Here is a 57,671-nt window from a genome sequence, read left to right as displayed (position 1 = left end):
ACGACTCCGGGGCCGGCGGTGACGGTGGCGGCGACGGCTCCCGCCTCCGCGTGGCCCTCGCCTTCCCGCCCGCCGAGGGACTCTCTCCGTACGGCGCCGACGCCACCCTCCTCAGCCGCCTCGCCGTCACCGAGGGCCTCACCGCGCTCGACGCCAATGGCTCCGCCGCTCCCGCGCTCGCCGAGTCCTGGCGGCAGGACGGGGAGAAGACCTGGGAGTTCACTCTCCGCGACGCCACCTTCCAGGACGGCAGTGAGGTGACGCCGGCCGCCGTCGCCGACTCGCTCACCCACGCCACCGACGCCAAGCCCGCGCCCGCAGCCCTGGCCGGGGTCACCCTCACCGCCGAGGCCCAGGGCGACCGGGTCGTCCGGATCACCACCGCCGAGCCCGACCCCGTACTGCCGCTACGGCTCTCCAGCCCCAGCCTCGCCGTACTGTCCGCGAAGGCCTACGGTGACAAGGGCCGTGTCGATCCCGTCGGCACCGCCACCGGGCCCTTCGAGCTGACCAAGGTCAACGGCGCCACCTCCGCCTCCCTCGACCGGTTCGACGACTACTGGGGCGGGCGGGCACAGGCCTCCGGGATCGACGCCCGTTTCATCGCCGACGGGACCGCCCGAGCCAACGCCCTGCGGACCGGCGAGCTCGACATCGCCGAGGCGATCCCGGTGGCCCAGGCGGCGACCCTCGACGAGGACACGCGGCGCGACACCGCCACCACCCGGACCACCAGCCTGCTCTTCAACGCCTCGTCCGGGACTTTCAAGGACGCGAAGCTGCGGGCCGCGGCCCGTGCCGCCGTCGACACCTCCGTGTTCGCCAAGGATGTCTACGAGGGGTACGCCGACCCCGGTGCGGGGATCTACGGGCCCGCCGTGACCTGGGCGGAAGGGAAGCGGACCGCGCCCGTGGGGCGGGCCGAGGCCAAGAAGCCCAGTGGCGCCACCATCGACCTCGCCACCTACGACAACCGGCCCGAGCTGCCCGAGGTCGCCCAGGTGGTCAAGCAGCAGCTGGAGAAGGCCGGGTTCAAGGTGAAGCTCACCGTCCGCGAGTACTCGCGGTTGGAAGGGGACGCCCTGGCGGGGAAGTTCGACGCGTTCGTGCTGGCCCGGAACACCCTGGTCGACACCGGTGACCCCGTCGCCGTCCTGGCCAGCGACTACACCTGCGACGGCGGTTACAACATCGCCCAGCTGTGCGACAAGGGCGTCGACCGCGCCGTCGCCGAGGCGGAGAAGACCGCCGACACCGCGAAGCGGCAGGACGCCGCCATGGCCGCCGAGGCCCGCATCCTCGGCAGCGACGCCGTCGTGCCGCTCGTGCACCAGCGGATCATCACCGGCGTCGGCAGCTCCGTACAGGGCGTGATCCTCGACCCGTACGAGCGCACCCTCGTCGGCACCGGCACGCGGCGCTGAACCGTGCGGCAGCAGGTGGCCACCGTCGTGTGGCGGGTCGTCCTCGCGGCGGGGCTGGTGTGCGGGATCGGGCTGCTGCCGTGGCTGACGCGGACCGATCCGGCCCACACCGTTCTCAAGGCGCGGTCGGCCGAGCGTGATCCCACGCCCGAGGTGCTCGCCGACATCCGCGCGCAGCTCGGGCTCGACGACGGGCCGCTGCACCTGCTCGGGCAGTGGCTCGGCGGGCTCGTGCGCGGTGATGCCGGGCGGTCGTGGATCTCCGGGAGCGAGGTCCTGCCCGACGTGCTCCAGGCGCTCGGGGCCTCCCTGCTGCTCATGGCCGTCGCGCTCCTCGTCGCCGCCCTCACCGCCGGGCTCATCTGCGCCCGCACGCTCGGGCTCGGCGCCCGTCGGCGGCTCGGTGGGCGGCGGCGTGGCGGCACCGCCTCCGCCGTGGTCGCCTCGCTGCCCGAGTTCCTCGTCGCCTCCGTGCTCGCCACCGTCGTCGGGGTGCAGCTGGGATGGCTGCCCGCGCTGGGGTGGTACGGGCCCCAGTGGACCGTGCTGCCCGCGCTCGCCCTCGGGCTGCCCGCCGGGGCGGTGCTCGGGCGGCTGCTCGACGATCTGCTGCCCGGCGCGTTCGGTGAGCCGTGGGCGCTGGCCGCCGCCGCCCGGGGGCTGACCGGCCGGCGCATCGCACGCCAGGCGTTGCGGCGGTGCGTGCCCGCGCTGCTGCCCAACCTCGGGTTGTTCGTCGTCGGGCTGACCGGTGGCGCCGTCGCCGTCGAGCAGGTCTTCGACATTCCCGGGCTCGGCCGCACCACCCTCCAGGCCGCCCTCGCCCAGGATCTGCCCGTACTCCAGGCCGGCACCCTCGCCCTCGTCCTCCTCGCCGCGCTCGCGACCGGTGCCACCCGCGTCGCCGCCCGCCTGCTCACCGGACCCGTCCTGCGCGACGGCGCCCTCTCCTCCCTGCACCGGCCCGCCCCGCCCGCCGGCGGGCTGCTGCCCGTGCTCTACGGCGTCGTCCTGCTCGCCGTCATCGGGTTCGGCCTGGCGCGCGACCCGCTCGCGCTCAACACGGGGGAGCGGCTGCGGGCGCCCTCCCTCGACCATCCCTTCGGCACCGACGCCCTCGGCCGGGACCTGCTCGCCCGCGTCGGCCACGGGGCTCTGGACACGCTGCTCCTCGCCTCCGCCATCACCGCCGCCGCGCTGCTCGCGGGCGTACTCCTCGGGCTCGTACCCCGAGTGTCGGCACCTCTCGTGGACACCGTCAACGCGGTACCGCCGGTGCTGGCCGCCCTGCTCGTCACCGCCGTCGCGGGCAGCGGAACGGCCACGCCCGCCCTCGCCGTGGCCGCCGTCGCGTGGGCGCCGCTCGCCGCGCACACCTCCTCGCTGCTACGGCAGGAACGCGCCACCCTGCATCTCACCGCCACCCGGGGGCTGGGCGCCGGGCGTTGGTACCTGCTGCGCCGCGAACTGCTGCCCGCCGTCCTGCCGCCCGTCGTCCGACACGCCCTGCTGCGGCTGCCCGGCGTCGCCCTCGCGCTCGCCTCCCTCGGCTTCCTCGGCCTGGGCGCCCAGCCGCCGTCCCCCGAGTGGGGCCTGCTGCTCGCCGAGAACCAGCCCTACGCCGAGCGCGCCCCCTGGGCCGTCCTCGCCCCCGCCGCCGTCCTCGCCCTGCTCGGCGCGCTGGCCGTCACCGCCGCGGGCGGACTGCGCCGGCCTCGGCGGCGGCCTCGGCGTACGCCCCCGGTGGTCAGCCGAGAGGCCGTCGAAGAGAAGGAACTGGTCGGAGCCCGATGACCGCACCGTCCATCGGCCGGCTCGTGAGGACCTCCGGTCGCGGGGCTCCGCTCTCCCCACTGCTCCGGCTGCTCATCGTCACCCAACTCGCCTTCAACATCGGCTTCTTCGCGGTCCTGCCCTTCCTGTCCGAGCATCTGGGACAGGGCATCGGCATGGCGGGGTGGCTGGTCGGCTTCGTGCTGGGGCTGCGGACGTTCAGCCAGCAGGGGCTGTTCGTGGTCGGCGGGGCGCTGGCCGACCGGTACGGCATCCGGCCGGTCGTGCTCGCCGGCTGCGTGCTGCGGATCGCCGGGTTCGGATGGCTCGGGTTCGCCGAGCGGACCTGGGCCGTTGTCGGTGCCGTACTGCTGATCGGGTTCGCCGCCGCGCTCTTCTCGCCGGCCGTCGAGTCCGAGGTCGCCAGGCAGGCCGTCGTCCGGGAGGGGGAGGGCGGCGGGGACCGGACCCGGGTGCTCGCGCTGTTCACCGTCGCCGGGCAGGCGGGGGCCTTCGTCGGGCCGCTGCTGGGGGCGCTGCTGCTTGCCGTCGACTTCCGTACGGCATGCCTGGCCGGCGCCGGCGTCTTCGTGCTCGTCCTCGCCGGGCACGCGTGGCTGCTGCCGCAGCGCCTTCCCGGGCGGGCGCGGGTCCGGGTCAAGGGCGGGGCGCGGCTGCTGCTGCGCAACCGGCGCTTCCTCGCGCTGTGCTGCGCGTACGGCGCCTATCTGCTCGCCTACAACCAGCTCTACCTCGCGCTGCCCGCCGAGGTGGAGCGCGCCGCCGGTTCGCAGGCGCCGCTGGCCTGGCTGTTCGCGCTGTCCTCGCTGTTGGTGGTGACCGCGCAGTTGCCGGTGACCCGGTGGGCGGGGGAGCGGCTGACCCTGCGCCGGTCGATGGTGGCGGGGCTGGTGCTGATCGCGGCCGGGTTCGCCGTCGTCGGGGTGGCGCGGCCCGCCGGGTGGACGGGCACCGGTGGGCTGGTGCCCGCCGCCGGGTTCGTCGTGCTGCTCACCGTCGGGCAGATGCTCGTCGCGCCCGTCGCCCGTGCCTGGGTTCCGGACCTCGCCGAGGACGGACGGCTCGGGCTGTACACCGGGGCGTTGTCCTCGGTCTCCGGGCTCATCGTGCTGGCCGGCAGCTCCGCGACCGGACTGCTGCTGGACAGCGGTCTGCCGGTCGCCGTGCCGTGGCTGGTCCTGGCCGCCGTACCGCTGGCGGCGGTGGGGGTACTGCCTCGGCGTCACTGAGGCCATTGAGGTCATTGAGGCCATTGAGGAGGCCACGGAGGCCCCTGGGGCCACCACCGAGGAAGAGACGAAGTGACGGGCCGGACCTGGGTATCACCACCTCGTTCGGCCCGTCGGGGCAGCGGTCCGATGAACTCGGTATCCGACGCGGCTCCCTCCGCCGCCCCCTAAGAGCTTCACTGAGCGACGAGTTCCCTCAGCACCTCGGCCGCCGGGGCGCCGCCCCGTGTCCGCGAGGTCCGCCACAACCACAGCACGTCCCGGCCGAAGGACCACACCAGCAGCCCCAACGCCAGCAGCACCACCCCGGTGTTGACCGCGTGCGGCAGCAGCTCCGCGCCCGCCAGGAGCAGCAACACCCCCTGCAGCGCGGCCACCGTCTTGCGGGCCGTGCTCGGCGGCAGCGGGGCGGTCAGCCACGGCCATACGCGGGCCGCGGCCACGAACACGTAGCGCATGCCGCCGATGAGCAGTACCCACGGGCCCTGGTCCATCGCGACGTACACGCTGAGCACGAGAATCAGGAACGCGTCGACCTCCATGTCGAAGCGGGCGCCCAGCTGCGACGACGTGCCGGTGCGGCGGGCGACCTTGCCGTCCACGCCGTCCAGGATCAGGGCCACGGCGGTCAGGCCGACGAGGAGGGAGACGGGCGGCGCACTCCGGAAGGAGTCCGCGACCAGGGCCGTGACCCCGCCGACCAGGGTGGCCCGGCCGAGGGTGACCCGGTTGGCCGGGCCGAACGACGGCAGCCGGGAGCGGTGCAGGGCCAGTGAGAGCACCGCCCAGGTCGCGAACGCGAACGCGAGGCCGGTCAGCCAGCCCGCCGTGCCCATCCCGATCGCCGTGCCGAGCAGCGACAGGAGCAGGACCTGTGCGCCCGCTCCCACCGCGGTCTCCTGCTGAACGGGCCTCGCGTCGTAGGCGTCGTACGTGTTGTTCAGGGCCACCGAACACCCTCCGGCCGTGTGACAGAGTCGATCAACGCCGCTACCTTGTGCGCGGCTCGTGCATCCCTCGGTACGTGGGCGGCTTCCCGATCGTTCAGGAGGACATCCGATGACAGGCATGGCACGTGCGTTCTGGCTCGAATCGCCAGGCCGGGGCGCGATCCGCGACGTCGAGCTGTCCGCGCCCGCGGCGGACGAGGTGCTGGTGCGTACGCTCTACAGCGGTGTGAGCCGGGGCACGGAGACGCTCGTCTTCGGCGGCCGGGTGCCCGAGAACCAGTACGCGGCCATGCGCGCGCCGTTCCAGGAGGGCGACTTCCCAGGGCCCGTGAAGTACGGCTACCTCAACGTCGGCGTGGTGGAGGAGGGCCCCGCGGACCTCGTCGGCCGTACGGTCTTCTGCCTGTACCCGCACCAGACCCGGTACGTCGTCCCGGCCGCCGCCGTCACCCCGGTGCCCCCGGAGGTCCCCGCCGAGCGGGCCGTGCTCGCCGGCACCGTCGAGACCGCCGTCAACGCCCTGTGGGACGCGGCGCCCCTGGTCGGCGACCGGATCGCCGTGGTCGGCGGCGGCATGGTCGGCTGCTCGGTGGCCGCCCTGCTGGCCCGCTTCCCCGGCGTCCGCGTCCAGTTGGTCGACGCCGACCCGTCCCGGGGCAAGGTCGCCGAGGCACTCGGGGTCGGCTTCGCGTCCCCCGCCGACGCCCTCGGCGGCCTCGACCTCGTCGTCCACGCAAGTGCGACGGAGGCGGGCCTCGCCCGGTCACTGGAGCTGCTGCGGCCCGAGGGCACGGTCCTCGAACTGAGCTGGTACGGCGACCGGCGCGTCGCCCTCCCGCTCGGCGAGGCCTTCCACTCGCGGCGCCTGACCCTGCGCGGCAGCCAGGTCGGCACCGTCTCCCCGGCGCGCGGCGCCACCCGCACGTACGCCGACCGGCTCGCCCTCGCCCTCGACCTGCTCGCCGCCCCGGCGCTCGACGCGCTCGTCACCGGCGAGTCCGCGTTCACCGAACTGCCGGACGTGCTGGCGGGACTGGCCTCCGGTGAGATCCCCGCGCTGTGCCACCGGATCCGGTACCCCGGCGACTGACCCCTCACCCGCCCGGGACGGCATCGGCGCCTGACCTTGAGAAAAGACGCACGGGCCGCTGAACAAGGGAAGGCACCGAGCCGTAATAGACGGCACCCCGCGCAGCGATCGGCGGGGGATCAGACGTGCCACACCTGGAGGGTCGTCCGTTGTTCAGCATCACCGTCCGCGATCACATCATGATCGCCCACAGCTTCCGCGGCGACGTCTTCGGGCCCGCGCAGCGCCTGCACGGAGCGACGTTCCTGGTGGACGCCACCTTCCGGCGCGAGCAGCTGGACGAGGACAACATCGTCGTCGACATCGGACTGGCCACCCGGGAACTGGGTGCCGTCGTCAGCGAGCTGAACTACCGCAACCTCGACAACGAACCCGACTTCGCCGGCGTCAACACCTCCACGGAGTTCCTGGCCAAGGTCATCGCCGACCGGCTCGCCGAGCGCGTCCACAAAGGCGGGCTCGGCGAGGGGGCCAAGGGTCTGGCCGGCCTCACCGTGACCCTGCACGAGTCGCACGTCGCCTGGGCGAGTTACGAGCGTGCGCTGTGACCGACACGTCCATCGAAACGGCGACCGCTGCGACCGCCGCCGGACGCACTCGGCTCGCCTACGTCCCCGCACAGACGTCCGCGCCGGCTTCGTCCCCGAGGAACGGGGGGATCGTCCCCATGTCCCTGCGCTCCGTGCACTTCGTCATGCCCGGCGGAGTCGATGACCCGGCCGCGCCGAGCGGCGGCAACGCCTACGACCGGCGGGTGCGGCTGGACCTGCCGGGCTTCGGCTGGCGGGTACGGGGGCTGCCCGTGGCCGGAGACTGGCCGCAGCCGGACGACGCCGCCCGTGCGGAACTCGCGCGCGTCCTGAGCCGGTTGCCGGACGGAGCCGTCGTCCTCCTCGACGGCCTGGTCGCCTGCGGGGTGCCGGAGATCGTGGTCCCGGAGGCCGAGCGGCTGCGCATGGCCGTCCTGGTCCACCTCCCACTCGGCGACGAGACCGGCCTCGACTTCGCCGTGGCCGCCGAACTGGACGCGCGTGAACGCGCGGTGCTGCGGGCCGTCCCGGCCGTCGTCGCCACCAGCGACTGGGCGGTCCGCCGCCTCGTCTCCCACCACGGCCTCGACCCGGCCCGCGTCCACGTCGCCGCCCCCGGCGCCGACATCGCGCCGCTCGCGCCCGGCACCGACGGCGTCTCCCGGCTGCTGTGCGTCGCCGCCGTCACCCCCCGCAAGGGCCAGCACCGGCTGGTGGAGGCCCTTGCGGCGGTCGCCGACCTGCCGTGGCACTGCGTGTGCGTCGGCGGCCTCGGGCAGGACCCGGAGTACGTGGACCGGCTGCGGGCGCTCATCGCGCGGCACGGTCTGGAGGACCGGCTGGTCCTCGCGGGACCGCGGGCCGGCGCGGAACTGGACGCCACCTACTCCACCGCCGACCTGATGGTCCTCACCTCGTACGCCGAGACGTACGGCATGGCGGTGACGGAGGCCCTCGCGCGCGGCATCCCCGTGCTGGCCACGGACGTCGGTGGCCTCCCGGAGGCGGTCGGGCGCGCTCCCGACGGCGGGGTGCCCGGCATCCTCGTCCCGCCGGAGGACCCCGTCGCGCTCGCCGCCGAACTGCGCGGCTGGTTCGGGGAAGCGGACGTACGACGCCGGCTGAAGGCCGCGGCACGCGGCCGCCGCGCCGCCCTCGACGGTTGGCCGACCACGGCCCGGAGCCTGGCCGGAGTACTGCACCGGCTGCCGAGCGAACCCCGGAGGGCGGCATGAGGAAGACCACGGCACCGGCCACACAGGCGATCCCGGTCCAGCCCGGCCCCCAGGACGCCCCCGAGTCGGCGAACCGCGCGATCCCGGGCGCGGGCCCGGCCGAACGGCTCACCGACCTTCCCGGGCGGCCCTCGGCCGAGTCGCTGACCGGCGGCCTTACGCGGTCCTCCACCGATCCGCTCACCGACCGTCCCGGGTGGCCGTCCGCTGAGTCGCTGGCCGACGGTCTTGGGCGGCCGTCCGCCGATCCGCTGGCCGACGGCCTCGGGCAGCCCTCCGCTGAGTCGCTTACCGAGGGCCTCGGGCAGCCCCCCGCCGATCCGCTCGCCGACGGCCCCGAGCAGCCCCCCGCCGAGCCGCTCACCGACCTTCCCGGGTGGCCGTCCGCTGAGTCGCTTACCGAGGGCCTCGGGCGGCCCTCCGCCGATCCGTTCGCCGAGGGCCCCGGGCAGCCCCCCGCCGATCCGCTCACCGACCTTCCCGGGCGGCCCTCGGCCGAGTCGCTGACCGGCGGCCTCGGGCGGCCCTCCGCCGATCCGCTCGCCGACGGCCTCAAGCAGCCCCCCGCCGATCCGCTCGCCGACGGCCCCAAGCAGCCCACCGCCGATCCGCTCCCCGTCGGCCCCGAGCAGCCCCCCACCGCCCCGCCCACCGACCACCCCGAACAACCCTCCCCCGAGCGCGCCACCCTCCGCCTACGCGACGCCCCAGGGCGCCCCGACGAACCTCCGCGCTACGCCCCCGAATGGCTGCGGCTCCGTGAGCCCGCCGATGGTGCCGCGCGGGCGCATGAGCTGCTCGACCCGTTGCGGATCCGTCTCGCCAACCTGCCGAGGCGGGCGGGCGGGCTGGTCGTGCACGACGTGGGCTGCGGCACCGGCTCGATGGGGCGCTGGCTCGCCCCGCTGCTCGACGGCGCCCAGCACTGGGTGCTGCACGACCACGATCCCTACCTCCTGCACTTCGCCGCCGTCGCCGCCCCGCGTTCGGCCGCCGACGGCAGCCGCGTCACGGTCGAGACACGGCGCGGCGACCTCGGCCGCCTCACCCCGGAGGCGCTGGCCGGCGCCGCGCTGGTGACGGCGTCCGCGCTGCTCGACGTCCTCACCATCGAGGAGGTCGGCACGCTCGCCGCCGCCTGCGCCTCGGCCGGCTGTCCGGCCCTGCTGACCCTGTCCGTCGCCGGGCGCGTGGACCTCACCCCCGCCCACCCCCTGGACGCCGAGATCGCCGACGCGTTCAACGACCACCAGCGGCGTACCGGCATGCTCGGCCCGGACGCCGTGATCGTCGCGGCGGAGACCTTCGCCGAGCACGGCGCCACCGTACGGACGCACCCCAGCCCCTGGCGGCTGGGCCCCGGCGAGGCCGCGCTCACCGCACAGTGGCTGCGGGGCTGGGTCGGCGCGGCCGTCGAACAGCGCCCGGAACTGCGCGAACCGGCGGACCGGTACCTGGACGAGCGCCTCGCGGCCTGCGCCGCGGGGGAGTTGCGCGTCGTCGTCCACCACACCGACCTGCTGGCCCTGTGCCGGCCGACGGGCGGGGTCTCGTGAGCGCACCGACGGTACCGGCGGGGACGGGGGGCCCGCCGACGGCGGTACGCCGGGGCGCGGCGCCCGTCGGCGACAACCCCCGCCGCCGCGCCCTGCGCACCCACCTCGGCACCCTTGCCGGCGTCGCCATCCTCGCCGTACTCCTGTGGCGGATGGGGACCGGTGTCTTCCTGGAGGGGCTGCGCCGGATCGACGCTCCCACGCTGCTGACGGCGCTCGGGATCGGACTGGTCACCACGGTGTTCAGCGCCTGGCGCTGGGCCCTGGTGGCCCGGGGGCTGCGCATCCGGCTGCCCCTCGGACCGGCCGTCGCCGACTACTACCGTGCGCTGTTCCTCAACGCCGCCCTCCCCGGCGGCGTACTCGGCGACGTGCACCGCGCGGTACGGCACGGACGGGACGCCGGCGACCTGGGGCGGGGCGTGCGGGCCGTCGTCCTCGAACGGGCCGCCGGGCAACTCGCGTTGATCGGCATAGGCGTCGCCGTGCTGCTCACGATGGAGTCACCGGTGCTGGCCGGGACCCGGCACCTCGCACCGCTCGTGGGAATGGCCGTACTCGGCGCGCTCGCCGTCGTCCTCGCCCTGCGCATGAACCGCGCGCCCACTCGCCGGGGGCGGGCAGCGGCCGGGGCCCTGCGGGCGACGCTCCGCGAAGCGCGCGAAGGGCTGCTGTCCCGGCGGAACCTGCCGGGTGTCGCGGTGTCGTCCGTCGTCGTACTGGCCGGGCACCTCGCGATGTTCGTCCTCGCCGCCCGGGCGGCCGGCAGCGGCGCCTCCGTCGCCGTACTGACGCCGTTGGCCGTGCTGGCGCTGCTCGCCATGGGGCTGCCGCTGAACGTCGGAGGCTGGGGCCCCCGGGAGGGCGTCACCGCCTGGGCGTTCGGCGCGGCCGGGCTGGGCGCGGGCACCGGGCTGGGCGTGGCCGTGGTCTACGGGGTGCTCAGCCTCGTGGCGAGCCTGCCCGGCGTCGTCGTGCTCGTCGTCCGCCGGCACGAGGGGCGGCGCGCCCGCTTCGAGCCGTGCCGCGTGCCCGACGGGCACTACCCGCGCTCACCGCCCGGCGCGGTGACCGTCGCCGACGTCAGCAGCGAGAAACACGCTCCGAAGGAATCCGCGAGACTCGCCAGCAGTTCCTTCCCCTTTTCCGCCGAACCCAGTGAAGGACGCCCGATGACACCGGAATCGGTATAGGCGGACATACCGAGGGAGAGCAGATGACGCCGGTCGTCCGCGACGAAATCGGCGGCCTCGTAACCGGGTCGGACATATTCGGGGTGCGTGTGCAGAAGAATGGAGGTCTCGATTTCCCCCGCGTGCATGTCGGTGAGCAGCGAAGTGACCACCCCCGCCCGCTCCCGGGCCGCCTCCCAGTCCTCCGCGGCCGGGAACAGCGCCATCCGTTCGCCGCGTGCGGAGGACTCCTGAACGACGTTGCCCAGTACGTAGTTTCCGCCGTGCCCGTTGACCACCACCAGGGCGTCGACGCCCGAGCGGCGCAGCGAGTCCGCTATGTCCCGTACCACCGCGTGAAGGGTCACCGAGGAGATGCTGACGGTCCCCGGCCAGTCCGCGTGCTCGTGGGAGCAGCCGATCGTCACCGGTGGGAGCAGGTGCACCGGATACGCGGCGGCTATCTCCCGCGCGACGGCGCACGCGACGAGCGTGTCGGTCGCCAGCGGCAGGTACGGGCCGTGCTGTTCGAAACTTCCGACCGGCAGCACCGCCACCTGTCGCGGAACCCCGGCGCCCCGCCCGCGCACGTCCTCGGTCGTGTCCGCCGGCACCAGTGAAACATCCATTCCCGCACGGCCTTTCGTCTCGGTCGAGAAAACTGTTGAGCAGTCTGTTGAGGAACGCGAGAATCATGACAGAAAAAATTGGTGTACTCGGCAAGAAAGCATCACAGCGCACGGACGTGGAGCGGGTCGTGGTGACGCCTCTGCCCACCGTGTACGGCGAATTCCGGGCATTCGGCTATTTCGACCACGAGCGCGGTGACGAGCAAGTGGCCCTGGTCCACGGCGATCCGGGCGCCGACGGCGTGCTGACCCGGCTGCACTCTGAGTGCCTGACCGGTGACGCGTTCGGCTCCCAGCACTGCGAGTGCGGCGCCCAACTCGCCTGCGCACTGCGGGAGGTGGCCGCCGCGGGCAGCGGCGTCGTGGTCTATCTGCGCGGGCACGAGGGGCGCGGCATCGGGCTTCTCGCCAAACTGCGCGCGATGGCGTTGCAGGCGGAGGGCCTCGACACGGTGGAGGCGAACCTCGCCCTGGGCCTGCCGGTGGACGCCCGCGACTACGGCGTCGCCGCCCGCATCCTGGACGACCTCGGGGTGCGGTCCGTGCGCCTGATGTCCAACAACCCGCGCAAGCGGGAGGCGTTGGTGGGCCACGGCATCGAGGTCACCGAGCAGGTGCCGCTGCTGATACCGCCGTGCGAGAGCAACATCACCTATCTGCGCACCAAGCGGGAACGGCTCGACCACCATCTGCCCCACCTGGACGCGGTGGCGCATGTGTCGTCCTGACTCCAGCGTGCCGGGTCAGTCGGTGACGGCCTCGTGCACGAGGCGCTTGAGGTCCGGGTAGACCGTGTGCGAGGACTTCGGCCGCACCTGGGTCATGAACTGCACCGTCAGGTCACGGCTCGGGTCGACCCAGAAGGTGGTCGTCGCCACCCCGCTCCAGCCGTACGTGCCGAGCCCGGAGGGGGCCTGCGTGCGGGCCGGGTCGATCACCACGGAGACACCGAGGCCGAAGCCGACACCGTCGTTGCCCGGTTCGTCGTGCGCCGGGCGGCTGCCGTAGGCGCGCAGGTCGGCGTCGCCGGGCAGGTGGTTGCGGGTCATGAGGTCCACCGTCCCGGGGGCGAGCAGGCGGACGCCGTCGAGTTCGCCCCGGCACCGCAGGAGTTCCGCGAAGCGGTGCACGTCGTACGCGGAGGAGACCAGGCCGCCGCTGCCCGACAGGAACCGCGGCCGGCCCCGCAGCGGCAGCCCGGGGACCGGTTCGATGCCACCGCCGTCCGTCTCGCCGTACAGCTCGGCCAGCCGGCCGGCCTGCTCGTCGGTGACGTGGAAGCCGGTGTCCGCCATGCCGAGCGGCCCGAAGATCCGCTCGGCGCAGTACGTGTCGAGCGGCTGTCCGGACACCACCTCCACGAGCCGCCCCAGCACATTGCTGGCCACCGAGTAGTTCCACTGCGTGCCCGGCTCGAACTGCAACGGCAGGCTCGCGTACAGGTCGACCGTCTCGGCCAGGCCCGCGCCCGGCCGCACCGACGACTCCAGGCCGGCCGCGCGGTACAGCCCGTCGACGGGGTGGGCGTGGTAGAAGCCGAAGGTCAGCCCGGCGGTGTGGGTCATCAGATGCCGGACGAGGACCGGCCCGCCGGCCGGCCGGGTGACGACGTCGTCCGCGGAACCCTCCACGTACACCCGCGGCTCCGCGAACGCCGGCAGGTACCGCGCCACCGGGTCGTCGAGCGACAGCCGGCCCTCCTCCACCAGCATCAGCGCGGCCACGGCCGTGACCGGCTTGGTCATGGAGTAGAGCCGCCACAGCGTGTCGGCCGCCACGTGCAGCCCGGCCGCGATGTCCCGCCGGCCGTGCACGGTCAGGTGGGCGACCCGCCCGCCACGGGCGACGGCCACCAGGAACCCGGGCAGCCGGCCCTCGTCGACCTGCCGGGCGAAGTGCAGGTCGAGCCGGTCCAGCGCCTTCGGATCCAGCCCGGCCGCACCCGGGTCCACCTCCTGCCGCAGTGGTGCCGTCACCATCGCCTCCTTGGTCGTTCGTCGAGGTGGGTCCGGCATACCCCGCGCACGCCACTTCAGACCTGATGACCCGCCGTACGCGCCGGAGTGCACCGGCGCGCGCCCCGCGGCGTGGCATTCCGGCACCACGACCTCGCCGGGGAGGGCGGAGGGCAGCCGCCCGAAGGCGTCAGGCCGTCACCGTCTCCGGCTGTGCCGCCTCCGGGCGGGCACGCTCGCCGAGATCCTCCGTCGGGACCTTGTGGGTCTCCCGGGCGGAGAACGCTGCGATCACCGGCGGGACGCACAGCGCCGCCGTGAACAGCGCCACCGCCAGCCAGTCGTCGCCGTCCGGACCGGCGATCTGCGCGGCGAAGGTCACCGCGAACCCGGCCACCGCGAAGCCGATCTGGGTGCCGATCGCCACGCCGGACAGCCGGACCCGGGTGGAGAACATCTCGCCGTAGAAGGCGGGCCACACGCCGTTCGCGGCGCTGTAGACGACACCGAAGGCGATGATGCCCGTGAGGAAGGTGAGGGCGTAGGAGCCGGTCGAGATCGCCCACAGGTACAGGAACATCGTCACCGCGCTGCCCACCGCGCCGATCAGGAACACCGGACGCCGGCCGATGCGGTCGGACAGCGTCGCCCACAGCGGGATCGCGGCGAGCGCGACGACGTTGGCGAGTGCGCCCACCCACAGCATCGCGGTACGGGACATGCCGACCGAGTCACTGGTGGCGTACGCCAGCGCCCAGACCGTGAAGATCGTGCTGACCGACGCGATCAGCGCGCCCGCGACCACCCGCAGTACGTCCGCCCAGTGGTCCCGCGCCAGCACCGCCAGCGGCATCTTCGCGACGCCCTCCGTGGCGGCCTGCTGTGCGAAGGCCGGCGTCTCGTCCAGCTTGCGGCGGATGACGTAGCCGACGATCGCGACCACGACGCTCAGCCAGAACGGCACGCGCCAGCCCCAGGCCAGCAGCTGGTCCTCGGGGAGCGCGGCGATGGGGAGGAAGACCAGGGTGGCGAGCAGCTGCCCGCCCTGGGTGCCGCTGAGGGTGAAACTGGTGAAGAAGCCGCGTTTGTGCGGTGGCGCGTGTTCCAGCGTCATGGAGTTGGCGCTGGCCTGCTCGCCCGCCGCCGATATGCCCTGCAGTACGCGGCAGAGCACCAGCAGGACCGGGGCGAGGGTGCCGACCTGGTCGCGCGTGGGCAGACAGCCGATGAGGAACGTCGACACGCCCATCAGGATCAGCGTGAAGACCATGATCTTCTTGCGGCCCATGCGGTCGCCGATGTGGCCGAGGAAGAACGCGCCGACCGGACGGGCGGCGTAGGCGACGCCGAACGTGGCCAGCGACAGCAGGGTCGCGGTGGCCGGGTCGGACTCGTCGAAGAAGACCTCCGGGAAGATCAGCGCGGCGGCGCTGCCGTAGATGAAGAAGTCGTAGTACTCCAGGGCGCTGCCGATCCAGGCGGCGGTCGCCGCCTTCTTCGGCTGGCCGGGCGGGGCGGCGCCCTGGGAGGCGGGTGCGGGGACGGACACGGCGTTGCTCCTTCGGGGGACTCCACGGTAGGCGGAGTGAGCGGAGGGGAGAAGTGCCGATCGGCTAATTAACCCACTGGGTAGTTAGTCGCGGTTGGGAAGGGATGTTGCGCGCACGTTTCCCGTGTGTCAAGAGGTCCCGTCGTCCCGCCGCCCCGGCGGTCAGTCCGCCGCGCGCTCCGCCGTCAGGTAGGCGATCACCATGTCGCCGAGCATGGTCCGGTAGTGCTCGCGCTGGTCCGGGGCGACCAGATTGCGGCCGAAGAGGGCGCCGAAGGTGTGCCGGTTGGCGACCCGGAAGAAGCAGAAGGAGCTGATCATCGCGTGCAGGTCGACGGCGTCGATGTCGGCCGTGAACAGGCCGGACCGCTGCCCGTCCTCCAGGATCCGGCGGATAACGTCGAGCGCCGGGGAGCCGATGCTGGCCAGCATCTCCGAGGACGCGATGTGCTCGGCGTCGTGGATGTTCTCGATGCTGACCAGGCGGATGAAGTCGGGGTGCCGCTCGTGGTGGTCGAAGGTCACCTCCGCGAGGCGCCGGATGGCCGCCACCGGGTCCAGGTGCTCGACGTCGAGCTGCTGCTCGGCCTCCCGGATCACGCCGTACGCCCGCTCCAGCACGGCCGTGAACAGCTGCTCCTTGCCGCCGAAGTAGTAGTAGATCATCCGCTTCGTGGTGCGGGTGCGGGCGGCGATCTCGTCGACGCGGGCACCGTCGTAGCCGGCCCGGGCGAACTCGCGCGTCGCCACGTCGAGGATCTCGGCCCGGGTGCGGGCGGCGTCACGGGTGCGCGCGGCGGCTCGTGCCGGTTCGTCGACGCTGGTCATCGGGTTCCTCCGGCTGCGGGGCAGGGGCTGCGGGCTGGGGCGTGCCGGTGATTCTAGAAGGCTCCGCCTTCCCACACGCCCCACCCTCCTGCTATGACTAACGTACTGGTTCGTACATTGGTCGCTCGGGCAGCAGCCCGAGCCGCTCAGGAGGTCCCCGGTGGCCAAGGACTCGTATCTCGTCGGGCTGATCGGCTCCGGCATCGGCCCGTCGCTCAGCCCGGCACTGCACGAGCGGGAGGCCGCCCGGCAGGGTCTGCGCTACCTGTACCGGCTGATCGACATCGACACCCTCGGTGTCCGGCCCGAGGCGGTGGGCGACCTGCTGCGCGCGGCCCGGGACCTGGGATTCGACGGGCTGAACATCACCCACCCCTGCAAGCAGCTCGTCATCGAGCACCTGGACGCGCTCGCCCCGCAGGCCGAGGCGCTCGGCGCGGTCAACACCGTCGTCTTCGACGACACCGGCCGCGCGACCGGCCACAACACCGACGTCACCGGCTTCGCCGCCTCCTTCGCCCGCGGGCTGCCCGACGCGCCGCTGGAACGGATCACGCAGCTCGGCGCCGGCGGCGCGGGCGCGGCCGTCGCCCACGCCACACTCACCCTGGGCGCCGGGCGGGTCACCGTCGTCGACGCGATGCCCGAGCGGGCCGCCGCCCTCGCCGCCCAGCTGAACCGCCACTTCGGGGACGGCCGCGCCGCCCACGCCACCCCGGACCGGCTGGCCGGGCTGCTGACCCGGGCCGACGGCATCGTGCACGCCACCCCCACCGGCATGGCCGCCCACCCCGGCCTGCCGCTGCCCGCCGGACTGCTCCACCCCGGGCTGTGGATCGCCGAGGTCGTCTACCGCCCGCTGGAGACCGAGCTGCTGCGCGCCGCCCGCGCGCTGGGCTGCGCCACGCTCGACGGCGGTGGCATGGCCGTCTTCCAGGCCGCGGACGCGTTCCGGCTGTTCACCGGGCGGGAACCCGACGCCGTGCGGATGCTCGCCGACATCACCGACCTGGCGGGTGCCCTCGGGGCCCCGCAGTAGGAAAGAGGTAGCCACGTGCGGACGTCCATCGCCACCGTCTCCCTCAGCGGATCCCTCACCGAGAAGCTCACGGCCGCCTCCCTGGCCGGCTTCGACGGCGTGGAGATCTTCGAGAACGACCTGCTGGCCAGCCCCCTGACCCCCGAGGAGATCCGCGCCCGCTGCGCCGATCTCGGCCTCACCATCGACCTCTACCAGCCCATGCGGGACGTGGAGGCACTGCCCGTGGACGAGTTCGCCCGCGCGCTGCACCGCGCCCGGCACAAGTTCGAGCTGATGCGCAGGCTCGGCGCGGACACCGTCCTCGTCTGCTCCAGCGTCTCCCCGCACGCCTTGGACGACGACGCCCTCGCCGCCGAACAGCTGAGCCGGCTCGCCGGCCTGGCCGGGGACCACGGCATCCGCGTCGCCTACGAGGCGCTCGCCTGGGGCCGGCACATCAGCACCTACGACCACGCCTGGCGCGTCGTCGAGGCCGCCGGGCACCCCGCGCTCGGTACCTGCCTGGACAGCTTCCACATCCTCTCCCGCGGCAGTGATCCCAAGGGCATCGAGGACATCCCAGGGGAGAAGATCTTCTTCCTCCAGCTCGCCGACGCCCCGCTGCTCGCGATGGACGTCCTCCAGTGGAGCCGCCACTACCGCTGCTTCCCCGGCCAGGGCGGCTTCGACGTCGCCGGACTGCTGCGGCACGTACTGCGCGCCGGTTACGACGGTCCACTGTCCCTGGAGGTCTTCAACGACGTCTTCCGGCAGTCCGAGGCCGGCCCCACGGCCGTGGACGCCCAGCGCTCCCTGCTGACGCTCCAGGAGACGGCCGGCCTCGTCGCGCCGCCCGCGCCCGCTCCGCCCACCGGGGTCGCCTTCGCCGAACTGGTCACGCCCGACGCCGCACCCGTCTCGGCCGTCCTCGGCGCGCTGGGCTTCGCCCGCACCGCACGCCACCGCGGCAAGCCCGTCGACCTGTGGCAGCGGGGCGACGCCAGGGTCCTGGTCAACACCGGACCGGCCGAACGCCGCGACGGCACCCGGCTGGCCGCCGTCGGCCTGGAGTCGCCGGACCCCGCCGGGGCGGCCGGCCGCGCCGAGGCCCTGCTCGCTCCGGTACTGCCACGCCGCCGCGCCCCCGGGGACGCCCAGCTGGAGGCGGTCGCCGCGCCCGACGGCACGGAGCTGTTCTTCTGTGCCACCGAGCGCCCCGGACTGCCCGACTGGCGGGCCGACTTCGCGGACACCGGCGCGGACCCCGAGGCCGGGGCGGCCTGGCGCGTCGACCACCTCTCCCTCACCCAGCCCTGGCACCAGTTCGACGAGGCGGTGCTCTTCCACCGCGCCGTCCTCGGGCTGCGCCCGCAGGAGAGCGTGGACGTCGCCGACCCCTACGGCCTGCTGCGCAGCCGCGCCGTCAGCACCGACGACGGCGGGGTCCGCATCGTCCTGACCGTCGGCGCGGCGCCCACCGACGACACCGCGCACGCCCAGCACATCGCCCTGGCCACCGACGACGTGGTCGCCGCCGCCCGCCGCTGCCGCGCCGCCGGCGGCCCGCTGCTGCCGATCCCGGCCAACTACTACGACGACCTGGCCGCCCGCTTCGAGTTCGCCGACGGCGAGCTGGAGACGTACCGGGAGCTGGGCATCCTCTACGACCGCGACGCGCACGGCACCTTCCGGCACTGCTACACGCACACCGTCGGCCGGGTCTTCTTCGAACTCGTCCAGCGGGACGGCGGCTACCGGGGCTACGGCGCGGCCAACGCCCCGGTCCGGCTGGCGGCGCAGCACGCGGTGCGGGGGTTCACTGGCGGCTGACGGTGCGGGTGACACCGGCGACGACGGTGGTGGCCAGGATCCACCCCATGACGATCAGGACGTAACCGAGGTACTGGTACCACCCCTCGGGCGCGAACGCGCTCTCCTGACCGAAGGAGATCACCGGCAGCAGCAGGTCCAGCGTGTAGAACACCGGGTTGAAGTCGGGGGACTCCGCGGGCTTGAGCGGCGGCGGGTGCCGCAGGCCGTACGCGACCGAGCCGGCCGCGAGCAGCGACAGCAGCCAGCCGCCGGCCCGCAGCGGACGGAAGCCGTAGCCGACGGCGGCGTCCTGGAGCAGCCCCCAGACCCGGCCGTACCAGGGCAGGGTGCGGCGGTGCCGGCGCTGCTTGGCGAGTTGGACCAGCCGGGCCGCGTCGTCGTCGCCGATCCGGCGGTAGGAGGCGGTCAACTGCTCGTAGATGAAGGGCAGATAGCTGTCGCCGCGCTCCAGCATCGGCAGCCGCCGCTCGGCGGGCTCGTGCGGGACGAGCGACGTGTAGGTGAGGTCGTTCAGCTGGACCCAGTGCGGTACCACCTCCGGTTCGACGAACAGCACGTCCACCTGGGAGCGGCGCAGATTGAGGTTGCCCTCCACCTTCGGGCACTGGCGCAGCCACAGTTCACCGATCACACAACTGCTCGCGCGCAGCGCGGTTCCCCCGGGATTGACCAGGCGCGCCTGCGACAGGTCCAACCGGCCGGGTATGCGCGCGCCGCGGAATTCCAGCCGGCCCCGCACCTCGGCGTGCCGCATGAGCACATCTGCCTCGGCCGCGAGCGTCTCGGCCTGCAGGGCGGTGCCGTCCGGCCGGTCGAGTACCGCGTCGGTGAGGTTGACCGTCCCGGCCACCCGCGCGCCGTCGAGCCGCACGGTACCCCGGGCGCGCAGCCCCGGCGCCCACAGGTCGGCCCCCAGCACCGCCTGGTTCAGCTGGAGCACCGCCCCCTCGGTGTCCGGCGCGTGGATCTCCGTGCTCTCCAGGTAGAGGCTGCCGGTGATCTCCGCACCGCCGAGCCGCACCATCCCGCCGAACCGGACGCGGGTCAGCCGCAGTACGCCGTCCAGCCGCACGGCGTGCGAGATCAGGCCGGGCAGGACGGACTCGCTCAGGTTCACCTCGCGCAGCCGGGCCGCGTAGAGCCTGGGCACGTCGTCGAAGTGGCAGTGCCGCAGCCGCACGGGGTGGTCGACCGTCGCGTACGCCAGTTCCAGCGGCCCGGTGACGCGCGCGCCCGCCAGGCTCAGCGCGGCCACCTCGCCGTCCGCCCGGGGGCCGTCGAGCAGCAGGGCGCGCAACACGCTCGCGCGTACGCTCCGTTCGGGGCCCCAAGTGCCGCCGCCGGCCGGGTCCTCGTCGTCGGCGGCGCGGAAGTCCACGGCGGTGCCCGTGGCGAACGCCCGCCAGACGCGCGTCTCGGCCGGTGTCAGGTCGTTGATCTCCATCAGGGATGGACTCTGACCCGAACCGGCCGATCACGTCAACGCGCTTTCCGGACCGCCCGAGGAGCGCCTACTTCTTGGCGGCCTCCACCGCGTGCCCGCCGAACTGGTTGCGCAGCGCGGCGATCATCTTCATCTGCGGCGAGTCGTCCTGCCGGGACGCGAACCGCGCGAAGAGCGAGGCCGTGATCGCGGGCAGCGGCACGGCGTTGTCGATGGCCGCCTCGACGGTCCAGCGTCCCTCGCCGGAGTCCTCCGCGTAGCCGCGCAGCTTGTCGAGGTGGTGGTCCTCGTCGAGGGCGTTGACGGCCAGGTCGAGGAGCCAGGAGCGGATGACGGTGCCCTCCTGCCAGGAGCGGAAGACCTCGCGGACGTTGTCCACGGAGTCGACCTTCTCCAGCAGCTCCCAGCCCTCGGCGTAGGCCTGCATCATGGCGTACTCGATGCCGTTGTGGACCATCTTGGAGAAGTGGCCGGCGCCGACCTTGCCCGCGTGGACGTAGCCGTACGGGCCGTCGGGCTTGAGCGCGTCGAAGACCGGCTTCAGGTCCTCGACGGTCTCCTTCTCGCCGCCGACCATCAGGGCGTAGCCGTTCTTCAGGCCCCACACACCGCCCGAGACACCGGCGTCGACGAAGTTGATGCCGCGCCTGCCCAGCTCCTCGGCGTGCTTCTCGTCGTCCGTCCAGCGGGAGTTGCCGCCGTCGATGACGGTGTCGCCGGGCTTGAGCAGCGTGGCGAGCTGGTCGATGACGTGCTGGGTGGCGGCGCCGGCCGGGACCATCACCCAGACCGCGCGCGGCCGGTCCAGCTGGTCGACGAGGTCGACCAGGCTGTTGACGTCGGCCTTCTCCGGATTGGTGTCGTATCCGACGACGGTGTGGCCGGCGTTGCGCAGACGCTCGCGCATGTTGCCGCCCATCTTGCCGAGACCCACGAGACCGATCTGCATGTCAGTGCACTTCCTTCAGTTCACGGTAGGCGGCCACCAGCGCGGCCGTGGACGGATCGAGACCGGGCACGTCAGCGCCCTCGGTCAGGGCGGGCTCGACGCGCTTGGCGAGGACCTTGCCGAGCTCCACGCCCCACTGGTCGAAGGAGTCGATGTTCCAGATCGCGCCCTGCACGAACACCTTGTGCTCGTACAGCGCGATGAGCTGGCCGAGTACGGACGGGGTCAGCTCGGTGGCCAGCACGGTCGTGGTGGGGTGGTTGCCCCGGAAGGTGCGGTGCGGCACCTGCTCCTCGGGCACACCCTCCGCCCGGACCTCCTCGGCGCTCTTGCCGAAGGCCAGCGCCTGCCCCTGGGCGAACAGGTTGGCCATCAGCAGGTCGTGCTGGGCCTTGAGTTCGTCGCTCAGTTCGGCGACGGGCCGGGCGAAGCCGATCAGGTCGGCCGGGATGAGCTTGGTGCCCTGGTGGATCAACTGGTAGTACGCGTGCTGCCCGTTGGTGCCGGGCGTACCCCAGACCACCGGACCGGTCTCCCACTCCACCGGACGCCCGTCGCGGTCGACCGACTTGCCGTTGGACTCCATGTCGAGCTGCTGGAGGTAGGCCGTGAACTTCGACAGGTAGTGGCTGTACGGCAGTACGGCGTGCGACTGGGCGCCCATGAAGTTGCCGTACCAGACGCCCAGCAGACCCAGGATCAGCGGGGCGTTGTCCGGGGCCTCGGTGTTGCGGAAGTGCTCGTCGACGATGCGGAAGCCGTCGAGCATCTCCCGGAAGCGGTCCGGGCCGATGGCGATCATCAGGGAGAGGCCGATCGCCGAGTCGTACGAGTACCGGCCGCCGACCCAGTCCCAGAACTCGAACATGTTGGCCGTGTCGATGCCGAACGCGGCGACCTTCTCGGCGTTCGTCGACAGCGCGACGAAGTGCTTGGCGACCGCCTTCTCGTCGCCGTCCATCCCGGCCAGCAGCCAGGAGCGCGCCGAGGTCGCGTTCGTGATCGTCTCGATGGTGGTGAACGTCTTGGACGCCACGATGAACAGCGTCTGGGCCGGATCCAGGTCCCGGACCGCCTCGTGCAGGTCGGCGCCGTCCACGTTCGACACGAACCGGAACGTGAGCGAGCGGTCGCTGAAGGCCCGCAGCGCCTCGTACGCCATCGCCGGACCGAGGTCGGAGCCGCCGATGCCGATGTTGACGACGTTGCGGATGCGCTTGCCGGTGTGGCCGGTCCACTCGCCGGAGCGGACCCGGTCGGCGAAGTCGGTCATGCGGTCCAGCACGGCGTGCACCTTGGGGACGACGTTCTCGCCGTCCACCTCGATCACCGCGTCCCGCGGGGCGCGCAGCGCGGTGTGCAGCACCGCCCGGTCCTCGGTGATGTTGATCCGCTCACCGCGGAACATGGCGTCGCGCAGGTCGAACACGCCGGTGGCGGTGGCCAGTTCCCGCAGCAGGGCCAGCGTGTCGTCGGTGACCAGGTTCTTGGAGTAGTCGATGCGCAGATCGCCGACGCGCACGACGTACCGCTCCGCCCGCCCGGGGTCCGAGGCGAACAGCTCGCGCAGGTCCGGCCGCGGCAGCGCGTCCTTGCGGTGGTCCGCCAGCGCGGTCCACTCGGGCCGCCGGTCGAGCTTCGGGGTGTCAGACATGGACGGGGGTCTCCTTGCCGGCCTCGCCGCGCAGGGCGACGGCGTACATATCGTCGGCGTCGAGGCGCCTGAGCTCCTCGGCGATGAGTTCGGCGGTCGAGCGGACCTTGAGCGCGAGGGAGCGCGGGGGCTGGTCGGGCAGGGTCATCGTGGCGAGCGGGCCCTCCGGCCGGTCGATGACGATCTCGCCGTTCGCGGTGCCCAGGCGGACGGCCGTGACGACCGGTCCGTCGGTGACCACCCGGTCGACCCGGACGTGCAGCCGGGCCTCCAGCCAGCGGGCCAGCAGTTCGGCGGCCGGGTTCTCGGCCTCGGCCTCGACGGTCGCCGAGGTCACCGGCACCCGGGCCTGGTCGAGTGCCGCGGCGAGCATGGAGCGCCACAGCGTCAGCCGGGTCCAGGCGAGGTCGGTGTCGCCGGGCGTGTACGCGCGGACCCGGCGCTCCAGGACCTCCATCGGCCGCTCCACCGCGTACAGGTCGGTGATCCTGCGCTGCGCCAGCGCACCCAGCGGGTCCCCCGCGGGGTCGTCCGGTGCCTCCACCGGCCACCACACGACGACCGGGGCGTCCGGCAGCAGCAGCGGCAGCACCACCGAGTCGGCGTGCTCGGACACCTCCCCGTACATGCGCAGCACGACCGTCTCACCGGTGCCGGCCTCGGAGCCCACCCGGACCTCGGCGTCGAGGTGCGAGCGGGTGCGGTCGCGCAGGTTGCGGGGGTGACGCTTGATGACGACCAGGGTGCGCGAGGGGTGCTCGTGCGAGGCCTCCTCGCCCGCCTTGACCGCGTCGTAGGCGTTCTCCTCGTCGGTGACGATCACCAGCGTGAGCACCATGCCCACGGCCGGGGTGCCGATGGCCCGGCGGCCCTGCACCAGCGCCTTGTTGATCTTGCTTGCCGTGGTGTCGGTCAGGTCGATCCTCATGGCCTGCGCCAGCTCCGTCCGTCTCGTGCGAGCATCTCGTCGGCTTCCCGCGGTCCCCAGCCGCCCGAGGGGTACTGCGCGGGCCTCTCGTGCGCGGCCCAGTACCCCTCGATCGGGTCGAGGATCCGCCAGGACTCTTCCACTTCCTGGTGACGGGGGAACAGGTTGGCGTCGCCCAGCAGGACGTCCAGGATGAGGCGTTCGTACGCCTCCGGGCTGGACTCCGTGAACGACTCGCCGTACGCGAAGTCCATGGACACGTCCCGGATCTCCATGGACGTGCCCGGCACCTTGGAGCCGAACCGCACCGTCATGCCCTCGTCGGGCTGGACCCGGATGACGATCGCGTTCTCGCCCAGCTCCTCCGTCGCGGTGGAGTCGAAGGGGGAGTGCGGGGCGCGCTGGAAGACCACCGCGATCTCCGTCACCCGGCGGCCCAGCCGCTTGCCGGTGCGCAGGTAGAAGGGGACGCCCGCCCAGCGGCGGTTGTCGATGCCCAGCTTGATCGCCGCGTAGGTGTCGGTCGTGGAGGCCGGGTCGATGCCCTCCTCCTCCAGGTAACCGGGCACCTGCGCGCCGCCCTGCCAGCCGCCCGCGTACTGCCCGCGCACGGTGTGCTCGCCGAGGTCGTCCGGCAGCCGTACCGCCTTCAGCACCTTCAGCTTCTCGGTGAGCAGCGACGCCGCGTCGAAGGAGGCGGGCTCCTCCATGGCGGTCAGGGCCATCAGCTGGAGCAGATGGTTCTGGATGACGTCGCGGGCGGCGCCGATGCCGTCGTAGTAGCCGGCCCGGCCGCCGATGCCGATGTCCTCGGCCATCGTGATCTGCACGTGGTCGACGTAGGACCGGTTCCAGATCGGCTCGTACATCTGGTTGGCGAAGCGCAGCGCCAGGATGTTCTGGACGGTCTCCTTGCCCAGGTAGTGGTCGATGCGGAAGACCTGCTCCGGGTCGAAGACCTCGTGCACCAGCGCGTTCAGGTCCCGGGCGCTGTCCAGGTCGTGTCCGAACGGCTTCTCGATCACCGCGCGGCGCCAGGAGCCGTCCGGGGCGTCGGTCAGCCCGTGCTTCTTGAGCTGCTGGACGACCTTCGGGAAGAACTTCGGCGGCACCGAGAGGTAGAAGGCGTAGTTGCCGCTGGTGCCGCGGGAGGCGTCCAGCTCCTCGACGGCCTTGCGCAGCTGCTCGAAGGCGTTGTCGTCGTCGAAGTCGCCGGGGATGAAGCGCATGCCCTCGGCGAGCTGCTGCCAGACCTCCTCGCGGAACGGCGTGCGCGCGTGCTCCTTGACGGCGTCGTGCACGACCTGGGCGAAGTCCTGGTTCTCCCAGTCCCGCCGGGCGAAGCCGACCAGGGAGAAGCCCGGCGGCAGCAGGCCGCGGTTGGCCAGGTCGTAGACGGCGGGCATCAGCTTGCGGCGGGACAGGTCGCCGGTGACGCCGAAGATGACCAGTCCGGACGGTCCCGCGATGCGGGGGAGGCGCCGGTCCTGGGGATCGCGCAGGGGGTTGCTCCAGTCGAGCGGCGCCACGGGCGTGACGGCCTTCTGGCCGGCCCCTTCCGCCTTCGCGCCCTTGGCGGCGCTGGCCGCCTGGGACTTCTTGGCGGTCCGGGCGGATCCGGCCCCCTTGGCGGCCTTCGGCGCCCCTGCGGGCCGGGACTTCTCGGCCTCCTCGGCGTGCGACGGCCCCGCCGCCTCCCGGGCGGTCCTGGCCTCCTTGGCCTCCTTCGTCGCCTTGGTCTCGTGGACCGTCGTAGCGGGAAGGTCCTCGCTCATTCCCCGTCAACTCCCTTGCTGTCGAGGGACTTCGTCACGGCGTCGAGCAGGTCCTGCCAGGCCACCTCGAACTTGGCCACGCCCTCCTGCTCCAGCTGCTGCACCACCTCGTCGTACGAGATGCCGAGCCGCTCCACGGCCCCGAGGTCCGCCCGGGCCTGGGCGTAACCACCGGTGACCGCGTCGCCCCGCACGTCACCGTGATCGGCGGCGGCGTTCAGGGTGGCCTCCGGCATCGTGTTCACGGTGCCGGGAGCGACCAGCTCCTCCACGTACAGGGTGTCCCGGAATGCCGGGTCCTTCACCCCGGTCGACGCCCACAGGGGGCGCTGGGGGTTGGCGCGGGCGCCGGCGAGGGCGGTGAAGCGGTCACCGGCGAAGACGTTCTCGTACGCCTCGTAGGCCAGTCGCGCGTTGGCCAGCGCCGCCTTCCCCCGCAGGGCGAGGGCGTCGTCCGTGCCCAGCAGCGTCAGGCGCTTGTCGATCTCGCTGTCGACGCGCGAGACGAAGAACGAGGCGACGGAGTGGACGGCCGCGAGGTCGAGTCCGGCCGCCCGCGCCCTCTCCAGGCCGGCGAGGTAGGCGTCCATGACCTCGCGGTAGCGCTCCAGGGAGAAGATCAGCGTGACGTTGACGCTGATGCCGGCGCCGATGACCTCGGTGATCGCCGGGAGACCGGCCTTCGTCGCCGGGATCTTGATCATCACGTTGGGGCGGTCGACCAGCCAGGCCAGCTGGCGGGCCTCGGCGATCGTGGCCCGGGTGTCGTGGGCGAGACGCGGGTCGACCTCGATGGAGACCCGGCCGTCCCGGCCGCCGGTGGCGTCGTACACGCCACGCAGCACGTCGGCGGCGGCGCGGACGTCGGCGGTGGTCATCATGCGGACCGCCTCGTCGACGGTGACGCCCCGGGTCGCCAGGTCCACGAGCTGCTCCTCGTAGCCCTCACCCGAGCCGATGGCGGCCTGGAAGATCGACGGGTTGGTGGTGACGCCGACGACGTTCCTCGTCTCGATCAGTTCGGCGAGGTTGCCGGACTCGATCCGCCGCCGCGACAGGTCGTCCAGCCAGATGGAGACGCCCTGGTCGGTCAGGCGTCGCAGTGCTCCCGCGGTCGCGGTTGCTTCGGTCACAGTGATCATCTTCTCTTTCCGCTTCTCGCTTCTCAGGGGTCGGCTCAGCCGCGGGCGGCGGCCAGGGATTCCCTGGCGGCGGCGGCCACGTGTTCCGCGGTGAAGCCGAACTCGGTGAACAGGGTCTTCGCGTCGGCGGAGGCGCCGAAGTGCTCCAGGGAGACGATGCGGCCCGCGTCCCCGGTGAACCGGTGCCAGGTGAGCCCGATACCGGCCTCCACGGCCACCCGGGCCTTCACGGACGGCGGCAGCACGCTCTCGCGGTACTCGCGCGGCTGCTCCTCGAACCACTCCACGGACGGCATCGACACCACCCGGGTGGGCGTGCCCTCCGACTCCAGCGCCTCCCGCGCGGCCACGGCGAGCCGCACCTCGGAGCCGGTGGCGATCAGGACGACGTCCGGGGCGCCGGTGGAGGCGTCGGCGAGGACGTATCCGCCGCGCGCCGCGTCCGGATCGCGCTCGTACGTCGGTACGCCCTGGCGGGTGAGGGCGAGGCCGTGCGGGGCCGGGTGGGTGGAGTGCCGCTTGAGGATCTCGGCCCAGACGGTCGCGGTCTCGTTGGCGTCCGCCGGGCGGACGACGTTCAGACCGGGGATGGCGCGCAGCGCGGCCAGGTGCTCGACCGGCTGGTGGGTCGGGCCGTCCTCGCCGAGGCCCACGGAGTCGTGCGTCCACACGTACGTCACCGGCAGCTGCATCAGGGCGGACATGCGCACCGCGTTGCGCATGTAGTCGGAGAAGACCAGGAAGGTGCCGCCGTAGACGCGGGTGTTGCCGTGCAGGGCGACGCCGTTCATCTCCGCGGCCATCGAGAACTCGCGGATGCCGAAGTGGACGGTGCGGCCGTACGGGTCGGCCTCCGGCAGCGGGTTGCCCTCGGGGAGAAAGGAGCTGGTCTTGTCGATCGTGGTGTTGTTCGAGCCGGCCAGGTCGGCGGATCCGCCCCACAGCTCGGGCAGTACCGGGCCGAGGGCCTGGAGGACCTTCCCGGAGGCGGCGCGGGTGGCGACGGACTTGCCGGTCTCGAACACCGGCAGGGCGTCCTCCCAGCCCTCGGGCAGCCGGCCGGCGACCACGCGGTCGAACAGCCCGGCGCGCTCCGGCTGGTCGGCGCGCCACTTGGCGATCCGCTTGTCCCAGGCGGCGTGCGCCTCGGCGCCCCGGTCCAGGGCCCGGCGGGTGTGCGCGAGGACCTCGCCGGCGACCTCGAAGGACCGCTCCGCGTCGAAGCCGAGGACGCGCTTGGTGGCGGCGACCTCGTCCTCGCCGAGGGCGGAGCCGTGGGAGGCCTCGGTGTTCCGGGCGTTCGGGGCGGGCCAGGCGATGATCGTGCGCATGGCGATGATGGAGGGGCGCCCGGTCTCGGCCTTCGCCGCCGTCAGCGCCGCGTACAGGGCGCGCACGTCGACGTCGCCGCTCTCGGCGGGCTCGACGCGCTGCACGTGCCAGCCGTAGGCCTCGTAGCGCTTGAGCACGTCCTCGGAGAACGCGGTCGCGGTGTCGCCCTCGATGGAGATGTGGTTGTCGTCGTAGAGGAAGACGAGGTTGCCGAGCCTCTGATGGCCGGCCATCGACGACGCCTCGGCGGAGACGCCCTCCTGGAGGTCGCCGTCGGAGACGATCGCCCAGACGGTGTGGTCGAACGGGGACTCGCCCTCGGCCGCCTCCGGGTCGAACAGGCCGCGCTCGTAGCGGGCGGCCATCGCCATGCCCACCGCGTTGGCCACGCCCTGGCCGAGCGGGCCGGTGGTGGTCTCCACGCCCGCGGTGTGCCCGTACTCCGGGTGGCCGGGCGTCTTGGAGCCGTGCGTGCGGAACGCCTTCAGGTCGGCCAGCTCCAACTCGTACCCGGCGAGGTAGAGCTGCGTGTAGAGGGTCAGAGAGGTGTGGCCGGGGGAGAGGACGAAGCGGTCGCGGCCGGTCCACTCGGGATCGGCGGGGTCGTGACGCATCACCTTCTGAAAGATCGTGTACGCCGCGGGGGCCAGGGCCATCGCCGTGCCCGGATGGCCGTTACCGACCTTCTGCACGGCATCGGCCGCGAGAACTCGGGCGGTGTCGACGGCACGCCGGTCGAGTTCGGTCCATTCGAAGCGGTCCGCGCCGTCCACTGTGTGCGTGCTCATCTTCAAGAAATCCTCGATCGGAGCGAAAGAATGGTCTGGCGTGTTCAAACTTAAAAGTCTGACTTTTGAGAGTGAAGGTCGAGGTGTGCCAGCCTGTGGTGAAACTGGGACACGCCCCGGCGTCCGGGCGCACGGGTGGGACGGCACGAGAAGGACATGGCGGACGAAAACATCCAAGACGGTGGCGGCGGCGGTGACGCCAGGGGCGGCGACGGGATCAGAACGTTCCCCTTCCCGGTCGATCTCAGCCTCCTCGGCGTCGGCATACAGGTCGGTCCCATGGGTGCCGGCCGCACCTGGCACGCGCAGGCCCCGCTGCACCGCGTGCACCGCATCGACTTCCACGTCGTCATGCTCTTCACCGGCGGCCCGGTCCGACACATGATCGACTTCGCCGAGTACGAGGCGACGGCCGGCGCTCTGCTGTGGATCCGGCCCGGACAGGTCCACCGCTTCTCGCAGACGAGCGAGTACCGCGGAACGGTGCTGACCATGCAGCCCGGCTTCCTGCCCCGCGCCACCGTGGAGGCCACCGGCCTCTACCGCTACGACCTGCCGCCCCTGCTCCACCCCGACGAGACACGGCTCGCCGGGCTCACGTCCGCGCTCGACCAGCTGCGGCGCGAGTACGAGGACGCCACCACCCTGCCGCTCAGCCTGCACACCGCCGTACTGCGCCACACGCTGTCCGCGTTCCTGCTGCGTCTCGCGCATCTCGCGGTCAGCTCCGCCGAGGCGGCGCGCCAGGGGCGGGCGGACACGCCGGGCGACACCACCTTCACGCTCTTCCGGGACGCGGTCGAGCGGGGCTTCGCCACCAACCACAGCGTCAGCGCCTACGCCGACGCGCTCGGCTACTCCCGCCGCACCCTCGTCCGCGCGGTGCGCGCCGCGACCGGCGAGACGCCCAAGGGATTCATCGACAAACGCGTCGTCCTGGAGGCCAGGCGCCTTCTCGCCCACACCGACATGCCGATCGGCCGGGTCGGCGCGGCGGTCGGCTTCCCGGACGCGGCGAACTTCTCCAAGTTCTTCCAGCAGCACACGGAACAGACACCGGCGGCCTTCCGGGCGGAGCTGCGCTGAGCGGCCTCGTCGGGACCACGACGCAGGGGCCCCACACGTGGGTGGAGCCCCTGCGCCCTCCTGCGGAGGACCGGGTCGCCGCTCAGCGGCCGCAGCAGAACCAGTTCATGCTCACGAAGTCCGCCGGCCGGCCGGTGCCTCAGTGGTGCGCCGGTTGCGGCGCGACCGGGGCCGCGGCCGCCTCCTCGCGCACACCGAACCGCTCGTGCGCCCGGCGCAGCGGCCTCGGAGCCCACCAGGCGCGGCGGCCCAGCAGCGCCATGGTCGCCGGCACCAGCAGCATCCGTACGACCGTGGCGTCGATCAGCACCGCCAGCGTGAGGCCCAGCCCGATCTGCAGGATCGGGGAGAAGCCGCCCGTCATGAACGCGCCGAACACCACCGCGAGGAGCAGCGCGGCACAGGTCACCACCCGCCCCGAGCGGCGCAGCCCGGTCACCACGGCCTCCCGGTCGTCGCCGGTCTGCTCCCGGGCCTCGCGCATCCGCGCCAGGATGAACAGCTCGTAGTCCATGGCGAGTCCGAAGGCGATCGCGATGATCAGCGGCGGGGCGGTCAGACTCAGCGCGCCCAGCCCCTCGGCCCCGATCAGCCCGGCGAGATGACCCTCCTGGAACACCCAGACAACGGCGCCGAGCGCGGCGGCGAGGCTGAGCAGCGTGGTCGCGATGGTGCGCAGCGGCAGCAGCACCGACCCGGTGAAGGCGAACAGCAGCACGAAGATCCCGGCCAGCACGGTCAGCGCCGCCCAGGGCGCCCGGTCGGCGAGCATCTGCCGGAAGTCGACCAGCTGGGCGGCGGTGCCGGCGACCTGGACAGGGGCGTCGCCGCGGATGTCCCGTACCCGTTCGACCAGTTCGGTGGCGGCCCTGCCGTCGACGGTGCCGGCCGGGGGCAGTTCGAGCACGGTCGTCCCGCCGGGCAGGTCACGGCTCTCGGTGCCCGGCGCGAGCGCGCGGATCCGGTCGGCCGTCGCCGCGTCGGTGCCCGGCCGCAGGACCACGGTGACCGGCGAGACCCCGGTGCCCGGCGGGAAGTGCGCGTCCACGGCGTCGTACAGCTGCCGGGCCTCGGTGCTCCTGGGGAGCTGCTGCGCGTCGCCGATGTTGATGCGCATGCCGGTGACGGGCAGCGCCAGCACCAGCAGGGCCGGGACGGCCACCGCGAGGACGGCCACGCGCCGCCGGGCCGCGAAGCGGGCCAGGCGGGCGAAGAGCCGGCCCTCCTCGCCCTTCGGACGCACCTTCGCCGGGGCGATCCTCCCGCCGAACCGTGCCAGCAGCGCGGGCAGCAGCGTCAGCGCGGCGAGCATGTCGACGACGACCACCGCGGCCACCGCCAGACCCATGCTGCGCAGGAACGTACTCGGGAAGACCAGCAGCCCGGCCAGGCTCACCGCCACCGTCAGCCCGGAGAAGAGCACGGTCCGCCCGGCCGCGGCCACCGTGCGGTGCACGGCCTCCACCACATCGGTGGTGTCCCGGCGTTCCTCCCGGAAGCGGACCAGCATCAGCAGGGCGTAGTCCACGGCGAGGCCGAGCCCCAGCATCGTCGTGACCTGGATCGCGTACACGGAGATGTCCGTGAACTGGCTGAAGGCGAACAGGCCCAGGAACGCGCCCGCGATGCCCGCCACCGCGACCAGCAGCGGCAGCCCCGCGGCGCGCAGCCCGCCGAAGATGACCAGCAGCAGCACCAGCACGACCGGCAGCGAGATCAACTCCGCGTTCTTCACGTCCTCCTGGGCCCGCTCGCCGAGCTGCTCACCCAGCAGCGGCCCGCCGCTGACATGAACCCCGGAAGCGTCGATCCCGTGCAGCCGGCCGGCCGCCGCGTCCACCGCGGCCTCCTCGGCGTCGTCGTCCAGGCTCCCCTCGAAGGCGACGGGCAGGATCAGCGCCCGTCCGTCCTCGGCGACCAGGCCGCGCATGGCGTACGGGTCGGGCACCGCGGCGACGCCCGCGATCTCCCTCAGATCGGCGACGGCCAGCTCCACCTGGGCGCGCACCCCGGGCGCGGAGACGGCGGCGGCCTCGACGACGGCGGTGATCGACTCACCCGACGGGTCGAGGCCGTCCAGGTACTCGCCGGCGACCTCCGACTCGGTCCCGGGGACGTCGGGCACGTCGTCGGAGAGCTTTCCGAAGACACCCGTACCGAGGCCGAAGCCGAGCAGCAGGAACAGGCCCCACAGGAGCATCACGGTCAGTGGGCGGCGGGTCGCCGCCCGGGCGAGTGTGGACAGCACGGTGCCTCCCGGCAATCGTCATCCGGCTGGGGATGCGTCTTTCGGCATCGCCAACAGACTCGTGCCGACGGCACGGTGCCGGATCGCCGGAGGGAGTGGTTTACGGGACTCGCCCTGACGGGGGAGTCCGCCGCCCGTCTCACCCGTCAGGGGGAGCCCGGGGCCACCAGGCCGGTCTCGTAAGCGCAGATCACCGCCTGCACCCGGTCCCTGAGACCGAGCTTGCTCAGTACGTTGCTGACATGGGTCTTGACGGTGTGTTCGCTCACGAACAGCGTCGTGGCGATCTCGGAGTTGGACAGCCCGCGCGCCAGCAGCCGCAGCGTCTCCACCTCGCGGGCGGTCAGCACATCGAGGCGCTGCGGGGTGACCTCGGCGATGGCCTCCTCCCGCCGGCGCCGCACGATGTCCGCGACCAGCCGGCGCGTCACCGCCGGTGCCAGCAGCGAGTCGCCGGCCGCGACCACCCGTACCGCGTGCACCAGGTCGTCCCGGCGCACGTCCTTGAGCAGGAAGCCGCTGGCGCCCGCGTACAACGCCTCGTACACGTACTCGTCCAGATCGAAGGTGGTCAGCATGACGACCTTGCAGGCGGACCGCGCGCACACCCGCCGGGCCGCGTCGAGGCCGTCCATGACCGGCATACGGATGTCCAGGAGCAGCACGTCGGGCGCGTGCCGCTCGACCGCGGCCACCGCCTCGGCACCGTCGCCCGCCTCGGCGACGACCTCGATGTCGGCCTGTGCCTCCAGGATCATGCTGAACCCGCTGCGGACCAGCTCCTGGTCGTCCGCGACGACCACCCGGACAGTCACCCGAGCGCCGCCCGCCGTCCGGCCGGGACGGGCAGGCGTACGACGACGCGGAAGCCGCCGTCCGGCCCGCCGCCGGAGACGGCCCCGCCCCCGCAGGCGGCGGCCCGCTCCCGGATGCCGATCAGCCCGTGTCCGCCGCCGTCCGGGGCGGCCGGGCCCCGTCCGTCGTCCGTCACCGTCAAGGTCACTTCGCCCTCCGCCCAGTCGAGTCCGACCGTCGCGGAGGAAGCGTACGCGTGCTTGACCGTGTTGGTGAGTGCCTCCTGGGCGATGCGGTAGGCGGCGACCTCGGTGTCCGGCGGCAGCGGGCGCGGCTCGCCGGTCACCCGCAACTCCACGCGCAGCCCGGTCGATTCGCCCACCTGCCGGACCAGGCCGGGCAGCGCGGCCACACCCGGCTGCGGCAGGCGTTGCGGTGCGACTGCCGACTGTTCCTGCTTGAGTACGCCGAGAATGCGCCGGAGTTGGGTCATCGCGTCCCGGCCGGCGGTCGCGATCGCTTCGAACGCGGCCTCCGCGCGCGCCGGATCACTGCGCACGACGACCGGTCCCGCCTCGGCCTGCACCACCATCAGGCTGACCGCGTGCGCCAGGATGTCGTGCATGTCGCGGGCGATACGGGAGCGTTCCTGTGCCATGGCCCGCGCGGTGTCGGCGGCCCGCTCACGCTCCAGCCGCCGGGCCCGGTCCTCCAGTTCGGCGGTGTAGGCGCGCTGGGTCCGGGCGAGCGCGCCGAGGGCGTACGCGCACACGATGCTCAGCAACTGGAAGGCGTACTCGAAGGGCTCTGCGTCCTCCCTGTGCCGGATGGTGACGGCGACCCCGATCAGCCAGCCCGCCAGCATCAGGCGCCGCTGCCAGGGCCGGGCCAGCGCGGCCATGGTGTAGAGGACGACGAACCCGCCGTACATCAGGTCGGGCGGCGGCGCGTGGTACAGCGCCTGCGTGGGGGTGGCCACCGACACGGCACAGGCGGTCGCGAAGGGCGCCGCGCGCCGCCACACCAGAGGCAGCGCCGTGGCGGCCCCCAGCAGCCAGCCCCGCCAGGTCAGCGGATCGTCGCCCTCGTCCGGGAACAACCACTGCAGGGAGACGGCGAACAGCACCAGCGCGGCGACGGCCGCGTCGACGGCGTACGGATTCGTCGTACGCAGCCGTGCGACGACGGAGGCGAGCGGGGACCGGGCGGTCATGGGCGGCTCCTCGGGGCAAGGGCCGTCCCAGTATCACGAGGCCCCCGGTGTCGCGTCCTCACCGGTGAGAGGGATATCCGGTGCCCGGCGGCGGAACCCTGCCCCTCACCGGCCGGACGGACGCCCGGCGCCTGCGCGTACCGCCTTCTCCGGCCGCCACCCCAGCGCCCGCGAGATCCCGCGCGCCGTCAGTCGCACCGCGGGGACCAGCGTCGGCACCTGTGCGCCGGCGTGCGGTACGACGACCGAGACGGCCGCGGTCACCGTGCCGTCCGGGCCGTACACCGGAGCGGCCACCGACAGGGCGTCGTCGGTGACCTGACGGTCGCTCACCGCCGCGCCGGTGCGCCGCACCTCGGCCAGCACCCGGCGCAGCCGCTCCGGATCGGTGATCGTGCAGGGGGTGAAGGAGGCGAGCGGACCCACGCGGTACGCCTCCTGGAACTCCGGTTCGCCATGGGCGAGCAGGGCGAGCCCGACCCCGGTGGCGTGCAGCGGCCAGCGGGCGCCGACACGGATGTGCACGCCGACCGAGGAACGCCCCGCCAACCACTCGATGTAGACGACCTCGCCACCGTCCCGCACCGCCAACTGCACGTTCTCGTGCGTCGCCTCGTACAGGTCCTCCAGGTACGGCAGCGCGACCTGCCGCAGCGGCAGACCGCGCGGGGCGAGCGCGGCGACCTCCCACAGCCGCAGCCCGACGTGGTAGACACCCGACTCGTCCCGCTCCAGCGCGCCCCACTCGGCCAGGGCACCCACCAGCCGGTGCGCGGTGGTCAGGCTCAGCCCGGCCCGGCGGCTGATGTCCGTCAGGCACAGCGCCGGGTGCTCGTGGTCGAACGCGGCGAGCACCGACAGCAGGCGGTCGTGCGCGGTGGGGGCGGTCACCGGGCCGAGGGTAGGGTGCCCGCCCCGCCCCGGGACAGCCCCCTGGACAGGGGGAGGGCGGGAGCACGCGAGTGGGTACCCGGCCGTGCCATGATCGGCGCCAGGCGGAAAGCGCGGCTCGGTGACGGAAGGGTGCGGGCGTGAGGCTGACGATTCTGGGCGGCGGCGGATTCCGGGTGCCGCTCGTGTACGGCGCGCTCCTCGGGGACCGCTCCGAGGGACGCGTGACGGACGTCGTGCTGCACGACCTGGACGCGGCCCGGCTGTCGGCGGTGACCCGGGTGCTCGCCGAGCAGGCCGCCGGGGTGCCGGACGCGCCGGAGGTGACCGCGACGACGGACCTGGACGAGGCGCTGCGCGGCGCCGACTTCGTGTTCTCCGCGATCCGCGTCGGCGGCCTGGAAGGGCGGGCCGACGACGAACGGGTGGCGCTGGCCGAGGGCGTCCTCGGGCAGGAGACGGTCGGCGCGGGCGGCATCGCGTACGGACTGCGCACCGTCCCGGTCGCCGTCGACATCGCGCGCCGCGTGGCCCGGCTGGCGCCGGACGCCTGGGTCATCAACTTCACCAACCCGGCCGGCCTGGTCACCGAGGCCATGTCCCGGCACCTCGGCGACCGCGTCATCGGCATCTGCGACTCGCCGGTCGGCCTCGGCCGCCGCGTCGCCCGCGTGCTGGGCGCCGATCCGGACCGGGCGTGGATCGACTACGTCGGCCTCAACCACCTCGGCTGGGTGCGCGGCCTGCGCGTCGCGGGCCGCGACGAACTCCCGCGGCTGCTCGCCGACCCGGCGCTGCTCGGCTCCTTCGAGGAGGGGCGGCTGTTCGGCCCCGAGTGGCTGCGCTCGCTGGGCGCGATCCCCAACGAGTACCTGCACTACTACTACTTCAACCGGGAGACCGTCCGCGCCTACCGGGAGGCCGACCGCACCCGCGGCGCGTTCCTGCGCGACCAGCAGGCCCGGTTCTACGACGAGATGCGCCGCCCCGACACCCCCGCCCTCGCGACGTGGGACCGCACCCGCGCCGAGCGCGAGGCCACCTACATGGCCGAGAACCGTGAAGCGGCGGGCGCGGGCGACCGTGAGGCCGACGACCTGTCCGGCGGCTACGAGAAGGTGGCGCTGGCGCTGATGCGGGCCGTCGCCCGCGACGAGCGCGCCACCCTGATCCTCAACGTCCGCAACCGCGGCACGCTGTCGGTCCTCGACGCCGACGCCGTGATCGAGGTCCCGTGCCTGGTCGACGCGAACGGCGCCCACCCGGTGGCCGTGGACCCGCTGCCGGGCCACGCCACCGGCCTGGTCTGCGCGGTCAAGGCGGTCGAGCGCGAGATCCTGACAGCGGCCGGGTCCGGCTCCCGCACGGCAGCGGTACGCGCCTTCGCCCTGCACCCGCTCGTCGACTCGGTCGACGTCGCCCACCGCCTCGTCGACGGCTACACGGCCGCCCACCCGGGTCTGGCGTACCTGAGGTAGGGCGGCCGGCCTCTCGGCCGCGTCCTACGCGGGAGCCCCGGCGGCCGGGTCCGGTGCGGGGGCGGTGATCGGGCCGGCGGCCGACGCGGTGACCGCCGGATACTTCACCGGAGCCGGAGCCGGAGCCGGAGCCGGAGCCGGAGCCGGAGCCGGAGCCGGAACGGTGGGGAGGTCCGTGCGCTGATGCGGCAGGGAGACGGGCCGCAGGTGCCGCGGTCCGGACACCACCGTGTAGTCCTGGCCGAGGAACGGCGGCGTCAGCTCGCCCGGGTCGTCACCGAGGGCCAGCCGGACCGCCGCCCAGGGCACGTTGATCCCGCACAGCGCCAGCTGGTGCAGGCCCCCGGCCGGCCGGGTGTTGACGTCCATCAGGACGGGCCGGTCGCCGTACATCCGGAACTGCACGTTGGACAGGTGGTGCAGCCCGAACGCCTCGGCGATCCGCCGGGCCGGCGCCAGCCACTGCTCGTGGAGCGTGAAACCCCGGCGGCGGCCGTCCTTGGTACGGCCCACGGCCAGCCGCACCCGGTTGTCGGGCCCGGTGAGACAGTCCACCGAGACCTCCGGCTGCTCCAGCCGCGGCATCACCAGCCAGTCGACCGGCTCCTCGGCGGCCCGCAGCGCCTCGACGACCAGGTGCAGCGGCACGGACGGACTCGGGAAGCCGTTCAGGTGCGTGAGGGAGAAGGGGTCCCGGGTGACCATCCGGAAGCCCACGCCGCCCGCGCCGGACGCCGGTTTGAAGCACGCCCGGTGCCCGTGCGCCTCCAGCTCCTCGACGGCCGAGACGAGTTCGTCGGCGGTGCGGACCCGCCACCACGGCGGCACCGGAACGCCGATCGCCCGGACCGCCTCGTAGGCGATCACCTTGTCGTGGAAGACGGCCACCGCCTCCGGCGGCGGCGCCAGCAGCGCCGTACCCGCCGCCTCGAACTCGGCACGGTGGGCCACGATCGCGGACTGGTACAGCCGGGGCACGAACACGTCGATGCCGCGCCGTACACACTGGTCCAGGGCGTACTCGACGTAACCGGCCGGGGACAGGCCCTCCGGCTCCAGGTCGGCGGTGTCCGCGGCGGCCAGCACGGGGGAGTCCGGGTCGCCGTGCGTGGCATGGATCTCGACGGCCCGGTCGGCGGGATTTCTCCGCAGCTGATCCATGAAGAAGACGTTCTCCGCGTACGTGCGGTTGAGCCAGACGCGTACGGGAGAAACCATGCAGGCCGCCTTTCACGGTTCGCGGGCAGGGCGAAGCGGGGCCGTGCCCGGCCAGGGGGTTGGAGGGACACCAAGCCGCCCTGCGCGGAGGGAATCGTGGCGGTGGTGTTGGGCCGATCATAGGGGGTTCCCCGCCTCCCGACGCAAAGCGCGTCACACGGATGCACGGGCGGTGCCGCGGGGCGGCCGGGACGCCCAGGTCCGGCGTGGGCGAGCCGCCCTTGTGACCGGGGCCCGCGATGTGATCTCGTGGCGTCGAACGCGTGTCCGGAAGGGGTGGGGGATGACGGCGACGGACGGTGGCCCGGGGCAGCTGTGGGCCATCAGCGACCTGCACATCGGCTATGCGGAGAACCGCGCCCTGGTCGAGAGGATGCGCCCCGAGTCCGACGACGACTGGCTCCTGGTGGCCGGCGACGTGGCGGAGACCGTCTCCGACATCCGCTGGGCCCTCGGCACCCTCGCGGACCGCTTCCGCCGGGTCGTCTGGGCCCCCGGCAACCACGAACTGTGGACGCATCCCAAGGACGCCGTCACCCTCCGTGGCGTCGCCCGTTACGAGCACCTCGTCGAGATGTGCCGCGAGCTGGGCGTGACGACACCCGAGGACCCGTACCCCGTGTGGGACGGAGCCGGCGGCCCGGCGGTCGTCGCGCCGCTGTTCCTGCTCTACGACTACTCGTTCCTGCCCGCCGGATCCGCGACCAAGGACGAGGGACTCGCGTACGCCCACGGCACCGGCGTCGTGTGCAACGACGAGTTCCTGCTGCACCCCGACCCCTACCCGAGCCGTGACGCCTGGTGCCGGGCGCGGGTCGCCGAGACCGAGCGCAGACTCGCCGCGCTCCCCGCCGGGCTGCCGACGATCCTCGTCAACCACTATCCGCTGGACCGGCACCCCACCGACGTCCTGTGGTACCCCGAGTTCGCCATGTGGTGCGGTACGAGCCTGACGGCCGACTGGCATCGCAGGTTCCGGGTCGACACCATGGTCTACGGGCATCTGCACATCCCGCGGACCACCTGGCACGAGGGCGTCCGGTTCGAGGAGGTGTCGGTGGGCTACCCCCGCGAATGGCGCAAGCGGACCGGGCCACCGGGAGCGCTGCGCCGCATCCTGCCGTCGCCGACGCGAGAGGAGGTGGCCCGGTGATCGAGGAGCTGCTGCCCGACACGGTCGTCACGGTGGAGGCCCACGGCCGGGACGACGTGGGGCACCTTCCCCTCTACCCGGAGGAGGAGGCGCTCGTGGCCCGGGCGGTCGCCAAGCGCCGCCGGGAGTTCACCGTCGTCCGGTCCTGCGCCCGCCGGGCCATGGAGAAGCTCGGTGTGCCCGCGCAGCCCGTGCTGACCGGCGAACGCGGTGCGCCGCGCTGGCCCGCCGGGCTGGTCGGCAGCATGACCCACTGCGACGGCTACTGCGCCGCCGCCCTGGTCCGCGCCACCGACCTCGCCTCACTCGGCATCGACGCCGAACCCGACGGGCCGCTCCCGGACGGCGTCCTGCCCACCGTGTCCCTGCCGGTGGAGGCGGAGCGGCTGCGCCGGCTGGCCGAGGAGCGTCCGGGCGTCCACTGGGACCGGCTGCTGTTCAGTGCCAAGGAGTCCGTCTACAAGGCGTGGTTCCCCCTCACCGGGCAGTGGCTGGACTTCATGGAGGCCGACATCGAGATCTCCGTGAACCCGGGCGACCCGCGCCGAGGCACCCTGCGCGCCACCCTCCTGGTGCCGGGACCGACGGTGGGCGGCCGGCGGCTGACCCACTTCGACGGCCGCTGGACCGCCGGGCACGGACTGGTCGCCACGGCGGTCACGGTCCCGCACACCTGAGCCTTCCGGCGCGCCGCCCACGCTCCCGGCGGTCGGCCGCGGGCAGGGCACGGTGCCCGGCCGGCACCGGTGAGCGAGCACGGCGCGGTCGGCCGCACGACGAGGGAGGGCGTGCCCGTCCGCGTGTGCGGCTTGTGAATCGCCGGTCCGGCCCGCGTGCGGGGCCCGGGTCCGGCCCCGCACGCGACTCCCGTCCCTCCGCGCGTGCGGCTCGCGCACCCCCCTGTCCGGCCTCACGTGTGACTCCCGTTCGGCGCCACGTACGATCCCCGTCCGTCCCAGCGTGCGACCGCCGTCCGCTCCGCGCGCGCGGCACGCGAACCCCCGGTCCACCCCCGCGTGCGGGCCCCGCCGGGCTCCTCGTACGACCCCCGCCGGGCCCGGCGTCAGGGCCGCGGGCACCAGCTCCGCAGCAGCCGGAAGAACTCCTCCTCGTTGCCGGCCAGTCCCGCGGCCGCCAGCGCCTCTTCCGCCTCGGCCAGCACGGAGGGCGGGACGACGGGCGGACGAGGGGCGTCGGCCGGTCCCGCCGCGGTGTCGAAACCGGCGCGCACCGTGTGCAGGAGCCGCAGGTAGGCCTGAACGGCGGTGCGCTCGTGGTCGGTCAGTACGGCGGTGGTGGTGGTCATCGGTCGGCTCTCCCCACAACGACGTCAGCGGTCGCGCGCCCCCGCACAGCGGCGGCACACTCCCAGCTTGCCGCCCACCACTGACAATCCCGCCGAGCCGCGCCCCGTACGCCGCTCGCCATGGGCCGATCGAGCCATCAGCCCAGAGCCATCAGCCCAAGTCATCAGCCCAGATAGCCCAGCGACGCCCCGATCCGTCCCGCCAGGTGGTCCCGCTGCACCGGCCCGCGCAGGGCCGAACCGTCCAGCCACGTCCGGCACTTGCTGGCCAGCAGCAGCCCGAAGGCCTCCGCCTCCTTCTCGTCGGCGAGGTCGAAGCGGGAACGCGCGGCGACCGTGCGCACGGTGGCGCGCAGGACCTCCTCGTCCCGCTCGTCCCGGCCGTCGGCGTCCAGCAGCCGGGCCGCGACCGTGGCTCCCTCGACGTGGTGCCCGCAGTGCCCGGCCTTCATGTGCCACAGCTCGTGACCCAGGATGACCAACTGGTGGTCGGGTGCGGTGCGTTCCTCGACGACGACCAGGTCCTGGTCGGCCATGTCGAGCCACAGGCCGCTGGCTGTCCCGGGCGGAAAGGCGGCCATGCGGAACAGCACCGGACGCCCCCGCCGTCTGCTCATCGCCTCGCACAGCGCCGCGTACAACTCGGCGGGCCGCGCCGGGGCGGGGAGCGTCAGCTCCTCGACCAACTCGCCGCACAGGCGGCGCATGTCCCTACCGATGCCCACGTCTCTCCCCAGGCTCACGACTCGGGCCGCTTGACGCTTTCCAGGAGCATGTCCAGCCATTCGGCGACCTTGTCGCGGTGCTGGTCGGTGGGCAGTTGAGCGGCCCGCCAGGCGATGCCGCGGACGCCGTGGTCCTGGAGCAGCCGCTCCAGCGGGTCGCTGGCGGCGGCCGCCGCCTTCCGTTCCCGGTCGGCGAGCTGCTGCAGCAGTTCCTGCTCGGTGTGCTGGAGGGCGCCGGCGAGCGCCTCGGGGTCCTCTGCGGTGAGGAATCCCGCGTGCACCCGGAAGAAGCGCTGGATGGCGTCGCAGTGCTCCATGGTGGGCCGCCGGTCGCCGTTGATGAGGGCGCCCGCCTGCTGCCGGGACATGCCGGCGCCGTCGGCGATCTCCTGTTGGGTGTATTTGCGTCCGTTCGGTTTCAGCCGGGTGCGGCGCAGCAGGTCGAGCCGCTGCACGAACCGGGCCTGCACATCCGGCTCGCCCGCGGGCCGGCCGCTCAGCAGGGCGCCCGCCACGGACTCGGGGACGCCGGAGGCGGCGGACAGGCGGCCGACGTCGAAGACCTCGGCGGCGGGCACGCCGAGCCGGTCCGCGAGTGCGGTGACGCGGGCGACGACGGCGGACAGCACGGCCGTCGGCATGGCACCCGGACCCTCGAAGCCACCCGTCACCGACAGCTCTCCTACGTCTCTCACAGGCCTCACAGGCTTCTCACAAGCGGTTGCCGTGAACTTCCCGGAGAGTAGCCTGCCGCTCGAACTCACATCCAGGTCTCGCCACAACTGTGGCCTATTTCAGCCGTCAACAGGCACGAAATGCCACGATAGTTGACACGCCTCGCGTCGGGGCACCAGGATCGGGACGCCGCGAGAAGGCCGCATAGGCAAGAGGGGTGACCTCCCGATGGCATTTCAGGCAGGAGGGCAGCGGCCGGCGCCGCGGCCCGTCCCCACGACCCCCGACGCCCAGGCGTATCTCCAGGACTACACCGCGCTCCTGGAGGCCGTGTCCTTCCCCTCTCTCGTCGTCGACCACCGCTGGGACGTGGTGCTGTCCAACGGCGCCTTCCGGACACTCTTCCGGGGGGCCGGACCGCATCCGACGGCCATGCCGGGCGACAATTTCCTCAGATTCGTCCTGTTCCACCCCGACGCCGCCGCGGTCCTCGGGGAGCACGAGTCGAGCTGGTGCCTGCCCATGCTGGCGCACCTGGCCGGCGCCCTGGAGCGGTACGGCCACGACAACGGCCTGCAGGCCGTCCGCCGCGACATCGCCCAGGACCCGATCATGGAGGCCGCCTACCGCCAGGGCCTGCCGCACTGGATCCGTGCCGTCGGCGCGGAGGCCGTCGAACTCGACGGTGCCGTACGGCCGCTGCACCACCCCGACCCGCGCTGGGGCGCCACCGAGTGCCGGGTCGTGGTCGAAACGCCGCGGGCGCTGGAGGAGTTGGGCTACACCCGGTTGACGCTGGTCCTGCGCGAACCCCGCCGCACCCCGTACCGTCCGGCCCGCCCTCGCCGTACCGCGGCCCATCTGAGGGTGGTCCCCGCCCCCGAGTGATCCACTGCGCGAGCGGGCTCCGCCCTGTTCCCAGAGAGTGTGTTGTGTGACATAGTACTGACGTGAGCACGCCGCTGACCTGCGATGTCGTAGTGGTCGGGGCCGGAATGGTGGGCGCGGCCTGTGCGCTGTACGCCGCCCGCGCCGGGCTCGACGTGACCGTGGTGGACCGTGGCCCGGTGGCCGGCGGCACCACCGGAGCGGGGGAGGGGAACCTCCTCGTCTCCGACAAGGAACCCGGACCCGAGCTGGAACTCGCCCTGCTGTCCGCCCGCTTGTGGACCACGCTGGCCGGGGAGCTGGGCCGCGCCGTCGAGTACGAGGCCAAGGGCGGTGTCGTCGTCGCCGAGACCCCCGAGGCACTGGCCGGGCTGGAGGCCTTCGCCGCCGGCCAGCGGACGGCCGGGGTGGAGGCGGTGGGCGTCCCGGCGGACCGGCTGCACGACCTCGAACCCCGTCTCGCCCCCGGCCTGGCGGGCGCCGTGCATTATCCGCAGGACGCCCAGGTCATGCCCGCCCTGGCCGCCGCCCACCTGCTGCGGGCGTCGGGGGCCCGGCTGCACACCGGCCGGACGGTGACCGGCGTCCTGCGCGGCCCCCACGGCGCCGTGCGCGGCGTCCGCACGGACCGCGGCGACCTGCACGCCCCGGCCGTCGTCAACGCGGCCGGACCGTGGGGCGGCGAACTGGCCGCCCTGGCCGGCGTACGGCTGCCGGTCCTGCCCAGACGCGGCTACGTCCTCGTCACCGAGCCCCTGCCGCCCCGCGTACGCCACAAGGTGTACGCCGCGGACTACGTCGCCGACGTGGCCAGCGACTCGGCCGCCCTGCAGACCTCCCCGGTCGTGGAGGGCACCGCCGCGGGACCGGTCCTCATCGGTGCCAGCCGCGAACGGGTCGGCTTCGACCGGTCGGTGTCCCTTCCCGCGCTGCGGGCGCTGGCGGCGGGCGCGACCCGGCTGTTCCCCTTCCTCACGCGGGTACGGGTCCTGCGGGCGTACGCCGGATTCCGGCCGTATCTGCCCGACCACCTCCCGGCGATCGGCCCCGACCCGAGGGCGCCCGGTCTCTTCCACGCCTGCGGGCACGAGGGCGCGGGCATCGGCCTTTCCACCGGCACCGGACACCTGATCGCCCAACTGCTGAGCGGCGAGCGGCCCGCCCTCGACCTCACCGCGTTCCGCCCCGACCGCTTTCCCGAGGAGGTCCGGTGAACCCGCTCCGGCTGGTCCGGGCCCGGCCGGCGCCCGCCTTCACGGTCACCGTCGACGGACGGACGGTCGAGGCGCTGCCCGGCCGGACGGTCGCCGCCGCGCTGTGGGCGGCCGGCATCACCTCCTGGCGCACCACCCGGGAGACGGGCCGGCCGCGCGGGGTGTTCTGCGGGATCGGCGTGTGCTTCGACTGCCTCGTCACCGTCAACGACCGCCCCAACCAGCGCGCCTGCCTGGTCCCCGTACACCCGGGCGACGTGATCCGCACCCAGGAGGGGACCGGCCATGAGGACTGACCTCGCGGTGATCGGGGCCGGGCCGGCCGGGCTCGCGGCGGCGCTGGCGGCGGCCGAAGGAGGGCTACGGGTCACGGTGGTGGACGCGGCGGACCGGCCGGGCGGGCAGTTCTTCCGGCAGCCCGCCGCCGAGCTGGGCGCCCGGCGGCCACGGGCGCTGCACCACCGGTGGCGCACCTGGGAGCGGCTGCGGGACGGGCTCGCCGCCGGCGACGTACGCGTCCTGACGGGCCATCATGTGTGGTTCGTCGAGGAGCGGTCCGGCGCCTTCACCGTGCACGCGCTGCTCGGACCCGTACCGGACGAGCCGGTCGCCGTGCAGGCCGACGCGGTGCTGCTCGCCACCGGCGGTTACGAGCACGTCCTGCCCTTCCCCGGCTGGACCCTGCCCGGCGTAATCACCGCCGGGGGCGCCCAGGCCATGCTCAAGGGCGGGCTGGTGGTGCCCGGACGGACCGTCGTCGTCGCCGGCACCGGGCCGCTGCTGCTGCCCGTGGCGACCGGGCTCGCGGCGGCCGGGGCACGGGTGGCGGCGCTCGTGGAGTCGGCCGACCCGAGGCGGGTCGCCCGCCACGCCCGCGCCCTGGCCGGCAAGCTCCCCGAGGGCGCCGGATACGCCGCCCGGCTCCTGCGCCACCGCGTCCGCCCCCTCACCCGGCACACCGTCGTCCGCGCCCACGGAGTCGACCGGCTCACCGGCGTCACCGTCGCCGCCCTGGACGCCGACGGACGCGTCCGGCGCGGCACCGGGCGGTACCTCCCCTGCGACACCCTGGCCGTCGGCCACGGCATGCTCCCGCACACCGACCTCGCCGACGGCCTCGGCTGCCGCCTGGACGGAACGGCCGTGGCCGTCGACGCCGAGCAGCGCACGAGCGTCCCCGGCGTCTGGGCGGCCGGGGAGTCCACCGGCGTCGGCGGCGCCGCCCTCGCGCTCGCCGAGGGGCACATCGCCGGACGCTCGATCGCCGCCCGGCTCCGGGGCAACGGGCCCGAACCGGCCGGTCCGGCGCCGGCCGCGCGGACCCGCGAGACGCTGCGGGCCTCCGCCGAGGCCCTCACCGCCGCCTTCGCCCCGCCCGCCCACTGGACCGACCAGGTCACCGACGACACCCTCGTCTGCCGCTGCGAGGAGGTCACCGCCGGTGCCGTCCGGGAGGCCGTCGACGGACTCGGCGCGGGCGACGTGCGCACCGTGAAGCTGCTGACCCGGGCCGGGATGGGCTGGTGCCAGGGGCGGATGTGCGCCACCGCCGTCGCGGGCCTCACCGGATGCGAGGCCACCCCTCCCCGCCGGCCGTTCGCCCGCCCCGTACCCCTCGGCGTCCTCGCCCAGCCACAGCCGGACCAGCCGGGCCTGCGGGGCCAGCCGGACCACCCGGACCAGCCGGACCACCGGGGCCTGCCGGGCCACCGGGGCCAGCCGGACCTGCGGGGCCAGCCGGATCACCCGGACCTGCGGGGCCTGCCGGGCCACCGGGGCCAGCCGGACCCGCGCGACCACTTGGACCAGCCGGACCAGCGGGACCACCTGGACCAGCCGGACCAGCGGGGCCACCCGGACCACCCGGACCAGCGCGACCACCTGGACCAGCCGGACCAGCGGGGCCACCCGGACCACCCGGACCACCGGGGCCAGCCGGACCTGCGGGACCACCCGGACCACCGGGGCCAGCCGGACCTGCGGGACCACCCGGACCTGCGGGACCACCCGGATGCGCGGGGCCAGCCGAACCACCGGGGCCAGCCGGACCTGCGGGACCAGCCGGGCCACCGGGACCACCCGCCCCTGCGGGACCAGCCCGACCTGCCCGCCCCGCCAGACCACCCCGACCAGCCGCAACAGCCCGACCAGCCGCAGCAGCCCGAGAGAGGACCCTCATGACCGACCACCGCCCCTGGCGCGGCGTCCTCGTCGCCACCGCGCTCCCGCTGAACGACGACCTCTCCGTCGACCACGACACCTACGCGGACCACTGCGCGTGGCTGGTGGCGAACGGCTGCGACGGTGTCGTACCCAATGGCTCCCTCGGCGAGTACCAGGTGCTCACCCCGGAGGAACGCGCCCGGGTCGTCGAGACCGCCGTCGCCGCCGTCGGCGGGGAACGGGTCATGCCCGGCGTCGCGGCCTACGGGTCCGCCGAGGCCCGGCGCTGGGCCGAGCAGGCACGGGAGGCCGGCTGCGGCGCGGTGATGCTGCTGCCGCCCAACGCCTACCGCGCCGACGAACGTTCCGTCCTCGCCCACTACGCCGAGGTCGCGAGGGCGGGTCTGCCGGTCGTCGCGTACAACAACCCCGTCGACACGAAGGTCGACCTGGTGCCCGAGCTGCTCGCCCGGCTGCACGGAGAGGGGCACATCCAGGGCGTGAAGGAGTTCTCCGGCGACGTCCGCCGCGCCTACCGCATCGCGGAACTCGCCCCGGAACTGGACCTGTTGGCCGGTGCCGACGACGTCCTGCTGGAGCTGGCGCTCGCGGGGGCGAAGGGCTGGATCGCCGGATACCCCAACGCGCTGCCCGCCGCCTGCGTCGAGCTGTACCGCGCCGCCGTCGCCGGTGACCTGTCCACGGCCGACCCGCTGTACCGGCAGCTGCACCCGCTGTTGCGCTGGGACTCGAAGGTCGAGTTCGTGCAGGCCATCAAGCTCTCCATGGACCTCGCCGGACGGCACGGCGGCGCCTGCCGCCCACCGCGTGTGCCGCTGCTGCCCGAACAGGAGGCCGCCGTCTGCTCCGCCACCGAGAAGGCCCTCGCGGCCGGACTGGCGTAGGGGGCAGGGCCGTGCGCAGCAGAATCGTCCTGCACGCCGTCGACTCCCACACCGAGGGCATGCCCACCCGTGTGGTCACCGGCGGCATCGGCACCATTCCCGGCGCGACCATGAACGAGCGGCGGCTGTACTTCCGCGAACACCGCGACGACGTCAAGCGGTTGCTGATGAACGAGCCGCGCGGCCACGCCGCCATGAGCGGCGCGATCCTCCAGCCGCCCACCCGCCCCGACTGCGACTGGGGCGTCGTCTACATCGAGGTCTCCGGCTACCTCCCCATGTGCGGCCACGGCACGATCGGCGTGGCGACCGTCCTCGTGGAGACCGGCATGGTCGAGGTCGTCGAACCCGTCACCACCATCCGTCTCGACACCCCCGCCGGAGTCGTCGTCGCCGAGGTGGCGGTGGAGGGCGGCGCGGCCAGGGCGGTGACCCTGCGCAACGTGCCCTCCTTCGCCGTCGGCCTCGACCGCGAGGTGGCCCTGCCCGACGGCCGGACGGTGACGTACGACCTCGCCTACGGCGGCAACTTCTACGCGATATTGCCACTGGAGCGGCTCGGGCTGCCCTTCGACCGGTCCCGCAAGGACGACATCCTCGCCGCCGGCCTCTCCCTGATGGCGGCCATCAACGAGGACGAGGAGCCGGTCCACCCGGAGGACCCGTCCATCCGCGGCTGCCACCATGTCCAGGTGACCGCACCCGACGCCACCGCCCGCCACTCCCGGCACGCCATGGTGATCCACCCCGGCTGGTTCGACCGCTCGCCCTGCGGAACCGGCACCAGTGCCCGCATGGCCCAGCTGCACGCCCGGGGCGAACTCCCCCCGCACACCGAGTTCGTCAACGAGTCCTTCATCGGCACCCGGTTCACCGGCCGACTGCTCGGCACGACCGAGGTCGGAGGCCGACCCGCCGTGCTGCCCAGCTTCACCGGGCGCGCCTGGATCACCGGCACCGCGCAGTACCTTCTCGATCCCGAGGACCCCTTCCCCGCGGGGTTCGTGCTGTGAGTGCTGTGAACGCGAACGCCACCGGTCCTGCCCTGCCCGTCCTCGGGAGCAGGAAGCCCAGCCACCGCGAGCGGGTCGCCGAGGCGCTGCGCGCCGCCCTGATCGCGGGTGAACTGCGCCCCGGCGAGGTCTACTCGGCCCCCGGCCTCGCCGCCCGCTTCGGCGTCTCCGCCACTCCGGTGCGCGAGGCGATGCTCGACCTCGCCAAGGAGGGGCTGGTCGACACCGTCCCCAACAAGGGGTTCCGGGTCACCGCCGTCTCCGACCGGCAACTCGACGAGTACACCCACATCCGGTCGCTCATCGAGATCCCCACCACCGTCGCGCTCGCCACCACCGCCGACGCCGTCGCGCTGGAGGCCCTGCGCCCGGTGGCCGAGGAGATCGTCACCTCGGCCGCGGCCGGTGACCTCATCGCGTACGTCGAGGCCGACCTGCGCTTCCACCTGGGGCTGCTGGCGCTGGCCGGCAACGCCCACCTGGTGGAGGTCGTACGCGACCTGCGCCGGCGCTCCCGGCTGTACGGCCTGACGGCGCTGGTGGAACAGGGGAGGCTGCGGGCGTCGGCCGAGGAGCACCTGGAGATCCTCGACGCGCTGCTCGCCCGCGACGAGGAGGCGGTGCGCGGGGTGATGACGCGGCACCTGGGACACGTCCGCGGGCTGTGGGCGGCCCGGGTCAGTGAGGCGGCGGCGCGTCCGTCCTGACCGGCTGTTCCGCCCCGCGTTTCGCCGCCTGGATCTGCTCGTACACATGGGTCCGCAGCTCGGCGAAGCGCGGGGCCACCCGCGTGTGCACCTGGTCCCGGTCGCCCGGCAGGTCGACCTTGAGCTGCTCCCGCACGACCGTGGGGGACGCGGACAGCACGACCACGCGTTCGCCCAGGTAGACGGCCTCGTCGATGTCGTGGGTGACGAACAGGACGGTGATCCCGCGCTCCCGCCACAGCCGCCGTACCAGGTCCTCCAGATCGGCGCGGGTCTGCGCGTCCACCGCCGCGAACGGCTCGTCCATCAGGAGCACTTCGGGCTCGTAGGCCAGCGCCCGCGCGATGGCGACCCGCTGCTGCATGCCCCCGGACAACTGCCAGGGGTACGCCCCGGCGGCGTCCGCGAGCCCGACCGAGGCGAGGGCGTCCGTGACCAGCTCCCGGCGCCGCGCCTTGCTCAGGTCCTTCTGTTTCAGGGGCAGTCCGACGTTCTCGCCGACCCGCATCCACGGGAAGAGGCTGCGCCCGTACTCCTGGAAGACGAACGCCATCCCGGGCGGCGGACCGGCCACCTTCCGCCCGGCCAGGAACACCTCGCCGGCCGTCGGTTCCAGCAGCCCGCCCACGCACTTCAGCAGCGTCGTCTTGCCGCAGCCCGACGGGCCGACCAGGCAGACCAGTTCCCCGGCCGCCACGGAGAAGGTCAGGTCGCGCACCGCCTCGACGTGCCGTCCCGATCCCTCGTACACCTTCTTCAGGCCGCGTACGTCGAGCATGGACCGCCCTTTCGGAAGCCTCACCCGGGCCGCCGGGCGGCGGCGCGCAGGCCGTGGTACCAGCCGAGCGCCCGCCGCTCGACCAGCTGGAACAGGACCGACAGCACGAAGCCGAGCAGGCCGAGCAGCAGGATGCCGGTCCACATGTCGGGGATCGCGAACGAGCGCTGGAACTGCACGATGGTGAAACCGAGACCGTTGCTGGCGGCGAACATCTCGCTGATCACCATCAGGATGATGCCGATCGACAACGCCTGGCGCAGACCCGCGAAGATCTGCGGGCTCGCCGAGCGCAGCACCACGTGCCGCAGCCGGGCGACACCCGTGATGCCGTAGGAGCGGGCCGTCTCGGCCGTCACCGCGTCGACCGCCCGGACGCCCTCGACCGTGTTGAGCAGCACCGGCCACACGCAGCCGGCCGCGATCACGACGATCTTCATGGTGTCGCCGATGCCCGCGAACAGCATGATGACCGGCACGAGTACCGGCGGTGGCACCGCCCGCAGGAACTCCAGTACCGGCTCGACCACCGCCCGCACCCGCCGGTAGGAGCCGATGAGCGTGCCGAGCGCGACACCGGCGAGTGCCGCGAGCGCGTAGCCCGCCGTGAGCCTGAGCACGCTGGGCAGCACGTCGCCGCGCCACCGCTCGCCGGTCCACACGTCCGGGAAGGTCTCCAGGATCGTGCGCAGCGGCGGCCAGTACACGTCCTCGCTGCCGGCCGAGGACACCCACCAGACGGCCACCAGCACGGCGGGCAGCGCGAGCGTGAACACCAGCCGCAGCGGTACGCGCCTCACACCGCCACCTCCCCGCGCACCGACTGGTGCCAGGCCAGCGCCCGCCGCTCGACGGACCGGGCCCCGACGTTGATCAGCAGCCCGAGCAGACCGGCGACGACGATCAGCGCGTACATCTCGGGCACGGCCTGCGAGGTCTGCGCGACGGCGATCCGGGCGCCCAGCCCCGGTGCGCCGATGACGAGTTCGGCGGTGATGGCGAGGATCAGCGCGACGGCCGCCGCCAGCCGCACCCCGGTCATGACGTACGGCAGCGCGGTCGGCCACAGCACGTGCCGGACCCGGGCCCAGGTGCCCAGACCGTACGACCGCGCCGTCTCCTCGGCGACCGGGTCGACGTCCTGGACGCCGTACAGGACCTGGATCAGCATCTGCCAGAAGGCGGCGTACACGACCAGGAGCAGCACCGACCGCAGTTCGGTGCCGTAGAGCAGTACCGCCAGCGGGATCAGCGCGACCGACGGGATCGGGCGCAGGAACTCGATCGTGGACGCCGTCGCCTCGCGCAGGTACGGCACCACCGTCAGGAGCACCCCGACGACGATTCCGGCGCCGACCGCGAGGGCCAGGCCCAGCGCCCAGCCGGTGAGCGTGTCGCCGAGCGCGGTCCAGAAGGCGCCGTCCGCGGCCTCCGTACCGAGCGCTTCGGCGATGCGGCTGGTCGGCGGGAAGTACTCCTCCTCGACCAGGCCGAGGCGCGGTACCGCCTCCCCGAGGGCGAGGAAGACCGCGAGTCCGGCCGCGCCCAGCGCGGCGTTCGCCCCCTTCACGGCAGCAGTGCGTCCAGGTCGGGGAGCCGCTTGAACAGGCCGTCCTCGTAACCGAGTTTGCCCAGCGCGTTGAGGGACGAGCGGTTCGGTTCGACCGGCCACTTCGGCAGGGTCACCTTCGCCAGCACGTCCGCGGGAATCTTGGTGTACGTGCTGACGATCTCGCGGACCTCGTCGGGGTGGGTGTCGGCGTAGGCGAGGGACTCGGCGGTGGCCTCCTGGAACTTCTTCACCACCTCCGGGTTCTCCCGCGCGTACCGGGTGGAGGTGAAGTACATGGCGACCGTCAGATCCGGATGGATGTCGACCATGGGGGAGGCGATCTCCCGGCCGCCCTGGTTCTTGATCGTGGCCAGCGCCGGTTCCACCACCATGGCCGCGTCGATCCGTCCGCCGTCGAGCGCGGCCGGCATCTGGTCGAAGGCCAGCTCGACGAAGTCCACCTCGTCGGGGTCGCCGCCCGCGGCGCCGACCGAGGCCCGTACCGCGGTCTCGTTGATGTTCTTCAGCGTGTTGATGGCGACCTTCTTGCCCTCCAGCTCCTTCGGCGACTTGATCGGGCTGTCGCCCTTGACGGTGAGCGCCTCGAAGTCCTCGCCCACCACGCCGGTCGAGGCGATACCGTTCGCCACCGCCTTGACGGGCACGTTGTTGGACTGGGCGATCATCAAGGACGTCATGTTGCTGAAACCGAACTCGAACTGGCCGCTGACCACTCCGGGCACGATCGCCGCGCCGCCCTGGGCGCCGGCGAAGGACAGTTTCAGTCCGCGCTTCTCGAAGAAGCCCTGTTTCTGACCCAGGTACAGGGGCGCGACATCGACGATGGGGATGAGGCCCACCTTGACCGTGGTGGTGCCGCCGGACGAACCGGCGTCGTCCGACCCTCCGGAATCGGACGAGCCGCAAGCCGTCGCGGCGGTCAGGACGGATACGGCCGTGAGGCCGACGAACAGACGACGCATGACTCCCCCTGTGGGACCGGACCAGGTGCTCCGACAGGCTGTGCGCAGACAGCACGAACGTGCTCAGCGAGAACGTGCTCAGCGGGAACGTAGGGCCGGTGCGGAGCTCAGGTCAATGCCCGCGCCACTATGGGTCGTTGAGGATTCAACCCGGAGTCGTTGACAGTGCGGGACGCGCACTCATAGCGTGCGCACTGCGTACGGCCGTTCGTGCCGCACGTCCTGCCGTGAGGCTTTTGCCGGAGGCCAGATGTCCGATGCAGCCCGCGCACCGCACTTCGTCAGGTCCTTCGAACGGGGCCTCGCCGTCATCCGGGCCTTCGACGCCGACCACCCGGCGCTGACCCTGAGCGAGGTCGCCCGCGCCGCGGAACTGACCCGCGCGGCGGCCCGCCGCTTCCTGCTCACCCTGGCGGACCTCGGCTACGTCCACACCGACGGCCGGCTCTTCCGGCTCACCCCGCGCGTGCTGGAGCTCGGCTACTCCTATCTGGCCGGCTTCACGCTGCCGCAGATCGCCGAACCGCATCTGGAGCAACTCGTCGCACAGATACGGGAGTCGTCCTCGCTGTGCGTCCTGGACGGCGACGACGTCGTGTACGTCGCCCGCGTCCCGACCAGTCGCATCATGACCGCGTCGATCACCGTCGGCACCCGCTTCCCGGCGCACCTCACCTCCGTGGGCCGGGTGATCCTCGCCGATCTGCCGGACGCCGAGATCGAGACCCGGCTCGCCCGCGCCGACCTGCGCCCGCACACCGCCCGCACCCTCACCTCGGCGGACGCCCTGCGCGCGGAACTGCGCCGGGTGCGCCGCCAGGGCTACGCGCTCGTCGACCAGGAACTGGAGGACGGCCTCAGGTCCGTCGCCGCGCCGGTGCGGGACCGGGACGGCGAGGCGGTGGCCGGCGTGAACATCGCGGTGCACGCCGGCCGCAACTCCGTGGAGTCCGTGCGCCGGGACCTGTTGCCGCACCTGTTGGCGACGGTCGCCCGGATCGACGCCGATCTCCGGATCACCGGTCAGGCGCTCACAGGTCCAGCACGAGCCGCCGGCCACGACAGCGGGACACGCAGATGAGCATCGTCTCCCCGGCGGCCCGTTCCGCGTCGGTGAGTACCGAGTCCCGGTGGTTCGGCTCGCCCTCGACGACGTCGGTCTCGCAGGTGCCGCAGGTGCCCTCCGTGCAGGAGAAGAGCACCTCGACGCCGGCGGCCCGGACGGCGTCCAGGACGGAGACGTCCGGCGGGACGGCCACCGTGCGCCCGCTGCGCGCGAGTACGACCTCGAACTCCGTCTCCGGGCCGGTCGCCGCCGCCTCCTTCGGGCGGAACCGCTCCAGGCGCAGCACCCCGGCCGGGCAGCGCGCCTCGACCGCGTCCAGCAGCGGCGCGGGTCCGCAGCAGTAGACGAGGGTGCCCTCGGGGACGTCGTCGAGCACGGAGGCGAGGTCCAGCAGTCCCGACTCCTCCTCGGGGGCGACCGTGACCCGGTCGCCGTACCGTCCCAACTCCCGGGTGAACGCCATGGTGTGCCGGGTCCGTCCGCCGTAGAGCAGGGTCCACTCGGCGCCCGTCTCCTCGGCGGCCGCCAGCATCGGCAGGATCGGGGTGATGCCGATGCCGCCGGCGACGAAGCGGTACCGGGAGGCCGGCTCCAGTGGGAAGTGGTTGCGGGGCCCGCGTACCCGGACCTTGTCGCCCGACCTCAACTCGCCGTGCACGTAGGCGGACCCTCCCCGCCCCACGGCCTCGCGGAGGACAGCGATCCGCCACACCTCCCGGTCGGCCGGATCGCCGCACAACGAGTACTGCCGTTCCAGGCCCGGGCCGAGGACGACGTCGATATGGGCGCCGGCCGGCGAGGTGGTGTGGCACCAAAGAGGCGGAATTTCATTGGATGCATCATGCGGTGAGGCCAGGGAACGCCTGCCGACCAGCTCAGACTCGCGGCGGGCATGCCCCTTTCGGGTGAAGAGAACTGGCCTGGCCTCGCCCGATCGACTTCTGACGCCACGATGTTGCGTTGAACGCAACCGTTGGAGTGGGTGTGAGAACAGGCGATTTGCCCGGTGCGATGCACTTGGTCCGGCCGACGAATGTGCGGGCTCTGGACCCGGGGCCGGTGATGTTCGAAGCCATGCTGGAGGGCTGGTCGCGGCAGCAGCGCAGTCGGCTGCTGGCGGAGAAAACGGTCAGGGATCGGCTGCGCCTGGTGCGGCGGTTCGCCGAGTACACCAACGCCTACCCTTGGCAGTGGACGCCGGAGGACGTGGAGGCATACTTCGCCGCGCAGTTCACCAAGGATCCGCCAGCCGCTCATTCGACGGTGCGCGGCCAGCAGAACGACCTGGAGCTGTTCTGTGCGTTCGTCACGGACAGCCGTTTCGGCTGGTCGGCGGCCTGCGCGGAGGAGTTCGGTCAGTTCCCGGTCCAGGTCTGCCACGACTGGAACACCGCCGACCACGTTGCCGAGTTCGAAGGCAGGCCCGGCCGACGGGCCCTGACCTACGACGAACTGCAGCAGCTTTTCGACGCGGCCGACGACCGGGTCGAGCAGAAGGGGAAACTGGGCCGCAAGGGTTCTCTGGCGGCCTGGCGCGACTCGGTCATGCTCAAGTTCGTCTACGCCTACGGCCTGCGACGCCGAGAGGCGTCGATGCTGGACCTGCCCGACCTCCGGCACAACCTGCGGGCCAGTGACTACGGCCGCTTCGGGGCCCTGCAGGTCCGCTGGGGAAAGGCGTCCCGGGGCAGCCCGCCCAAGCGCCGTACCGTCCTGACGGTCCACGAACTGGACTGGGTCGTGCCGCTGCTGGAGGAGTGGGTCGAACAGGCCCGGCCCCGCTTCAGCCCGGGGAAGCACCCGGCGCTGTGGATCACCGAACGCCGCAGCCGCCTGGGAGTACGCCGGCTCGACGAGGTCTTCAACACGATTCGCAAGCTCGCCGAACTGCCCGACGAACTCGAGCTGCACAGCCTTCGCCACATTGTCTCTGCTTAGTTTCCGTGTGGCGATTGGCTCCAACTGGGCTGGTGGCCTGAATGTTTGGGCTTTGCGCTGAGCCGTGTGGTGTTTCTACTGTCAGCGCCCATGATCCTGAACTTCTTCTCGTCTCGGGGCTGGCAGTCCTGGGACGTCGAGCATCGGCCGTTGATCCCCGAGGGAATGCCCGTGCTCGTCGATGACGACCTGCGCTTCGAGGACGGCCCGGCTGCGCCGCGTCCGACGGCGGTGGCGAACCGGTGGGTGCGTGAGCTTCCGGCCAGCGGGGCGCCCGCGCCGAGCTCGTGGGAGAACTACGCGCGAGCCGTCAAGGAGTGGATGGAGTTTCTGGCCGAGCATGGGGTCGGGTTGTTCGACTCGCGGGAGCGGTTGAAGGCCGGGCTGAGCCGGTACGCCGAGCACCGCGCCGCGGGTCCGTTGAAGGCCCGGTTCGCGGCGACGACCTGGGGCCAGCACATGAGTATCCTGTCGCTGTTCTACCGGTGGGCCATCGACGAGGGGTACGCGACGGCGGAGCCGTTCACCTACCGGGCCGCGCGGGCCCTGTTCGCCGGGACCGGCCGGGAAGTGAAGGTGAACCTGGCGGTCCGCCGCACCCCGAAGCCGCATGTGACGATCAAGTACCTGGAGCCGGACTTCACCGAGCTGTTTCGCAACGGACTGCGCGGACTGGCACCGGACGGCTCGCAGGACACCGGCTTCCACGGGCGGGAACTGACCCGCAACGCGGCTGTCGGGGATCACGCGCTGGCCACCGGAATGCGGCTGCAGGAATTCACCTACCTGCTTCCCTGGGAGATCCCCGCCCTGCCGCCGGAGCCGACCGCGGTTCCCATCCCGTTCCCGGTGCCGGCCGGGATCACCAAGGGCAAGAAGTTCCGCACCACGTGGACCTCTTACGAGGCCCTGGCCGGGCTGCACGACTATGTCGAGCTGGACCGGGCCGCCACGACGGACGGCTCACTCTGGCGGCCGCCACGGCGGTGGGGCGAACCGCTGATGGTGAGCGAGCCGGACGCGCGGGGCGGGTTGATCAACGGGGTCCGGCGGCCCTGGGAGTCGCTGACGCCAGCTGAGCGGCGTCGCTTGGTCGCCTCGGAGGGCGGTTCGTGCCTGCTGGCGGTGAAGAACGGTGGAGGCCCGTTCACCGCCTGGGCCACGGTCTTCGAGCGGACCTCGGACCGGATCCGGGCCCGCTTCGAGCCCCGGTTCCCGCACGTCTGGCCCCACCGATGCCGTCACACCTTCTCGATGAGGACCTTGGAATACCTGGTCACCGGGCACTACCGGCAGGCCGCGAAGCTTGTGCGGGACACCGATGCCGACGCCGCCCTGGTCTTCTACCTCAGCAAGGCCGACCCGCTGCTGGTACTTCGTGATCTTCTAGGACATTCCACCGTCCTCACCACGGAAAAATACCTCCGGCGCTTGGACACAACGCGCATCTTCCGGGAGGCATATGAGGGCGCCGGCGCCGCAGCCGGACTGAACGACGACGCGAGCGCCGATCGGGAAGCCGCCGCCGAGTTCGACGACGACATCGAGGACGGGGCTGCTTGATGCCGACCATGCTGATCGACCAACCCCTGGGAATCACCTGCGTGTTCAGCGACGGAAGCCGTGCGGCGTTCTCGCTGGACGGCTTGTCGAACCCGTTGCTGGCCCGGCAGTTGGCCACCGGCTTGGTGGACCTGATCCATCCGCACGGCACTGCGGATTCCGCGGGCACGGTCAACCATTACGCCCAGGCGATCCGGGGCATGGTGCGGACACTGGCCGCGCAGGGCTTCACCGGCGGCCTTGACCAGCTCAGACGGGGCAGGCTGGCCGAGTATTTGATGGGATGCTCGGGTGGCCGGGAGGCATGCACCCGCGCGATGATCGAGGCGTTCGGTCAGGCCGGCGGCTCGCTGACGGACGGTGCGCTGGAGCTCGCGGCCGGACGGAACTTCAACGTTCAGCCGAACCACCACACCCTGCCTCCCTACTCCGAGACCGAGTGGCAGCGGCTGGGCGACCTCTGCCGACGGCTCGTCGAGGAGTCGTACGCGGCCCACCGGCAAGCCCTGACCGCTGTCGCTCACGGACAGCATCCCGGCGAGGGCGGATGGACTCCCCGAAATCTTCGCTGGCTGCTGGCCACCATCGGGCCGGTGAACATCTCCACGTTCGGCCGCAACGTCGGCATCTCGGCTGCTCTCGTCCACCGCCGGGGCGGCTTCCACGACGCGACGCAGGCCCTGTTCCCGCACCTGGAAGTGCTCATCGCCTACCGGTTGCTGTTCGGCATCTACTCCGGCATCGTGCCGGACGGCATCGAGGACCTGGTCACGCAGGACGTCGACTGGGCCGGGGACTCCACGATCCTGCTCTCCTACGTCAAGGGCCGCACCGCGGCCGAGAGCCTGAATCTGCCGCGCAGGGCCGTGCGCCTGCTGGAGCAGTGGCTGGGCCACTCCACGCTGCTGCGGAGCTTCGTTCCGCCGGACGAGGGCCGCAAACTGTGGTTGGGGCTGAGCCGGGCCGGCGGTGACCGCCGGGTGAGGCAGTTCGACCGCGTCGCCATCCAGCGGTGGGTCCAGCGACACCAACTGGTCGGGGACGACGGGCAGCCCCTGAAGATCCACCGGTCCCGGATCCGCACCACGCACGAGGCGATGCGGGACAAGAGCACCTGGACCGGCAGCGGCCGGGCCACCATCGACCCGAACCACACCCCCGGCGTCGAAGGCGACCACTATCTGACGGCCGCGACCCCTGCCCAGCAACGGGCGGTCGAGGCTGTGATCGAAGACGCCCAGCATGACCTGCTGCGCAGGTCCCATCCGCCGACGGTGATCACCGAGGAAGAGGCCGCCGCCCTGGC

49 protein-coding genes and 2 pseudogenes (2 of these 51 running past the window's edge) are annotated in these 57,671 nt (G+C 73.0%); 26 read left to right on the top strand and 25 right to left on the bottom strand.

Features of this window, described 5'->3' with window-relative positions; translation table 11 throughout:
- The 3 genes in view from ACFCZF_RS11875 to ACFCZF_RS11865 are tightly spaced (at most 3 nt apart) and all read left to right on the top strand, a layout consistent with a single transcriptional unit that may run on beyond the window.
- Positions 1–1,424: the 3' portion of an ABC transporter substrate-binding protein gene (locus tag ACFCZF_RS11875; protein ID WP_376671538.1), read on the top strand. It extends 85 nt beyond the left edge of the window; only the last 1,424 of its 1,509 coding nucleotides appear in the window; its start codon lies off the left edge, out of view; it ends in the stop codon at positions 1,422–1,424.
- 3 nt (positions 1,425–1,427) lie between these two features.
- Entirely contained in the window at positions 1,428–3,218 is a 1,791-nt protein-coding gene (locus ACFCZF_RS11870) for an ABC transporter permease subunit (RefSeq protein ID WP_376671537.1), read from the top strand.
- Positions 3,215–4,447 (top strand): MDR family MFS transporter, encoded by a 1,233-nt coding sequence (locus tag ACFCZF_RS11865; protein WP_376671536.1) that lies wholly within the window; start codon positions 3,215–3,217, stop codon positions 4,445–4,447. The genes ACFCZF_RS11870 and ACFCZF_RS11865 overlap by 4 nt, the downstream gene beginning before the upstream one ends.
- 176 nt (positions 4,448–4,623) lie before the next feature.
- On the opposite strand, the gene ACFCZF_RS11860 is transcribed toward ACFCZF_RS11865, so the two are convergent.
- Positions 4,624–5,397 carry a CDP-alcohol phosphatidyltransferase family protein gene (locus tag ACFCZF_RS11860; RefSeq protein ID WP_375904881.1) on the bottom strand — a complete coding sequence of 258 codons (774 nt, stop codon included), beginning with the start codon at positions 5,395–5,397 and terminating at the stop codon, positions 4,624–4,626.
- 109 nt (positions 5,398–5,506) lie between these two features.
- On the opposite strand from ACFCZF_RS11860, the gene ACFCZF_RS11855 reads away from it, so the two are divergent.
- From ACFCZF_RS11855 to ACFCZF_RS11835, 5 genes are all read left to right on the top strand, one after another.
- The gene (locus tag ACFCZF_RS11855; RefSeq protein ID WP_376671535.1) at positions 5,507–6,487 is read left to right on the top strand and encodes a zinc-binding alcohol dehydrogenase; all 981 of its coding nucleotides are present in this window, start codon (positions 5,507–5,509) and stop codon (positions 6,485–6,487) included.
- Between the two features lie 149 nt (positions 6,488–6,636).
- Positions 6,637–7,035 (top strand): 6-carboxytetrahydropterin synthase, encoded by a 399-nt coding sequence (locus tag ACFCZF_RS11850; protein WP_121750136.1) that lies wholly within the window; start codon positions 6,637–6,639, stop codon positions 7,033–7,035.
- Positions 7,032–8,252, top strand: coding sequence for a glycosyltransferase family 4 protein (locus ACFCZF_RS11845; RefSeq protein WP_376671534.1), 1,221 nt, complete (start codon positions 7,032–7,034; stop codon positions 8,250–8,252). The genes ACFCZF_RS11850 and ACFCZF_RS11845 overlap by 4 nt, the downstream gene beginning before the upstream one ends.
- 503 nt (positions 8,253–8,755) lie before the next feature.
- A complete protein-coding gene (locus ACFCZF_RS11840) occupies positions 8,756–9,808 on the top strand; it encodes a hypothetical protein (RefSeq protein WP_376671548.1) in 1,053 nt (350 codons plus the stop codon).
- Positions 9,805–11,001, top strand: coding sequence for a lysylphosphatidylglycerol synthase transmembrane domain-containing protein (locus tag ACFCZF_RS11835; protein WP_376671533.1), 1,197 nt, complete (start codon positions 9,805–9,807; stop codon positions 10,999–11,001). The genes ACFCZF_RS11840 and ACFCZF_RS11835 overlap by 4 nt, the downstream gene beginning before the upstream one ends.
- On the opposite strand, the pseudogene ACFCZF_RS11830 reads toward ACFCZF_RS11835, so the two are convergent.
- Positions 10,884–11,609: pseudogene (locus ACFCZF_RS11830) on the bottom strand (creatininase family protein); the annotation flags it as partial. The gene ACFCZF_RS11835 and the pseudogene ACFCZF_RS11830 overlap by 118 nt on opposite strands.
- Before the next feature lie 65 nt (positions 11,610–11,674).
- Between ACFCZF_RS11830 and ribA the strand changes: the two are divergent.
- Positions 11,675–12,337: a GTP cyclohydrolase II gene (gene ribA, locus ACFCZF_RS11825; RefSeq protein WP_376671532.1), complete on the top strand. Its 663-nt coding sequence runs from the start codon at positions 11,675–11,677 to the stop codon at positions 12,335–12,337.
- Between the two features lie 15 nt (positions 12,338–12,352).
- Here the strand turns inward: ribA and ACFCZF_RS11820 are convergent, their stop codons facing one another.
- The 3 genes from ACFCZF_RS11820 to ACFCZF_RS11810 all read right to left on the bottom strand — a co-directional run bounded on the left by ACFCZF_RS11820 (position 12,353) and on the right by ACFCZF_RS11810 (position 15,941).
- A complete protein-coding gene (locus ACFCZF_RS11820; protein ID WP_376671531.1) occupies positions 12,353–13,588 on the bottom strand; it encodes a serine hydrolase domain-containing protein in 1,236 nt (411 codons plus the stop codon).
- A gap of 166 nt (positions 13,589–13,754) precedes the next feature.
- On the bottom strand, positions 13,755–15,113 hold the full coding sequence (locus tag ACFCZF_RS11815) for an MFS transporter (RefSeq protein WP_375904862.1): 1,359 nt from the start codon (positions 15,111–15,113) through the stop codon (positions 13,755–13,757).
- A 162-nt stretch (positions 15,114–15,275) separates the two neighbouring features.
- Positions 15,276–15,941: a TetR/AcrR family transcriptional regulator gene (locus ACFCZF_RS11810; RefSeq protein WP_376671530.1), complete on the bottom strand. Its 666-nt coding sequence runs from the start codon at positions 15,939–15,941 to the stop codon at positions 15,276–15,278.
- Between the two features lie 160 nt (positions 15,942–16,101).
- On the opposite strand from ACFCZF_RS11810, the gene ACFCZF_RS11805 reads away from it, so the two are divergent.
- Positions 16,102–16,980, top strand: a complete 879-nt coding sequence (locus tag ACFCZF_RS11805; protein ID WP_376671529.1) for a shikimate dehydrogenase — start codon at positions 16,102–16,104, stop codon at positions 16,978–16,980.
- A gap of 15 nt (positions 16,981–16,995) precedes the next feature.
- Positions 16,996–18,792: a bifunctional sugar phosphate isomerase/epimerase/4-hydroxyphenylpyruvate dioxygenase family protein gene (locus ACFCZF_RS11800; protein WP_376671528.1), complete on the top strand. Its 1,797-nt coding sequence runs from the start codon at positions 16,996–16,998 to the stop codon at positions 18,790–18,792.
- On the opposite strand, the gene ACFCZF_RS11795 is transcribed toward ACFCZF_RS11800, so the two are convergent.
- The 7 genes from ACFCZF_RS11795 to tkt all read right to left on the bottom strand — a co-directional run bounded on the left by ACFCZF_RS11795 (position 18,779) and on the right by tkt (position 28,807).
- On the bottom strand, positions 18,779–20,239 hold the full coding sequence (locus ACFCZF_RS11795; RefSeq protein WP_376671527.1) for a membrane-associated oxidoreductase: 1,461 nt from the start codon (positions 20,237–20,239) through the stop codon (positions 18,779–18,781). The genes ACFCZF_RS11800 and ACFCZF_RS11795 overlap by 14 nt on opposite strands.
- A 67-nt stretch (positions 20,240–20,306) precedes the next feature.
- Positions 20,307–21,188, bottom strand: a complete 882-nt coding sequence (gene gnd / locus ACFCZF_RS11790) for a phosphogluconate dehydrogenase (NAD(+)-dependent, decarboxylating) (RefSeq protein ID WP_375904849.1) — start codon at positions 21,186–21,188, stop codon at positions 20,307–20,309.
- A 1-nt stretch (position 21,189) separates the two neighbouring features.
- A complete protein-coding gene (gene pgi, locus ACFCZF_RS11785) occupies positions 21,190–22,842 on the bottom strand; it encodes a glucose-6-phosphate isomerase (RefSeq protein ID WP_376671526.1) in 1,653 nt (550 codons plus the stop codon).
- Entirely contained in the window at positions 22,835–23,770 is a 936-nt protein-coding gene (gene opcA, locus ACFCZF_RS11780; protein WP_376671525.1) for a glucose-6-phosphate dehydrogenase assembly protein OpcA, read from the bottom strand. The genes pgi and opcA overlap by 8 nt, the downstream gene beginning before the upstream one ends.
- Entirely contained in the window at positions 23,767–25,545 is a 1,779-nt protein-coding gene (gene zwf / locus ACFCZF_RS11775; protein WP_376671524.1) for a glucose-6-phosphate dehydrogenase, read from the bottom strand. The genes opcA and zwf overlap by 4 nt, the downstream gene beginning before the upstream one ends.
- Positions 25,542–26,687, bottom strand: a complete 1,146-nt coding sequence (tal, locus tag ACFCZF_RS11770) for a transaldolase (protein WP_376671523.1) — start codon at positions 26,685–26,687, stop codon at positions 25,542–25,544. Before tal ends, zwf begins: the two co-directional genes overlap by 4 nt.
- Positions 26,688–26,722: 35 nt before the next feature.
- Positions 26,723–28,807, bottom strand: coding sequence for a transketolase (gene tkt, locus ACFCZF_RS11765; RefSeq protein WP_376671522.1), 2,085 nt, complete (start codon positions 28,805–28,807; stop codon positions 26,723–26,725).
- A gap of 156 nt (positions 28,808–28,963) precedes the next feature.
- Between tkt and ACFCZF_RS11760 the strand changes: the two genes are divergently transcribed.
- Positions 28,964–29,893 carry an AraC family transcriptional regulator gene (locus tag ACFCZF_RS11760; protein ID WP_376671521.1) on the top strand — a complete coding sequence of 310 codons (930 nt, stop codon included), beginning with the start codon at positions 28,964–28,966 and terminating at the stop codon, positions 29,891–29,893.
- A 139-nt stretch (positions 29,894–30,032) separates the two neighbouring features.
- On the opposite strand, the gene ACFCZF_RS11755 is transcribed toward ACFCZF_RS11760, so the two are convergent.
- The 4 genes from ACFCZF_RS11755 to ACFCZF_RS11740 all read right to left on the bottom strand — a co-directional run bounded on the left by ACFCZF_RS11755 (position 30,033) and on the right by ACFCZF_RS11740 (position 35,040).
- Complete coding sequence (locus tag ACFCZF_RS11755; RefSeq protein WP_376671520.1) at positions 30,033–32,141, bottom strand: MMPL family transporter; 2,109 nt, start codon at positions 32,139–32,141, stop codon at positions 30,033–30,035.
- Positions 32,142–32,287: 146 nt separating this feature from the next.
- Complete coding sequence (locus ACFCZF_RS11750; RefSeq protein ID WP_376671519.1) at positions 32,288–32,956, bottom strand: response regulator; 669 nt, start codon at positions 32,954–32,956, stop codon at positions 32,288–32,290.
- The gene (locus tag ACFCZF_RS11745) at positions 32,953–34,149 is read right to left on the bottom strand and encodes a sensor histidine kinase (protein ID WP_376671518.1); all 1,197 of its coding nucleotides are present in this window, start codon (positions 34,147–34,149) and stop codon (positions 32,953–32,955) included. The genes ACFCZF_RS11750 and ACFCZF_RS11745 overlap by 4 nt, the downstream gene beginning before the upstream one ends.
- A 105-nt stretch (positions 34,150–34,254) precedes the next feature.
- A complete protein-coding gene (locus ACFCZF_RS11740) occupies positions 34,255–35,040 on the bottom strand; it encodes an IclR family transcriptional regulator (protein WP_376671517.1) in 786 nt (261 codons plus the stop codon).
- Positions 35,041–35,180: 140 nt separating this feature from the next.
- On the opposite strand from ACFCZF_RS11740, the gene ACFCZF_RS11735 reads away from it, so the two are divergent.
- Entirely contained in the window at positions 35,181–36,518 is a 1,338-nt protein-coding gene (locus ACFCZF_RS11735; protein WP_376671516.1) for a 6-phospho-beta-glucosidase, read from the top strand.
- Between the two features lie 24 nt (positions 36,519–36,542).
- Here ACFCZF_RS11735 and ACFCZF_RS11730 read toward each other — a convergent pair whose 3' ends face one another.
- Positions 36,543–37,736, bottom strand: coding sequence for an ATP-grasp domain-containing protein (locus ACFCZF_RS11730; protein ID WP_376671515.1), 1,194 nt, complete (start codon positions 37,734–37,736; stop codon positions 36,543–36,545).
- Between the two features lie 283 nt (positions 37,737–38,019).
- On the opposite strand from ACFCZF_RS11730, the gene ACFCZF_RS11725 reads away from it, so the two are divergent.
- Positions 38,020–38,889: a metallophosphoesterase family protein gene (locus ACFCZF_RS11725; RefSeq protein ID WP_376671514.1), complete on the top strand. Its 870-nt coding sequence runs from the start codon at positions 38,020–38,022 to the stop codon at positions 38,887–38,889.
- Entirely contained in the window at positions 38,886–39,566 is a 681-nt protein-coding gene (locus ACFCZF_RS11720) for a 4'-phosphopantetheinyl transferase (protein ID WP_376671513.1), read from the top strand. Before ACFCZF_RS11725 ends, ACFCZF_RS11720 begins: the two co-directional genes overlap by 4 nt.
- A 386-nt stretch (positions 39,567–39,952) precedes the next feature.
- Here the strand turns inward: ACFCZF_RS11720 and ACFCZF_RS11715 are convergent, their stop codons facing one another.
- The 3 genes from ACFCZF_RS11715 to ACFCZF_RS11705 form a co-directional block, all read right to left on the bottom strand.
- Complete coding sequence (locus ACFCZF_RS11715) at positions 39,953–40,195, bottom strand: hypothetical protein (RefSeq protein WP_375906909.1); 243 nt, start codon at positions 40,193–40,195, stop codon at positions 39,953–39,955.
- A gap of 164 nt (positions 40,196–40,359) precedes the next feature.
- Positions 40,360–40,902, bottom strand: coding sequence for a toxin-antitoxin system, toxin component (locus tag ACFCZF_RS11710; protein ID WP_376671547.1), 543 nt, complete (start codon positions 40,900–40,902; stop codon positions 40,360–40,362).
- Between the two features lie 32 nt (positions 40,903–40,934).
- A complete protein-coding gene (locus ACFCZF_RS11705) occupies positions 40,935–41,591 on the bottom strand; it encodes a helix-turn-helix domain-containing protein (protein WP_376671546.1) in 657 nt (218 codons plus the stop codon).
- Between the two features lie 232 nt (positions 41,592–41,823).
- Here ACFCZF_RS11705 and ACFCZF_RS11700 point away from each other — a divergent pair, with 232 nt between their 5' ends.
- The 7 genes and pseudogenes from ACFCZF_RS11700 to ACFCZF_RS11670 all read left to right on the top strand — a co-directional run bounded on the left by ACFCZF_RS11700 (position 41,824) and on the right by ACFCZF_RS11670 (position 48,485).
- Complete coding sequence (locus ACFCZF_RS11700) at positions 41,824–42,483, top strand: hypothetical protein (protein ID WP_376671512.1); 660 nt, start codon at positions 41,824–41,826, stop codon at positions 42,481–42,483.
- Between the two features lie 62 nt (positions 42,484–42,545).
- Positions 42,546–43,697, top strand: a complete 1,152-nt coding sequence (locus ACFCZF_RS11695; protein ID WP_376671511.1) for an NAD(P)/FAD-dependent oxidoreductase — start codon at positions 42,546–42,548, stop codon at positions 43,695–43,697.
- A complete protein-coding gene (locus ACFCZF_RS11690; protein WP_376671510.1) occupies positions 43,694–43,993 on the top strand; it encodes a (2Fe-2S)-binding protein in 300 nt (99 codons plus the stop codon). The genes ACFCZF_RS11695 and ACFCZF_RS11690 overlap by 4 nt, the downstream gene beginning before the upstream one ends.
- Positions 43,983–45,329 (top strand): annotated as a pseudogene (locus ACFCZF_RS11685) (NAD(P)/FAD-dependent oxidoreductase); the annotation flags it as partial. The gene ACFCZF_RS11690 and the pseudogene ACFCZF_RS11685, both read left to right, overlap by 11 nt.
- 545 nt (positions 45,330–45,874) lie before the next feature.
- Positions 45,875–46,765 (top strand): dihydrodipicolinate synthase family protein, encoded by an 891-nt coding sequence (locus tag ACFCZF_RS11680; RefSeq protein ID WP_376671509.1) that lies wholly within the window; start codon positions 45,875–45,877, stop codon positions 46,763–46,765.
- A gap of 11 nt (positions 46,766–46,776) precedes the next feature.
- Entirely contained in the window at positions 46,777–47,778 is a 1,002-nt protein-coding gene (locus ACFCZF_RS11675) for a proline racemase family protein (protein WP_376671508.1), read from the top strand.
- Entirely contained in the window at positions 47,775–48,485 is a 711-nt protein-coding gene (locus ACFCZF_RS11670) for a GntR family transcriptional regulator (RefSeq protein ID WP_376671507.1), read from the top strand. The genes ACFCZF_RS11675 and ACFCZF_RS11670 overlap by 4 nt, the downstream gene beginning before the upstream one ends.
- Here the strand turns inward: ACFCZF_RS11670 and ACFCZF_RS11665 are convergent.
- Genes ACFCZF_RS11665 through ACFCZF_RS11650 form a run of 4 tightly spaced genes read right to left on the bottom strand, consistent with a single transcriptional unit; the run spans position 48,457 to position 51,798 of the window.
- The gene (locus ACFCZF_RS11665; RefSeq protein ID WP_376671506.1) at positions 48,457–49,263 is read right to left on the bottom strand and encodes an ABC transporter ATP-binding protein; all 807 of its coding nucleotides are present in this window, start codon (positions 49,261–49,263) and stop codon (positions 48,457–48,459) included. The two genes, ACFCZF_RS11670 and ACFCZF_RS11665, sit on opposite strands and share 29 nt — an antisense overlap.
- Before the next feature lie 20 nt (positions 49,264–49,283).
- The gene (locus ACFCZF_RS11660; protein ID WP_376671505.1) at positions 49,284–50,063 is read right to left on the bottom strand and encodes an ABC transporter permease; all 780 of its coding nucleotides are present in this window, start codon (positions 50,061–50,063) and stop codon (positions 49,284–49,286) included.
- A complete protein-coding gene (locus ACFCZF_RS11655) occupies positions 50,060–50,833 on the bottom strand; it encodes an ABC transporter permease (protein ID WP_376671504.1) in 774 nt (257 codons plus the stop codon). Before ACFCZF_RS11655 ends, ACFCZF_RS11660 begins: the two co-directional genes overlap by 4 nt.
- Entirely contained in the window at positions 50,830–51,798 is a 969-nt protein-coding gene (locus ACFCZF_RS11650; protein ID WP_376671503.1) for an ABC transporter substrate-binding protein, read from the bottom strand. The genes ACFCZF_RS11655 and ACFCZF_RS11650 overlap by 4 nt, the downstream gene beginning before the upstream one ends.
- A gap of 250 nt (positions 51,799–52,048) precedes the next feature.
- On the opposite strand from ACFCZF_RS11650, the gene ACFCZF_RS11645 reads away from it, so the two are divergent.
- Positions 52,049–52,879, top strand: coding sequence for an IclR family transcriptional regulator C-terminal domain-containing protein (locus ACFCZF_RS11645; protein ID WP_376671502.1), 831 nt, complete (start codon positions 52,049–52,051; stop codon positions 52,877–52,879).
- Here ACFCZF_RS11645 and ACFCZF_RS11640 read toward each other — a convergent pair.
- On the bottom strand, positions 52,830–53,738 hold the full coding sequence (locus ACFCZF_RS11640; RefSeq protein ID WP_376671545.1) for a PDR/VanB family oxidoreductase: 909 nt from the start codon (positions 53,736–53,738) through the stop codon (positions 52,830–52,832). The two genes, ACFCZF_RS11645 and ACFCZF_RS11640, sit on opposite strands and share 50 nt — an antisense overlap.
- Positions 53,739–53,926: 188 nt before the next feature.
- Here ACFCZF_RS11640 and ACFCZF_RS11635 point away from each other — a divergent pair, with 188 nt between their 5' ends.
- The 3 genes from ACFCZF_RS11635 to ACFCZF_RS11625 form a co-directional block, all read left to right on the top strand.
- On the top strand, positions 53,927–54,802 hold the full coding sequence (locus ACFCZF_RS11635) for a tyrosine-type recombinase/integrase (RefSeq protein ID WP_376671544.1): 876 nt from the start codon (positions 53,927–53,929) through the stop codon (positions 54,800–54,802).
- Positions 54,803–54,892: 90 nt separating this feature from the next.
- The gene (locus ACFCZF_RS11630) at positions 54,893–56,365 is read left to right on the top strand and encodes a site-specific integrase (RefSeq protein ID WP_376671501.1); all 1,473 of its coding nucleotides are present in this window, start codon (positions 54,893–54,895) and stop codon (positions 56,363–56,365) included.
- Positions 56,365–57,671: the 5' portion of a hypothetical protein gene (locus tag ACFCZF_RS11625; protein ID WP_376671500.1), read on the top strand. The gene runs 409 nt beyond the window's last position; only the first 1,307 of its 1,716 coding nucleotides appear in the window; the start codon lies at positions 56,365–56,367; its stop codon lies beyond the right edge, outside the window. Before ACFCZF_RS11630 ends, ACFCZF_RS11625 begins: the two co-directional genes overlap by 1 nt.

Source organism: Streptomyces sp. NPDC056296, assembly GCF_042268605.1.
Lineage (GTDB): Bacteria > Actinomycetota > Actinomycetes > Streptomycetales > Streptomycetaceae > Streptomyces.
Note: the sequence above shows the minus strand (reverse complement) of the source record. Positions and strands in the feature narration are given on the sequence as shown.

Bases quoted from the DNA above. Each gene is read 5' to 3' on its own strand.
- ACFCZF_RS11760 (WP_376671521.1), top strand. From the start codon at position 28,964: ATGGCGGACGAAAACATCCAAGACGGTGGCGGCGGCGGTGACGCCAGG.
- ribA (WP_376671532.1), top strand. From the start codon at position 11,675: ATGACAGAAAAAATTGGTGTACTCGGCAAGAAAGCATCACAGCGCACG.
- ACFCZF_RS11710 (WP_376671547.1), bottom strand. From the start codon at position 40,902: ATGCGCCGCCTGTGCGGCGAGTTGGTCGAGGAGCTGACGCTCCCCGCC.
- pgi (WP_376671526.1), bottom strand. From the start codon at position 22,842: ATGTCTGACACCCCGAAGCTCGACCGGCGGCCCGAGTGGACCGCGCTG.
- ACFCZF_RS11745 (WP_376671518.1), bottom strand. From the start codon at position 34,149: ATGACCGCCCGGTCCCCGCTCGCCTCCGTCGTCGCACGGCTGCGTACG.
- ACFCZF_RS11730 (WP_376671515.1), bottom strand. From the start codon at position 37,736: ATGGTTTCTCCCGTACGCGTCTGGCTCAACCGCACGTACGCGGAGAAC.
- zwf (WP_376671524.1), bottom strand. From the start codon at position 25,545: ATGAGCGAGGACCTTCCCGCTACGACGGTCCACGAGACCAAGGCGACG.
- ACFCZF_RS11715 (WP_375906909.1), bottom strand. From the start codon at position 40,195: ATGACCACCACCACCGCCGTACTGACCGACCACGAGCGCACCGCCGTT.
- ACFCZF_RS11645 (WP_376671502.1), top strand. From the start codon at position 52,049: ATGTCCGATGCAGCCCGCGCACCGCACTTCGTCAGGTCCTTCGAACGG.
- ACFCZF_RS11650 (WP_376671503.1), bottom strand. From the start codon at position 51,798: ATGCGTCGTCTGTTCGTCGGCCTCACGGCCGTATCCGTCCTGACCGCC.
- ACFCZF_RS11665 (WP_376671506.1), bottom strand. From the start codon at position 49,263: ATGCTCGACGTACGCGGCCTGAAGAAGGTGTACGAGGGATCGGGACGG.
- ACFCZF_RS11635 (WP_376671544.1), top strand. From the start codon at position 53,927: ATGTTCGAAGCCATGCTGGAGGGCTGGTCGCGGCAGCAGCGCAGTCGG.
- ACFCZF_RS11865 (WP_376671536.1), top strand. From the start codon at position 3,215: ATGACCGCACCGTCCATCGGCCGGCTCGTGAGGACCTCCGGTCGCGGG.
- opcA (WP_376671525.1), bottom strand. From the start codon at position 23,770: ATGAGGATCGACCTGACCGACACCACGGCAAGCAAGATCAACAAGGCG.
- ACFCZF_RS11680 (WP_376671509.1), top strand. From the start codon at position 45,875: ATGACCGACCACCGCCCCTGGCGCGGCGTCCTCGTCGCCACCGCGCTC.
- ACFCZF_RS11820 (WP_376671531.1), bottom strand. From the start codon at position 13,588: ATGGTGACGGCACCACTGCGGCAGGAGGTGGACCCGGGTGCGGCCGGG.
- ACFCZF_RS11810 (WP_376671530.1), bottom strand. From the start codon at position 15,941: ATGACCAGCGTCGACGAACCGGCACGAGCCGCCGCGCGCACCCGTGAC.
- tkt (WP_376671522.1), bottom strand. From the start codon at position 28,807: ATGAGCACGCACACAGTGGACGGCGCGGACCGCTTCGAATGGACCGAA.
- ACFCZF_RS11630 (WP_376671501.1), top strand. From the start codon at position 54,893: ATGATCCTGAACTTCTTCTCGTCTCGGGGCTGGCAGTCCTGGGACGTC.
- ACFCZF_RS11725 (WP_376671514.1), top strand. From the start codon at position 38,020: ATGACGGCGACGGACGGTGGCCCGGGGCAGCTGTGGGCCATCAGCGAC.
- ACFCZF_RS11700 (WP_376671512.1), top strand. From the start codon at position 41,824: ATGGCATTTCAGGCAGGAGGGCAGCGGCCGGCGCCGCGGCCCGTCCCC.
- ACFCZF_RS11795 (WP_376671527.1), bottom strand. From the start codon at position 20,239: ATGGAGATCAACGACCTGACACCGGCCGAGACGCGCGTCTGGCGGGCG.
- tal (WP_376671523.1), bottom strand. From the start codon at position 26,687: ATGATCACTGTGACCGAAGCAACCGCGACCGCGGGAGCACTGCGACGC.
- ACFCZF_RS11855 (WP_376671535.1), top strand. From the start codon at position 5,507: ATGACAGGCATGGCACGTGCGTTCTGGCTCGAATCGCCAGGCCGGGGC.
- gnd (WP_375904849.1), bottom strand. From the start codon at position 21,188: ATGCAGATCGGTCTCGTGGGTCTCGGCAAGATGGGCGGCAACATGCGC.